38 protein-coding genes, 2 pseudogenes, 1 CRISPR repeat array and 1 other annotated feature are annotated in these 47,775 nt (G+C 39.7%); of the genes and pseudogenes, 2 read left to right on the forward strand and 38 right to left on the reverse strand.

Features of this window, described 5'->3' with window-relative positions:
* The first annotated feature begins 269 nt into the window (after positions 1 to 269).
* Positions 270 to 5,911: a CRISPR direct-repeat array (repeat unit 29 nt; unit sequence GTATTGCCTTAACTATGTGGGATGTAAAG).
* 118 nt (positions 5,912 to 6,029) lie between these two features.
* The 36 genes and pseudogenes from EFD62_RS14255 to EFD62_RS14435 form a co-directional block, all read right to left on the reverse strand.
* Positions 6,030 to 6,275, reverse strand: a complete 246-nt coding sequence (locus EFD62_RS14255) for a sulfurtransferase TusA family protein (RefSeq protein WP_069195515.1) — start codon at positions 6,273 to 6,275, stop codon at positions 6,030 to 6,032.
* 52 nt (positions 6,276 to 6,327) lie between these two features.
* Positions 6,328 to 7,200, reverse strand: a complete 873-nt coding sequence (locus EFD62_RS14260; protein WP_128706333.1) for a 4Fe-4S binding protein — start codon at positions 7,198 to 7,200, stop codon at positions 6,328 to 6,330.
* Positions 7,200 to 7,619 (reverse strand): M67 family metallopeptidase, encoded by a 420-nt coding sequence (locus EFD62_RS14265; protein WP_128706334.1) that lies wholly within the window; start codon positions 7,617 to 7,619, stop codon positions 7,200 to 7,202. The genes EFD62_RS14260 and EFD62_RS14265 overlap by 1 nt, the downstream gene beginning before the upstream one ends.
* Positions 7,620 to 7,641: 22 nt before the next feature.
* The gene (locus EFD62_RS14270; RefSeq protein ID WP_128706335.1) at positions 7,642 to 8,454 is read right to left on the reverse strand and encodes a HesA/MoeB/ThiF family protein; all 813 of its coding nucleotides are present in this window, start codon (positions 8,452 to 8,454) and stop codon (positions 7,642 to 7,644) included.
* On the reverse strand, positions 8,451 to 8,660 hold the full coding sequence (gene thiS / locus EFD62_RS14275) for a sulfur carrier protein ThiS (protein WP_069195511.1): 210 nt from the start codon (positions 8,658 to 8,660) through the stop codon (positions 8,451 to 8,453). The genes EFD62_RS14270 and thiS overlap by 4 nt, the downstream gene beginning before the upstream one ends.
* 18 nt (positions 8,661 to 8,678) lie before the next feature.
* Positions 8,679 to 10,478 (reverse strand): annotated as a pseudogene (locus EFD62_RS14280) (GTP-binding protein).
* Position 10,479: 1 nt separating this feature from the next.
* On the reverse strand, positions 10,480 to 11,361 hold the full coding sequence (gene cysD / locus EFD62_RS14285; RefSeq protein WP_069195509.1) for a sulfate adenylyltransferase subunit CysD: 882 nt from the start codon (positions 11,359 to 11,361) through the stop codon (positions 10,480 to 10,482).
* Positions 11,358 to 12,080, reverse strand: a complete 723-nt coding sequence (locus tag EFD62_RS14290) for a phosphoadenylyl-sulfate reductase (protein WP_128706336.1) — start codon at positions 12,078 to 12,080, stop codon at positions 11,358 to 11,360. Before EFD62_RS14290 ends, cysD begins: the two co-directional genes overlap by 4 nt.
* Positions 12,081 to 12,108: 28 nt before the next feature.
* Entirely contained in the window at positions 12,109 to 13,176 is a 1,068-nt protein-coding gene (locus tag EFD62_RS14295; protein WP_069195507.1) for a sulfate/molybdate ABC transporter ATP-binding protein, read from the reverse strand.
* A 39-nt stretch (positions 13,177 to 13,215) separates the two neighbouring features.
* On the reverse strand, positions 13,216 to 14,097 hold the full coding sequence (cysW, locus tag EFD62_RS14300; RefSeq protein ID WP_069195506.1) for a sulfate ABC transporter permease subunit CysW: 882 nt from the start codon (positions 14,095 to 14,097) through the stop codon (positions 13,216 to 13,218).
* Positions 14,098 to 14,173: 76 nt separating this feature from the next.
* Positions 14,174 to 15,025, reverse strand: coding sequence for a sulfate ABC transporter permease subunit CysT (gene cysT, locus EFD62_RS14305; protein WP_069195505.1), 852 nt, complete (start codon positions 15,023 to 15,025; stop codon positions 14,174 to 14,176).
* A gap of 27 nt (positions 15,026 to 15,052) precedes the next feature.
* Positions 15,053 to 16,120, reverse strand: a complete 1,068-nt coding sequence (locus EFD62_RS14310; protein WP_069195504.1) for a sulfate ABC transporter substrate-binding protein — start codon at positions 16,118 to 16,120, stop codon at positions 15,053 to 15,055.
* A 219-nt stretch (positions 16,121 to 16,339) separates the two neighbouring features.
* A complete protein-coding gene (gene hemL, locus EFD62_RS14315) occupies positions 16,340 to 17,605 on the reverse strand; it encodes a glutamate-1-semialdehyde 2,1-aminomutase (protein ID WP_069195503.1) in 1,266 nt (421 codons plus the stop codon).
* Positions 17,605 to 18,585, reverse strand: a complete 981-nt coding sequence (gene hemB, locus EFD62_RS14320; protein ID WP_069195502.1) for a porphobilinogen synthase — start codon at positions 18,583 to 18,585, stop codon at positions 17,605 to 17,607. Before hemB ends, hemL begins: the two co-directional genes overlap by 1 nt.
* A 222-nt stretch (positions 18,586 to 18,807) precedes the next feature.
* A complete protein-coding gene (gene cobA, locus EFD62_RS14325) occupies positions 18,808 to 20,289 on the reverse strand; it encodes a uroporphyrinogen-III C-methyltransferase (protein WP_128706337.1) in 1,482 nt (493 codons plus the stop codon).
* Positions 20,289 to 21,167, reverse strand: coding sequence for a hydroxymethylbilane synthase (gene hemC / locus EFD62_RS14330; protein ID WP_128706338.1), 879 nt, complete (start codon positions 21,165 to 21,167; stop codon positions 20,289 to 20,291). The genes cobA and hemC overlap by 1 nt, the downstream gene beginning before the upstream one ends.
* Positions 21,157 to 21,615: a precorrin-2 dehydrogenase/sirohydrochlorin ferrochelatase family protein gene (locus EFD62_RS14335; protein WP_128706339.1), complete on the reverse strand. Its 459-nt coding sequence runs from the start codon at positions 21,613 to 21,615 to the stop codon at positions 21,157 to 21,159. Before EFD62_RS14335 ends, hemC begins: the two co-directional genes overlap by 11 nt.
* Positions 21,612 to 22,607, reverse strand: a complete 996-nt coding sequence (gene hemA / locus EFD62_RS14340; RefSeq protein ID WP_069195498.1) for a glutamyl-tRNA reductase — start codon at positions 22,605 to 22,607, stop codon at positions 21,612 to 21,614. The genes EFD62_RS14335 and hemA overlap by 4 nt, the downstream gene beginning before the upstream one ends.
* A gap of 230 nt (positions 22,608 to 22,837) precedes the next feature.
* Positions 22,838 to 23,281 (reverse strand): RrF2 family transcriptional regulator, encoded by a 444-nt coding sequence (locus EFD62_RS14345; protein ID WP_069195497.1) that lies wholly within the window; start codon positions 23,279 to 23,281, stop codon positions 22,838 to 22,840.
* A 488-nt stretch (positions 23,282 to 23,769) separates the two neighbouring features.
* A complete protein-coding gene (locus EFD62_RS14350; protein WP_128706340.1) occupies positions 23,770 to 24,156 on the reverse strand; it encodes a DUF2721 domain-containing protein in 387 nt (128 codons plus the stop codon).
* A 157-nt stretch (positions 24,157 to 24,313) separates the two neighbouring features.
* Entirely contained in the window at positions 24,314 to 25,882 is a 1,569-nt protein-coding gene (locus EFD62_RS14355; RefSeq protein ID WP_235832663.1) for an anti-sigma factor domain-containing protein, read from the reverse strand.
* Entirely contained in the window at positions 25,882 to 26,586 is a 705-nt protein-coding gene (gene sigI / locus EFD62_RS14360; RefSeq protein ID WP_069195494.1) for an RNA polymerase sigma factor SigI, read from the reverse strand. Before sigI ends, EFD62_RS14355 begins: the two co-directional genes overlap by 1 nt.
* A gap of 193 nt (positions 26,587 to 26,779) precedes the next feature.
* The gene (locus EFD62_RS14365) at positions 26,780 to 27,037 is read right to left on the reverse strand and encodes a hypothetical protein (RefSeq protein ID WP_069195493.1); all 258 of its coding nucleotides are present in this window, start codon (positions 27,035 to 27,037) and stop codon (positions 26,780 to 26,782) included.
* Between the two features lie 53 nt (positions 27,038 to 27,090).
* Positions 27,091 to 28,671 carry a citramalate synthase gene (gene cimA, locus EFD62_RS14370; RefSeq protein WP_069195492.1) on the reverse strand — a complete coding sequence of 527 codons (1,581 nt, stop codon included), beginning with the start codon at positions 28,669 to 28,671 and terminating at the stop codon, positions 27,091 to 27,093.
* 82 nt (positions 28,672 to 28,753) lie between these two features.
* Positions 28,754 to 29,749, reverse strand: coding sequence for a ketol-acid reductoisomerase (ilvC, locus tag EFD62_RS14375; protein ID WP_069195491.1), 996 nt, complete (start codon positions 29,747 to 29,749; stop codon positions 28,754 to 28,756).
* 7 nt (positions 29,750 to 29,756) lie between these two features.
* The gene (gene ilvN / locus EFD62_RS14380) at positions 29,757 to 30,269 is read right to left on the reverse strand and encodes an acetolactate synthase small subunit (protein WP_069195490.1); all 513 of its coding nucleotides are present in this window, start codon (positions 30,267 to 30,269) and stop codon (positions 29,757 to 29,759) included.
* A 32-nt stretch (positions 30,270 to 30,301) separates the two neighbouring features.
* Complete coding sequence (gene ilvB, locus EFD62_RS14385; RefSeq protein ID WP_069195489.1) at positions 30,302 to 31,930, reverse strand: biosynthetic-type acetolactate synthase large subunit; 1,629 nt, start codon at positions 31,928 to 31,930, stop codon at positions 30,302 to 30,304.
* 100 nt (positions 31,931 to 32,030) lie between these two features.
* Positions 32,031 to 32,273 (reverse strand) — a binding site (T-box leader).
* Positions 32,274 to 32,391: 118 nt separating this feature from the next.
* Complete coding sequence (locus tag EFD62_RS14395; RefSeq protein ID WP_128706342.1) at positions 32,392 to 32,856, reverse strand: nucleoside deaminase; 465 nt, start codon at positions 32,854 to 32,856, stop codon at positions 32,392 to 32,394.
* Between the two features lie 123 nt (positions 32,857 to 32,979).
* Positions 32,980 to 33,273 carry a hypothetical protein gene (locus tag EFD62_RS14400; protein WP_069195486.1) on the reverse strand — a complete coding sequence of 98 codons (294 nt, stop codon included), beginning with the start codon at positions 33,271 to 33,273 and terminating at the stop codon, positions 32,980 to 32,982.
* Between the two features lie 119 nt (positions 33,274 to 33,392).
* Entirely contained in the window at positions 33,393 to 34,574 is a 1,182-nt protein-coding gene (locus EFD62_RS14405) for a S1C family serine protease (protein WP_069195485.1), read from the reverse strand.
* An 84-nt stretch (positions 34,575 to 34,658) separates the two neighbouring features.
* On the reverse strand, positions 34,659 to 34,859 hold the full coding sequence (locus tag EFD62_RS14410) for a DUF951 domain-containing protein (RefSeq protein WP_069195484.1): 201 nt from the start codon (positions 34,857 to 34,859) through the stop codon (positions 34,659 to 34,661).
* Between the two features lies 1 nt (position 34,860).
* Entirely contained in the window at positions 34,861 to 35,742 is an 882-nt protein-coding gene (locus EFD62_RS14415; protein ID WP_235832664.1) for a mechanosensitive ion channel family protein, read from the reverse strand.
* A gap of 477 nt (positions 35,743 to 36,219) precedes the next feature.
* Complete coding sequence (locus EFD62_RS14420) at positions 36,220 to 37,077, reverse strand: DUF368 domain-containing protein (protein ID WP_069195482.1); 858 nt, start codon at positions 37,075 to 37,077, stop codon at positions 36,220 to 36,222.
* Positions 37,078 to 37,182: 105 nt separating this feature from the next.
* Entirely contained in the window at positions 37,183 to 39,141 is a 1,959-nt protein-coding gene (locus tag EFD62_RS14425; protein ID WP_069195481.1) for a DNA topoisomerase 3, read from the reverse strand.
* 121 nt (positions 39,142 to 39,262) lie between these two features.
* Positions 39,263 to 40,078 carry a sporulation peptidase YabG gene (locus EFD62_RS14430; protein ID WP_069195480.1) on the reverse strand — a complete coding sequence of 272 codons (816 nt, stop codon included), beginning with the start codon at positions 40,076 to 40,078 and terminating at the stop codon, positions 39,263 to 39,265.
* Positions 40,079 to 40,222: 144 nt separating this feature from the next.
* Entirely contained in the window at positions 40,223 to 43,486 is a 3,264-nt protein-coding gene (locus EFD62_RS14435; protein ID WP_128706343.1) for an S-layer homology domain-containing protein, read from the reverse strand.
* Positions 43,487 to 43,959: 473 nt separating this feature from the next.
* Between EFD62_RS14435 and EFD62_RS14440 the strand changes: the two genes are divergently transcribed.
* Entirely contained in the window at positions 43,960 to 44,988 is a 1,029-nt protein-coding gene (locus EFD62_RS14440; RefSeq protein ID WP_069195479.1) for a LacI family DNA-binding transcriptional regulator, read from the forward strand.
* On the opposite strand, the gene EFD62_RS14445 is transcribed toward EFD62_RS14440, so the two are convergent.
* Positions 44,989 to 45,801, reverse strand: coding sequence for an ATP-grasp domain-containing protein (locus EFD62_RS14445; RefSeq protein ID WP_069195478.1), 813 nt, complete (start codon positions 45,799 to 45,801; stop codon positions 44,989 to 44,991).
* A 299-nt stretch (positions 45,802 to 46,100) separates the two neighbouring features.
* Between EFD62_RS14445 and EFD62_RS18100 the strand changes: the two genes are divergently transcribed.
* Positions 46,101 to 47,333 carry a 3D domain-containing protein gene (locus EFD62_RS18100; protein ID WP_128706344.1) on the forward strand — a complete coding sequence of 411 codons (1,233 nt, stop codon included), beginning with the start codon at positions 46,101 to 46,103 and terminating at the stop codon, positions 47,331 to 47,333.
* A 28-nt stretch (positions 47,334 to 47,361) separates the two neighbouring features.
* Here the strand turns inward: EFD62_RS18100 and EFD62_RS14455 are convergent.
* Positions 47,362 to 47,652 (reverse strand): annotated as a pseudogene (locus tag EFD62_RS14455) (cupin domain-containing protein); the annotation flags it as partial.
* Positions 47,653 to 47,775: the final 123 nt, after the last annotated feature.

The following is a 47,775-nucleotide window of genomic DNA, read 5'->3' on the forward strand; positions in this document are numbered from 1 at the left end:
TATTGAAAATAATCTTATCATAATCTTGTGGGTGTGCTTTTCTAAGCATATTAGCAGGAGAAAGAGTGTTAAGTGGCCAAGCAAAACTGACTCTTTCTCTTTTTATATTATGATAATATACTTTTGGTATTTGGCAATAGAGCAGATGGTATTTTGATGTGTTTTTCAGCAGATTATTTTCTTGATTTATAGGTGAAAGGAATTTTAATTTGGCGTTTTAGCAATCTAACAGGGAAAAACAATTTGTCGCTCTACAGGTGGGACTCTCGGTATTGCCTTAACTATGTGGGATGTAAAGTTGGGGTAATTGTTTTTTTCTTTTTGGATTTGTTGTGCGTATTGCCTTAACTATGTGGGATGTAAAGACTGATATTCATAAGTCAATTTTGTACTTAGTTCGGGTATTGCCTTAACTATGTGGGATGTAAAGTAGAAGGGAATCTCTTCGAGTTGTTTACATAGTTCCAGTATTGCCTTAACTATGTGGGATGTAAAGAATTGAAACTTGATAGTTTGACTTTTGTATCTCCTGTATTGCCTTAACTATGTGGGATGTAAAGGAGGCAAGCTATAAATTATAAAATATATGTTAACAGGTATTGCCTTAACTATGTGGGATGTAAAGCTGTTTATCAAAAAAGGCATAGGGTGGGTAATGGGGTATTGCCTTAACTATGTGGGATGTAAAGACAAAGAACTGAATCAATACGTCTGCGTCAACATAGTATTGCCTTAACTATGTGGGATGTAAAGATCCGTATCGTCATACGGTTTCTGAGTCGGAAGAGGGTATTGCCTTAACTATGTGGGATGTAAAGTTTTCCGTATACGGTAAAAAAAATGTCTCATATTCCGTATTGCCTTAACTATGTGGGATGTAAAGAATAGCATGAGAGGCATAATAAAATTACGTATCGAGTATTGCCTTAACTATGTGGGATGTAAAGATACCGCTGGGCGCTATCGGTAAACTCATAATACATATGTATTGCCTTAACTATGTGGGATGTAAAGTCGGGGTGGCCTGAATATATTTTTATTTGCGCTCTAAGTATTGCCTTAACTATGTGGGATGTAAAGCAATTCAATACTTATTTCACTATATTGATTATACTCGTATTGCCTTAACTATGTGGGATGTAAAGCGTGGAGTTGAAGGCGAATCTATGGATAGCACAATTAGTATTGCCTTAACTATGTGGGATGTAAAGTTTTCTTGTTGCACATACTACAGCAAGAAGGGAAAGGTATTGCCTTAACTATGTGGGATGTAAAGGATGCAAACCATGATTCTTGTATGGTTCATATAAGGTATTGCCTTAACTATGTGGGATGTAAAGACGGTATTGGTTTAGTTGTAATATAGAGGATGGTATTGTATTGCCTTAACTATGTGGGATGTAAAGAGCACAATTTTAATCAAACACATCATAATTTTCTACGTATTGCCTTAACTATGTGGGATGTAAAGTAAAATAAACAATCATAATGTCGTTATTTTAGCTGAGTATTGCCTTAACTATGTGGGATGTAAAGCTTAATATTTAATTTGCGCGCAAACTCAATTTTCTTTGTATTGCCTTAACTATGTGGGATGTAAAGTTAGGTTTATAAGCCCGCAACTCCCCATTGTGTATAGTATTGCCTTAACTATGTGGGATGTAAAGTGTCGTAGGGCTTGGGAAACTTACGATTGAAACAGCGTATTGCCTTAACTATGTGGGATGTAAAGACAATATCAAATGAATTTATTGAGCAATGCGAAAAGTATTGCCTTAACTATGTGGGATGTAAAGAGGCAGATGTGATCCGAATAGATCCAAAAGATTTTGGTATTGCCTTAACTATGTGGGATGTAAAGGAATGAGCTTCCAAAAGTACAATGATATTAGCGCAGTGGTATTGCCTTAACTATGTGGGATGTAAAGGCAAAAGTTTTTTGGTAAGCAAAAAAAGGATCTAGGGTATTGCCTTAACTATGTGGGATGTAAAGGATGAATTGAAATTCCTTATGATAGACCCAAAGCAAGTATTGCCTTAACTATGTGGGATGTAAAGGAACCTAATCCGGAACCTGACCCAATTCCAGAACCGGTATTGCCTTAACTATGTGGGATGTAAAGTATAGAGGATTGGACGGATTGGAAAACCTTACGAGGTATTGCCTTAACTATGTGGGATGTAAAGTAATATTCTGACGCGACGTGCCTTTGAGCGGTTTAAGTATTGCCTTAACTATGTGGGATGTAAAGCCCTGATGATAAGATCCCGCCAATAGACGAAGCAAAGTATTGCCTTAACTATGTGGGATGTAAAGTGTTAGACTTTTCGGAGGTGAAAAACGTGTTGAACGTATTGCCTTAACTATGTGGGATGTAAAGAAAAACAAGTTGCATGGGCAAATACACTCAGGCAACAAGTATTGCCTTAACTATGTGGGATGTAAAGGTATTTATTCTACATCGGGTTTAAATTTTCGGATGGACGTATTGCCTTAACTATGTGGGATGTAAAGATCAGTAAACAGCATGACAAACACAGTCAGCTCAGCGCGTATTGCCTTAACTATGTGGGATGTAAAGTACTGAAACAAATATACTGACTTTCATGTAGTAGAGTATTGCCTTAACTATGTGGGATGTAAAGGAGCAAAGGAAAGCAGAAGCTGAAACATTAGCAAAACGTATTGCCTTAACTATGTGGGATGTAAAGCCGCACAAACCACATTCTGTTGTTCCGTTGTCTTCGTATTGCCTTAACTATGTGGGATGTAAAGTTGTGTATAGCACTGTAAATGCGGTCGCGCCCTACGTATTGCCTTAACTATGTGGGATGTAAAGTGATAAAAATAGTTTGAAACGTTTCAATCCTTATTTTCGTATTGCCTTAACTATGTGGGATGTAAAGAAAGGATCATAGACATGACCGGATTTGTTGCAAATGGTATTGCCTTAACTATGTGGGATGTAAAGGTTAGGATATCAAGCCTTACAGCAACTAGCACCATAGTATTGCCTTAACTATGTGGGATGTAAAGACTGTTACTGATTCTGTTTATTTGCATGAAATAAATGTATTGCCTTAACTATGTGGGATGTAAAGATAAAAAAGGAGTGCCCCTGAGTGGAGTGCCGTCTAGTATTGCCTTAACTATGTGGGATGTAAAGTAGTAAAGGTTATAAGCCTGTGAAGGGTTCTGTTTTGGTATTGCCTTAACTATGTGGGATGTAAAGTCGGGGTGGCCTGAATATATTTTTATTTGCGCTCTAGTATTGCCTTAACTATGTGGGATGTAAAGTTCAGGTTTTCTCCGTCTATTGTTACTTGGTTTATTCCGTATTGCCTTAACTATGTGGGATGTAAAGGTTGGCTTAGGTTCTAATACATGCATAATCGAAATGGTATTGCCTTAACTATGTGGGATGTAAAGAATAGAAGGGCAATATCTTTCGGCTATCGAGGATGAAGTATTGCCTTAACTATGTGGGATGTAAAGAAGGTAGTCTATACAGTTGATGCTGCAGAAATATATGTATTGCCTTAACTATGTGGGATGTAAAGTGGTTTCCAAAGTAATAATATACTTGGTTCTGCTAAGTATTGCCTTAACTATGTGGGATGTAAAGAAAGCAACATGGGGATTCAAAGGAGTTGTAACAGGCGTATTGCCTTAACTATGTGGGATGTAAAGTAACAATGTTAAAAACTCGCTTCAAGGCATTGCAGGGTATTGCCTTAACTATGTGGGATGTAAAGAGGTCGGGAAGAGTGCTCCGGGAGGATGATTCATAGTATTGCCTTAACTATGTGGGATGTAAAGTCCCTGTTTTCTTTTGCTTCTTCTTCCGTCACACACGTATTGCCTTAACTATGTGGGATGTAAAGTCAAGCCCGTCCCAAATATCCCACCAAGCAGGTTCATGTATTGCCTTAACTATGTGGGATGTAAAGAGTAAAGTACGACATTCTACAACATCAAAGCATTGTGTATTGCCTTAACTATGTGGGATGTAAAGTGCTACAAGCAAGAAGGGAAGAAAAAGTCAATGGTACGTATTGCCTTAACTATGTGGGATGTAAAGGAAAGAAGGGAGACTTATTGGCATATTATTGTAGAAGTATTGCCTTAACTATGTGGGATGTAAAGTCATATAATCAACTTTAATATTATAAGTATCTTCATGTATTGCCTTAACTATGTGGGATGTAAAGGAGAATTGCGAACACAAGGAACCGGCGATAATAAAAGTATTGCCTTAACTATGTGGGATGTAAAGGTTGAAACGTCCCGTCCGGATAACCTTTTACCCAGCCGTATTGCCTTAACTATGTGGGATGTAAAGCCCGGACAAATTTGTTTCAAATGACGGGTTCGGGATGTATTGCCTTAACTATGTGGGATGTAAAGAGAAAAATTAAGTTGAACACTATTCCAGTTGAAATATGTATTGCCTTAACTATGTGGGATGTAAAGGGAAGAAGCTGAACCGGATCAATGAAATGGCTGGCGTATTGCCTTAACTATGTGGGATGTAAAGCACAAATAGTTATCTCATGTCTACATTCTTTCTTTTGTATTGCCTTAACTATGTGGGATGTAAAGGTTCCTTTTGATGTAGTGAAGAATAAATTTCCTTATGGTATTGCCTTAACTATGTGGGATGTAAAGTTGCAGGAACTTACTATGTTGCCTTCGTATGGTGGGGGTATTGCCTTAACTATGTGGGATGTAAAGAGAAAGAATTAAATTTAAAAACGTTTCAATCCTTTGTCGTATTGCCTTAACTATGTGGGATGTAAAGATAAAATAGCCCAATATTTCGGTGTGTCATTAGGTGTATTGCCTTAACTATGTGGGATGTAAAGAAGTAGTCGGCAAATAGCTTGCAAACACTAACTGTAGTATTGCCTTAACTATGTGGGATGTAAAGTTGTCTCGGGCTTCTCGGCTTCATCAATCATCTTTTGTATTGCCTTAACTATGTGGGATGTAAAGATCAATAATTTTGCCGAATCTGTCAGAGTACGAATCGTATTGCCTTAACTATGTGGGATGTAAAGGCGCCAAAAGGGAAATGGCATGGGCTGTATATCGAGTATTGCCTTAACTATGTGGGATGTAAAGTTAATGCAAGATTCAAGCTATTCGAGGAGCAAATCAACGTATTGCCTTAACTATGTGGGATGTAAAGTGACGTATAAAAATCATGCAGCCTATTTTCTTCAATGTATTGCCTTAACTATGTGGGATGTAAAGTGGTATTAGCATACACTTCAGACCGCTTTGACGAGGTATTGCCTTAACTATGTGGGATGTAAAGACTGGTAATGGTAGTTTATGCCTTCTTTTTTATTTTGGTATTGCCTTAACTATGTGGGATGTAAAGACCTTCTGATAAGGTAAGGAAAAAGACAGAAAACGGTATTGCCTTAACTATGTGGGATGTAAAGGTGTGAAATTGATATTCGGGAAATACTGGAACGTATCGTATTGCCTTAACTATGTGGGATGTAAAGTTAATAAGCCTATTTAAGCAGGTAATTGATGCGGTAGTATTGCCTTAACTATGTGGGATGTAAAGTATTTCACTGAAAACAGTACGGGAACTGTAACAGGAGTATTGCCTTAACTATGTGGGATGTAAAGTCCTGTGAATCCGGAAGTCCTTCGACTTCTCCGAATGGTATTGCCTTAACTATGTGGGATGTAAAGGGGAAACATTGGACGCAAGAAGAGGTTGAATTTTTGGTATTGCCTTAACTATGTGGGATGTAAAGTTACAAAGATATGATTATTTTCCTCTGGAGTTTTATTGTATTGCCTTAACTATGTGGGATGTAAAGTTTTTGGCAGAGGACGATGTTCTTAAACTGCTACGAAGGTATTGCCTTAACTATGCGGAACATAAAGACAGACTGCCCAAAGGAATGGTAACATGGACAGCCAGAGCCTAAACAGCTTCAACTTAATATACTGCTCACAAGGTATGCTAACGCCTTCGTAGCTCCTGCTGTGAAAAAGCTAAATGTCAAATCTCTCCCTTCTCCACAAAAACAGTAAAGGTACCATCCTCATTATTCACAACATCAAGTACTTTATGCCCCTCTTCCTTGAGGCTTCTTGGCACATTCAAAATAGGTTCTCCCTCATTCATCTTAATTTCAAGAATTTGCCCTTCCATAAGTTCCTCTATGGCAATTTTTGCCTTAACAAAAGTCATGGGGCAAACAACATCAGTGATATCTACAAAACCATTTGCTTTAAAATCGCTCATATCCATCCCTCCATTTCAAGCGGTTCTTGTATCCACATAAAATGCTCAATAATCACACCGCTTCCAACAATTCAACAAGCCTATCTTCTAACAAGCCCCAACCCACTCTGTCCAATGTATTTCCAAATCTTTCACCGGGCTTTCCATTCTCTTCGAAAAACGCCAAAGTTGCTTCAATAACCTTATGCAATACTTCCTTTGAGAAAATGATAGGCAAAAGCTGCCTTCCGATTGATATTCTATTGCCAAACAATCCTCCAAAGTACACTATAAATCCACTTTTTCCTTCCCATGCACTTGTAGGGCACACCTTAACGCATTTGCCGCAATAGATGCAGTCTTTTTCATTGAAAGTCAACTCTTTTTCCTGCTTTTTTACCTGAATAACCTTTGCCGGGCAAACTGCTTGACACAATCCACAGTAAATACATTTATGCTCCACCCAGCACGGCATCATTCCACCTTTAACGCCAATATCATTTTCTTCCGCCTTCAAGCAATTATTTCTGCATCCGGTAATACCCAGCTTAAACTTATGGGGCAATTCACGGGCATAATACCTTTCATCAAATTCATTAGCAAGCTCCGTTGTATTGATGAGACCACTAGGACAAATCGTAGACCCTTGACATGCAGTAATGGTTCTAACCCTTGGCCCGCATGCCCCGGGCTTAAGCCCAGCTTTAGAAAGCTCCTCCTTAACAACATCAACATCTTGGAGCCTAATAAACGGGATTTCTATGCTTTGTCTTGAAGTCATATGGACATAGCCTGCACCATACTTCTGTGCTATTTCATTGACCTTGGCAAGTTGATCTGATTTTATTTGACCTCCAACAATTTTAACACGCAATGCAAACCGGTCCTTATCAACCTGCTTCATGAATCCGCCTTTTTTTAGCTCTTTATAATCTACATTCGCCACTATGTTTCCTCCCCCACAATAGATAATCTTTCCTCACTCACCTGTCCTGATGAAATATTAAAGCTCTTTACTACCGGTGTACTGTCTTTTAGCGATAATATCATGTAACTTGCCTTGGGATCAAATGCCAGCCTTATATCCTCTTCTGACGGGCGGGATGGTGTCGCCGGATGACTGTGAAAGTTTCCCAGAAGCTCCCAACCATTACTTCTCATATCTTTAATTGCAGCAAGTTGCTCCCGTGGGTTCATGGAAAAATGTTCAGGGCTATTATCTATATTCCTAAGTAGATATACTTTCTCAACGTATTTTACACCATTCTCTATTCTGCCTCCTAAAAGCCCACAGGCTTCATTGGGCAAAGTATTGCGAGAATGATTTAGTATTTCCTGATATTGGTCCTTTGTCATAACAATCATAACTAGACACCTCCAACACCCATCAAGATTTCAAATCACAAACTGCCTGCTCGTAGTCTACAAGCTCTTTTATTGTAGGATTTTCACCGCAAATCTGACACCTTTTATTCTTTGGCAATTTAATCTTTCTAAACTCCATCGTCAAGGCATCATAGGTTAGAAGATTCCCTGTAAGCAATTCACCAATACCAAGTATGTATTTAATAGCTTCTGTTGCTTGAATGGTTCCAATAATTCCGCCCATTACTCCCAGCACACCAGCCTGTTTGCATGTCGGGACTTTATCCGGTGGCGGAGGATTCTCAAATATACATCTATAACATGGTCCCTCTCCCGGAACGTAGGTCATGGTCTGTCCCTTAAACCTTATAATCCCCGCATGGGAAAAGGGTTTTCCCGTAAGAACGCTGGCGTCATTTATTAAAAACTTCGCAGGAAAATTATCGGTACCGTCTATAATAAAATCATAATCCCTGTCCTTAATAATATCCCTTATATTAGCCGCACTTACCCACTCCTGATAAGTAACAACATCCACATCAGGATTCATTTCATTGATGGTTTCCTTTCCCGATATAACCTTGGGCTTTCCCACATCCTTGGTCAAGTGAATAATCTGCCTTTGAAGATTTGAAAGCTCCACTGCATCAAAATCCACAAGACCTATTGTTCCAACCCCTGCAGCCGCCAGAAACATAGCAGCCGGTGCTCCAAGGCCACCCGTTCCTACAATTAGAACCTTGGACTCTAGAAGCTTTTTCTGCCCCTTCACCCCAACGTCTTTTAAAATAATATGCCTAGAATACCTCTCCATTTGCTCATTGGTAAAGCTCATAGTGCACCGCCTCCCATGAAATAAAGGAATTCCACAACATCGCCTTCCTTGACAGTCAGGGTTTCAAAATCTCCTTTGTCCAGTATTTCATCATTTATCTGCACTGTGACATAATCCGGCATTTCTACCTTTTGAATCTCCAGAAGTTCTTTTACGGTAACCGCTTTTTCAATTAATATATCCTTGCCATTCACTTTAATTGTCATTCAAAAAACCCCCATATTCTATATATAATATTCAAGTATAATTTCATGACGTTTTAACAAATCACCCACAGCTTCGACCGCACCCTCTGTATCTTCTATACTTGCATCCGGTACAAAATTGTTAAAAGGCGTCTGTCCTATATTGACCACTATGATTTCATTGGGCTGGTTCAAAAGTTTAAGTTTTTTGGCCTCGTAGTCATCCAAGTTGAATATACTGGTAATAAATATTTGGCCCGAGTCTGTAAATATTCTTGCCAGTTCTCCAATTTGCCTTATATGCTCATCCCTATCCTCATAGTCATTTGCCACATCCGATGCAAGTCCGTGCAATATGCTTGAAACCCCAAGATAATATGCTTTATATTTCATATTGAAAAGTCGCTCTTCCAATTGTCTTCCGATATCTTGGATATCTTTTTCTTTTCCTTCACTGCCTGAAGTAATCACAACAAACTTTGCCTTATGTCCATAGGCATTTTTTCTTTGCTCCGCAGAAATCAAACTTTTCTCCCACAAAAATTCTCTTTCTCTAATATGGGTCAGCAAGCTGCTATCTGTATCCGGGACCTCTTCCAAAATAATTCCGCCGCCGGATATCTCATAGTTGTCTACAATTACAAATCTTCCGGTCTGCTCAACGTCAGAAATGACATCATAGGCAATAGGTTTTGCAGTTTCAAAAATACACTCTGCCACATCATGCCTTTCCACCTGATCCTTAAAGGTATCAATGTTTAGCTCCGCAGCATCAATAATATTTAATATCTCAATCAGCTTTACTGCAATTTTCATAGTACCGATTTTTAATTTATAGTTTTTGTTTTTTATTAAAGGAGCCTTGCCCACCCAGAATATATTAGCCCTAAAGCGTGAGCTCACTGACGCAGGCTTTTCGCTTGCTTTTACCATCAGCTCTCCGGGTTTTATGTAAATCTGCGTAGTCAATGTCACTCCTATTGCTTCATCTGCATAGGCTGTATTCCTAGGCTTTACATTGAATCCCTCAATGCTGTTTATCACCGACCTCTTGTTTGAGGGAAGAAAGACAACCTCATCCCCCACGTTTATTGCTCCGCTTATGATTGTACCTGCTACAATTCATCGGTCATCCCCTTCTTCAGTAAACTTATAAATGTCCTGTACAGGCATACGGAATGGGAGCTGGCGATTCTCCTTTTTATTCACAAACCCATCCAACTGTTCTAAAACTGTGGGGCCTTCATACCACAAGGTATTTGGGGATTTTTGGGCAATATTATCTCCGTTAAAGGCACTGATGGGGATAAAATTAATCGGCTTTATGTTAACCTTTTGCAAAAATTCCCCAAACTCCGAGATAATGGATTCATAAACTTCCTTGCTAAAGTCCACCAAATCCATCTTATTCACCAAAACAACCACTTGTTTAATTCCCAGCATGGAAACAATATGACCGTGGCGTTTTGAATTCTCCTTTATGCCTTCCTTTGCATCTATTACTAAGAGGGCTGCTTCCGCCCGGGATGCTCCCGTAACCATGTTCTTTAAAAACTCAATATGCCCGGGTGCATCAATAATAATGTAATCTCTTTTACTTGTCTTAAAAAAGCATCTTGCAGTATCGATTGTAATACCCTGTGCCTGTTCATCCTTTAATGCATCCAACAAAAACGCATACTCAAAGGGTCTGGAGTTCTTTCTGCAATACTCCTTAACCGAATCGAGCTTTCCTTCCGGAAGAGAGCCGGTATCTGCAAGCAGCCTTCCTATGACGGTACTTTTTCCATGATCCACATGTCCGACGATTACAATGTTCATTTGTTCTCTTGTATCCATATCACATGTACCCCCCTCTCCTTAAGGTCTCAAGCCCACCGCCATCATCCTTGTCCTGTGCTCGTCCCGATCTTTCTGCTATGTTTGCAAACTTACCGCTTTTTAATTCTTCAATAATTTCACTAACATTCTTTGCTGTTGACTCCACAGGAAAAGTACATGGATAGCATCCTAGGGATCTATAACGTTTTCCGTCACCCTGGTCAAAATACAGGGATGTAATTGGTATATTTTCCCTTTCTATGTATTCCCAGATATTCAGCTCCGTCCAATCCAGCAGTGGATGTATTCTGATATGGGTTCCCGGCGCAAAGTCGGTCTTAAACTGATTCCAAAACTCAGGAGGCTGATCTTCTACAGCCCAGTCATTTTCCTTATCCCTCGGGGAAAAATATCTTTCCTTTGATCGGCTCCCCTCTTCATCGGCCCTTACTCCTACGATAACCCCTGTATATTTTTCTCTATTGGAATCGACAACATATTTTCCGGTCTTATGATCCATAACATAACGGTTCCATTCACCGGAAAGGGTATTTTTCAAAGCTTCAGATTTTAGCATTTGGCAGCATGTTAAGCGATCCGCATTTCCGTCGGGAAAAGTTTTCTTCTGTGCCAGGGCCTCGCTATTTTCTCCATATATCATGGTTAGCTTCCATTTTATTGCAAGTTCATCCCTATACTTTATCATCTCGGGTATCTTATAATGGGTGTCTATGTGTACCAAAGGTATAGGTACATGTCCAAAGAAAGCTTTTCTTGCCAGCCAAAGAAGTACCGTACTGTCCTTTCCTATGGACCACAACATACAGATATTTTTAAACTCTCTATACGCTTCTCTTAATATATAAATGCTCTGTGCTTCCAATTTATCCAAGTGATTCATACCGTTCCCCCCACTCTTACGTGCAAGCCGCATTCTTTTTTGTCAGGGTCTTCCCACCACCATCTGCCGCTGCGAACATCTTCCCCGGGCTTTACTGCCCTGGTGCACGGCTGGCATCCAATGCTTCGAAACCCGTTGTTATACAAGTAATTGTACGGAATGTTATGCTTTTTGATGTATTCCCACACTCTATCTTCAGACCAAAAAGCAATGGGGTTTATTTTATAAATAGAATGACTACTATCCCATTCAAAAATATTCAATTCCTGTCGGGTTAATGACTGTTCTCTCCTTAAACCGCAAATCCATGCATCCACTGTGCCCAAGACTCTTTTTAATGGATTTACCTTTCTTATTTCGCAGCACTTTTTTCTAAGTTCAACGCTTTCATAAAAGAAATTGGGACCATGTTCTGCGACAGCTTGCTCCAATTCTTTACTTTCCGGAGCATAAACTTCATAATGAAATTTATACCTTTGCATGGTTTCGTCCATAAGATCATAGGTTTTTTGAAAATGTCTTCCTGTATCAAGAAAGAACACCCTCGCTCTGGGATTAATTTTAATCAACATATCCGTCAGAACTTGATCTTCAATAGAAAGACTTGAAGCCAATGCGACCCTTGAAATACCTATATGTTCCACAACAAACTTAATGATATCTTCAGGACTTTTGTCCAAATATTCCTTATTTAATTTTTCCAAATCTAACTGTATCATCACTTCTTCCCCTTTACATACATTTGTATTAAATTACATAATCCTCGGGAATAAAAACCTTGAAATCCCTAGGTCTCACGTAAACAGTTTGCTTTTCCTTCAACTCAAGCTTCCTATAAGTTTCCTTGCTAATCTCAGCTTCAATATATTCTCCATTATCCAATCTCACCAATTCAATCTTAACAACAGGTCCTACCGCCCTTATAAAAGTAATTTGAGAACCGATGAATTCCTTTCCCTCCGGTTCAAGCTTAATCTCAATATCATGGGGACGGGTATAACTGACTATATCTCTACCTTGGTCATTATTATCCGGGCTAGATTTAAATGATCCCAACTCAACTTTTCCGTTATGCACTCTTCCGTGAAACAAGTTTACATTGCCCAGAAAATTATATACAAAAGGATTAGCCGGGTTGTCATATACCTCCTCCGGTGTACCTATTTGTTCAATTTTGCCTTGGTTGAGGATTACAACCCTATCGGCCACATCCAGCGCCTCTTCCTGGTCATGGGTCACAAAAACACTTGTGATAGGATATTCGTCATGGAGTTTCCTAAGCCATCGGCGTAAATCCTTTCTAACCTTGGCATCCAATGCTCCAAAAGGTTCATCCAACAACAAAACCTTGGGTTCTACGGCCAATGCTCTCGCCAGGGCAATTCGCTGACGCTGCCCTCCAGACAGCTGCGCAGGATAGCGGTTTGCCAGTTCTTCCATCTTTACGAGCCCCAATAGCTCATGTACCTTCTTTTTAATAGCTTCCTTGCCAGGTCTTAATTTTGAAGGCCTAACCCTTAAACCGAAAGCAATATTTTCAAAGACCGTCATGTGTTTAAACAAAGCATAATGTTGAAACACAAACCCTACTTTTCTGTCCTGAGTACTCTTGCCGGTATTATCCTCTCCGTCAAAAATGATGCTGCCTTGATCCGCTGTTTCCAGACCGGCAATAATTCTTAATAGTGTTGTTTTGCCCGAACCGGACGGGCCCAGCAAGGCAACCAATTCCCCGGTCTGAATGTGCAGGTTTATATCGTTTAGCGCTTTAAATGAATCAAATGTCTTTGAAATGTTAGATATCTCTATACTCATAACCAATCCCCCCAAAATTCCTCACAATGTGTAAAGTCGTTATATTTTGCTTTGCTGCTTTATCTTCCAATGGGCTACGTTCTTTACAATCAAATTAATTAGTGCAATAAGGGTTAATAATGATGCCACTGCGAATGCCGCAGAAAATTTGTACTCGTTGTATAGTATTTCAACATGAAGAGGAACTGTATTGGTAAGACCTCTAATATGTCCCGATACAACAGAAACTGCCCCAAACTCTCCGGCTGATCTTGCAGCTGTGAGCATAATGCCGTATAACAGTGCCCACTTTATATTGGGAAGTGTAACGAGCCAAAAGGTTTTCCAGCCGCTTGCCCCCAAGGTCAACGCTGCCTCTTCTTCTGTGGTCCCCTGAGCTTCCATTAGTGGTATTATCTCCCTTGCAACAAAGGGAAGGGTAACAAACAGCGTTGCCAGAATAATCCCCGGCGGTGCAAAGATAATCTTTAATCCCCAAGCATTAAGTAACGGGGCCAAAAGTCCATGACTGGTACTAAAGAGCAAAACGAATATTAGTCCTGCCACGACAGGTGATATGGAAAAAGGCAAATCAATAAAAGTAATCAATACATTCTTACCCTTAAACTTGAATTTTGCTATCGCCCAAGCAGCTGTAAGGCCAAATACAGTGTTAATCGGAACTGTGATTGCTATGGTTATGAGGGTCAGCTTTATGGCTTTCCATGCTATAGGGTCGGTAATTGAAGCAAAATATAAATTCGCTCCTTGTTCAAATGCCTTTGCAAATACCGAAATAAGTGGAACTATGAGCATTAATATAAAAAACAATATTGCAATCGCCGTTAGAATCACTGGAACAATCTTCGAGCCTTTTACCGCTCTCCTTTCCGCGGGCGTTGTTTTTGCGGTTTTTATTTGAATCGGGATGCTTCCTGCCATCTTAATCACTCCTAACTTGCCATATGTCGTTTGTTAGTTGCAGACTAACACTTCTTCAACTCATTAATTTCCATACCTAACTTACCTTATGTCTATTACTTGCCCACCACTGAAATATATTAATTAACAGCAGCAGAATGAAGGAAATAATCAACATAACTGCGGCTACCGCTGTGCCGCCTGCATAATCGTATTGTTCCAGCTTTGTTCTTATCAACAACGGCGTTATTTCCGTTTTCATAGGCATATTTCCCGATATGAAAACCACTGAGCCATATTCACCCAAAGCCCTTGAAAATGCCAATGCAAAACCCGTTATTAATGCTGGAAGCAATTCCGGCAAAATGACTCTATAGAAAGTTTGAAACCTAGTAGCTCCAAGACATGCTGCTGCTTCCTCAACCTCAAGGTCAATGCTTTCCAGCACCGGTTGGACAGTCCTTACTACAAAGGGGAAACCTATAAAAACCAATGCAACAACTATACCAATAGGAGTATATGATACTTTAATGCCCAACGGTGCCAAAAGCTTTCCTATCCAACCATTTTGGGAATAAAGCGTAGTTAGTGAAATGCCTGCAACAGCTGTAGGCAGAGCAAAAGGCAAGTCAATCAAGCCATCTATTAGTTTTTTACCCCAAAAGGTGTACCTTTCCAAAACCCATGCAAGAAGAAGTCCAAAAATAACGTTTATTACTGCGGCCAAAAAAGAAGTACTAAAAGATATTTTCAACGAAGCCAACACTCTTTCTGAAGAAGCAATTTCCCAGAATTCCGCTGGCCCTATTTTGGCACTGTTTAAAAAGACCATTGACACAGGAATCAAAACCAGTAAGGTCAGATACGTAAGGGAAAACCCCATTGTAATACCAAAACCCGGTATGACACTTTTTTGTTTTATTTTAAATGGCTTGATTAGAAGATTCATGACTTCACCCCTAAGATTCAAAGATTATTATTTTTCATATATTTGATCAAAAACACCGCCATCATCGAAATGCTCTTTTTGTGCCTTATCCCACCCGCCAAAGACTTCATCAATGGTGAAAAGTTCAATCTCGGGGAATTGTGAAGTGTATTTTTTTATAACTTCCTCACTTCTAGGTCTGTAATAATTCTTTGCAGCTATTTCCTGCCCTTCGTCACTGTACAGATATTCAAGGTACGCTTCTGCCACTTCCCGGGTTCCTTTCTTGTCAACCACTGAATCAACTACAGTCACTGGAGGCTCAGCTAATATACTTACCGATGGTACAACAATCTCGAACTTATCTTTGCCCAGTTCGTTCAAAGAAAGGAATGCTTCATTTTCCCAAGCTATAAGTACATCACCCAATCCCCGTTCTACAAAGGTCGTAGTAGACCCCCTAGCTCCGGAATCAAGAACGGGTACATTGGCAAATATCGCTTTAACAAATTCTTTAGCTTTCTCTGCATCATTTCCGTTCTTTCTTAGGGCATATCCCCATGCCGCAAGATAATTCCAGCGTGCGCCTCCTGAAGTTTTGGGGTTTGGAGTAATAACTTCCACTCCCGGCTTTGCGAGATCATCCCAGTCCTTAATATTTTTTGGATTGCCTTTTCTTACCAAGAATACAATAGTTGATGTGTATGGAGTCGAATTGTGAGGCAAACGTTTCTGCCAATCCTTACTCAAAATCTCTTTATTCTTGTTTATAGAATCAATGTCATACGCCAAGGCCAGTGTCACAACATCAGCCTCATTACCGTCAATTACTGTTCTTGCCTGGCTGCCCGAGCCTCCATGGGACTGCTGGACGGTAACATCCTGACCGGTTTTTTCTTTCCAGTGTTTTACGAACGCTTCATTGTATTCCTGATAAAGCTCACGGGTGGGGTCATAAGATACATTAAGAAGTGTAACAGACTTTGCTTCTCCCGAATCTCCTCTATTTTTGCTGGTTTCTTTTGCGCATCCTGTAAAGGAAACAAAGTTAGCTATAATTATCAGACTTGCTATACTTATCTTCAGAATATTTTTTGCTTTCTTATTTCTCTCCATAATCATCTCTCCTCACAAAGATATTAAATATAAGTATTCATACCAGTTTAGTGTGCTTTAAGTTAAAATTTAAAGGGTTATCCCCTTTAAACTATATCACACTATTCATATATGAATTATTGTGTTTATTTTACTACCATTTTTATCTACTGTCAATAGATTAGTAAAAAATTTTATTAATCCTATATATATACTTTGGTTTCGTTAACGAGGATGATCTTAGGTAAAAAATAAACTTATCTTTTCCAAAGTCTCATCAATATCTTTGTCTGTATGGGAGTTGGAAATAAACATCGCCTCAAACTGCGAAGGAGCAATATAAATTCCATTATTCAATAGATAATTAAAATACTCTCCAAACTTCTGGGTATCGCTTTTCATTGCGCTGTCATAATCAGTCACTCCCTCTTCGAGCATAAACACACAAACCAAAGAGCCAACTGCTTTTACAGTGTTGTTGGTGATTTTGTTAAGACCCTCACTTAATTTTTGACCAAGTCTGTTGATATTGTCAAAAATCTCAGGATTATCAGCCAGCTCCCTCAATGTAGCAATCCCTGCCGACATGGCAATGGGATTTCCCGATAATGTTCCTGCTTGATAAACATCCCCCACCGGTGCCACACATTCCATAATCTCGCGTCTTCCTCCATAGGCACCCACGGGCATTCCTCCTCCGATGATTTTCCCGTAGGTCACAAGGTCCGCATTAATGCCAAAATACTGCTGTGCACCTCCAATAGCCAGCCTAAATCCGGTAATTACCTCATCAAAGATTAGCAGGGCTCCCTCTTCATCACAGAGCTTGCGCAGTTTTCCCAAAAAATTGTCTTCCGGCGGGACAACTCCCATATTGGCTGCCACAGGCTCAACAATAACAGCTGCTATACTGCCCTTGTTTTGCTCAAATAAAATCCTTACGCTGTCAATATCGTTATATCGCGCTATTAATGTGTCCTTCGCAGCACCTTCCGTGACTCCCCCGCTATTGGGGATTCCATTTGTCAGCGCCCCCGAACCTGCTTTGACCAGCATGTTGTCTGCGTGTCCGTGATAGCAACCTGCAAACTTTATAATTTTTTCCCTTTTGGTATAGCCCCTTGCAACACGAAGGGCACTCATTACTGCTTCGGTACCGCTGTTTACCATTCTGACCATCTCAATTGACGGCACAAGCTCTAAAATAAGCTCCGCCATTTGAACTTCCAATTCCGTTGCAGCTCCAAAGCTTAACCCATCCACCATGGTTTTTGATATGGCTTCAAGTACTTTTGGGTGGGAATGGCCTAGAATCATCGGCCCCCACGAACCCACATAATCAATGTATTCATTGCCGTCAACATCGTAAATTCTTGCACCCTTCGCTTTTTTAATAAAAGGCGGGCAGCCTCCTACAGCATTAAAGGCTCTGACAGGACTGTTTACTCCGCCGGGAATTACTTTTTTTGCTCTTTCAAATAAAAGCTTTGATTTTGATACGGTCATTATCCAATGTCCCCCTTGTTGATTGACTCTGCTATCTCTTTTGCATAGTATGAAATCAAAATATCTGCCCCCGCCCTAAAGATGGATACCGCTGTTTCACACATCACTCCGTATTCATCTATCAGATTCATTTTCGCGGCTGCTTTTATCATAGCATACTCCCCGCTGACACTGTACGCTGCCGTGGGCAGGTTGGACTGTTTTGAAACTTCGCTGATAATATCCAAGTAGGACAATGCCGGCTTTACCATTAGAATATCAGCGCCCTCATTCATATCCAACAAGGCCTCTTTGATGGCCTCTTGCTTGTTATGGTAATCCATTTGATATGATTTCCGGTCGCCAAAGGATGGAGCCGACTTTGCAGCTTCACGAAAGGGCCCGTAAAAAGATGACGAATATTTTACGGCATAGGACATGATGAGCGTATTTATGAATTTGTGTTTATCCAGCGCCTGCCGAATTGCCGCCACTCTGCCGTCCATCATATCCGACGGCGCCACCATGTCTGCCCCGGCCGCTGCATGGGACAGGGCAATTTGGGTAAGGTACTCCAGGGTCTTGTCATTGTCAACATACCCATGGTCCAGTATGCCGCAATGACCGTGGGAGGTATATTCACACATGCAAACATCAGTTATGATAAATACTTCATCCCTGTACCGCTCCTTAATCATCCGGACTGCTTTTTGTATCACTCCGTTTTCATCAAAGCTTTGGCTGCCAATCTCATCCTTTTCTGTCGGCAATCCAAAAAGCAAAAACTTGTTCACTCCATGTTTCAACGTATCATCCACCGCTTCAAAAACCGTGTCCGGACTGTAATAAAAATGACCTTCAAGAGAATCTATAGGTGACTTTATATTTTCGCCTTCCATGATAAAAATGGGCAGTATGAGGGACTTGGAACTTACCCTCACTTCCCTTGTCATATCCCTTATATGTTGGTTAAATCGCAACCTGCGCGGTCTTTGCAGCATGATACACCTCCATTAGCTCAATCTTTGTAATTATAGGTCGGTGCAAGAAAAATGCTCCAGAAACTTGAGTTCCGCTAGTCTAGAGCCTGTAAATACTCCTCGGGGTCGAGCAAAACTCGCTTCGCTCAGACAATGCTCTCCCTTTCCTCGTCGTATTAACAGGCTCTACGACTTGCTCCACAATGTTTCTTACGCATTTTTCTTCACCTCCGTTTAGCAGGTTTATTTAGCACAATATATTTCTACAATTTTTTCAACCATTGAAGAAACTGTTGCGATATCGGAAATAATTGTGTTCATTCCATAAGCCCTTGCAGCTTTGGCTGTCTGTTCACCAATGCATATTGCATTGATTTTTGAATAATCTATGGTATTTTCAAAGGAATCCGTAAATCCCTTTACACAGCTTTCGCTTGTAAAAGTAATATAATTGAAATTGTTTATGTCGATTGTATCATTTTTTATGTATCTAGTTGCATAAGCAGGGACATCGGTATAAGATATATTACTCTTTTCAAAAATGTCTACAAGCTCCTTCGCTCCGTTTTTTGCCCTGAAAACAATCACTTTATCTTTTGAGGTTATTTTACCGCTATCTAAAAGCTCCTGTGCCAAATGTTTGCCGTCAAATTTACTGGGAACAAAGTCAGCACGTATTCCATGCTTCAACAACTCTTCGGCAGTCTGTGAGCCTACTGCTGCAATTTTTTTATTATACAAGTGCCTGCTGTCAAGATCCGCTTCGTTCAGCTTTTTAAAAAATATTTGCACACCCAAGCTGCTTGTAAAAATTACCCAACTGTACTCTTTTATATCGATATCAAAGTCCAATGGCTCGGTATCTATGCATGAATACTCAATTACATACGCCCCAAGTCTGCTTAGCTGGCCAACCAGTTTCTCCGATGTTTTCTTAGGGCCTGTTACCAGCACATTACAGCCGTAAAGAGGCAATTTGGAAAACCAATCAAGCTTTTCCGAAAGAGCACATACCTTTCCGACTATGATTATTGCCGGAGACTTAACCTGATTTTCCGCAATAACTTTTGAAATGTCGCAAAGTTTTGAGATAAACTTTCTTTGATTTGGCCTTGTTCCGTTTTCCACCACTGCCGCATCCATATCGGGATTCATGCCGGCTTCTATCAGCCCTTCTGCTATTTTGTAAAATGACGCCACCGACATCATAAAGATAAGCGTTCCCTTTAGCTTCACCAGGGAATCATAGTCAATCTCTAGGCTTCCGCCGTCTTTTGAATGCCCGGTTATAATATGCAGTGACGAGCAAAAGTCTCTATGGGTAACAGGGATACCTGCATACGCTGCTACGGCTATTGCTGAAGTAATGCCGGGTACCACCTCAAAAGATATGTCACTTTCATATAGGAACTCAAGCTCCTCCCCTCCTCTCCCAAATACAAAGGGGTCACCGCCTTTTAGCCTGACAACATTTTTACCTTCTAATGCTTTGCTCATGAGGATTTTGTTTATTTCATGCTGGGGAACCGGATGACTCCCTGCATTCTTTCCAACATTAATTTTTTCTATATCGTCGGGAATTTTTGAGAGTATACTGTCACTTATAAGCCGATCATAAACAATGACATCTGCTCTTTTTATAACGTCAAATGCCTTAACTGTCAGAAGTTCCTCATTTCCCGGTCCTGCTCCCACCAAGTAAACCTTTCCTTTGCCCTCAGCCATTATGTATCCATCCCCTTCAGCATTTCCATCGCCAAATTATATCCCAATTCTTCCCCTTGATTTCTGTTCCCTGCTTTTGTCAATTTATATATCCTATTGCTTTTATCAACATGAAATCCTGTAAGAATTATTTTATCCTCTTGTATTACTCCAAAAGCTGCAGCTGGAGAGCTGCATCCACCGTTCAATGCCTTTATAAAGCTTCTTTCTGCCACTGATATATCCCATGAGTCCTTGTCATGAAAATTTGCCAAAAACGATACATCAAAACCCTTCCGTGCTTGTACCGCTATAATCCCCTGACATGCTGCCGGAACAATTTCATCCGTACTGAACACGCGCCAAATTCTATCTTCAAGTCCCAATCTCTTAAGTCCTGCATACGCCAAGGCTATGGCTGAATATTCCCCACTATCCAACTTTTCAAGGCGTGTTAAAACATTTCCTCTTATTGGCTGGATTGTAGAGTTTGGATAAATTTTCTCTATCTGAATTTTCCTTCTTAAGCTTGAGCAACCAATGGGCCTACTAAAGTCAATCTCATTCACCCCTTTGGGCAACACAAGTACATCCCTAGGATCTTCTCTTTTTGAAACTGCCGCAATGGGCAAGCGGTCATCTATATCCATGGGCATGTCCTTAAAGCTGTGGACAGTGATATCCACCTTTTCATCTAACAAAGCACGGTCGAGTTCTTTTACAAACAGACCTTTACCGCCAATCTTGTCAAGGGTTTTATCAAGAATTATATCCCCTGTTGTTTTCATTGTTATAAGCTCGATTTCAATATCGGGGCTGTATTTTTTTATAGAATCTATCACTATTTGCGATTGCCTGACAGCAAGCCTACTCTCACGACTGCCTACTCTAATCTTCATGATTTAATACCTTCCTTACGGTATTTGATATGTCTTTCACCATCTTATGAGATTTACCACCGCTGGTAACACCAATAACAACTTCATCTTTTGTGATGACCGCAGGAAAATAAAAATTGCATTCTTCTTTCACATCGGCCACACTCACATATGCCCCCAATTCTTTTGCCCGCTCACCTGCGTATTTGTTTACTTCTCTTTTGTCTGTAGCTGCAACAACAAGAAATTTATCGACCAAATCCTCCTCTAAAAACTCTCGCTGAATATATGTAATGAGCCCATCCTCTGCAAATTGCCGAATCTTCTTTGTTATCTTCGGCGCTACAACTGTTATATCAAATTCAAAGTTAAGGAGCGTTGATATCCTCCTTGCAGCAATGTTTCCACCGCCAATTACCAGCGCCTTTTTACCCTTTGAAGAAATAAATAACGGAAAATATTCTTTCATGTTGAAACCAGCCTTTTTCTAAATTCGTGCCATCTATAGTAATCAAAAATATACTTTCCTATAATTTCATTTACTCGGGCCAACTGCTCTGCATGATTTTTATTTACTTCATCCGCATAAATGCTGTCAACATCATATAACTCTACATTGTCTAAAGTTTTGATATTAGGATCAATATCCCGTGGAACTGCAAGATCAATAAACAAATTAGGATAACTCATCTTGTGAATCTCATCTATTTCTAAAGTATAGTGTGGACTTAGAGTAGCACTAATTACAACATCACAATCTTGGAGCTTTTTATATCGCTGGCCGTACTCTATGGTTTTTGCCCCTACAGGTATTATATTGCTGCCATGGTGATAGCGCCTTAAGGTTATAGTGGTGTCATACCCGTTTTCTATCAATATTGACGACATAAGCCTGCCAATTTCGCCATTTCCAATTACCAGAATTTTTTGAATATTATCCTTGCTTTTAATAATCTTTAAAGCACTATAGGCTATAGAACTCTCTGTACTACTGAGCTTTAATATGGATTTTACTTTTTTGGCAGAGGTTATGGCTATCCTGAACATTACTTCAAGGGCGCTGTCACTGGCATTCATTTCTCTTGCCAATTCAATGGCGTTTTTAACCTGGGTAATGATTTGGTCCTCTCCCCATATTTGAGACTTCACTCCACAGGCAAGCTCACATAAATGCCTGATAACCTCATCCCCTGTTCTTAACGTATGTAAATCACTATACTCTTCATAATCGAAATTAACAGCATCGCATAATAGCTCAAAGGGATTTATATAAAAGCCATCCTCACACGAAAGATATAGTTCTGTCCTGTTACAAGTTGAAATAATCACCGCGCCAAAAATATTTTCATTTTTTAATAACTCATTATATATAACTTGTAAAGTGGATTTTGTAAATGAAAAGTTTTCTCTAATATCAATTGACGCCAAGGTATAATCAATCCCAGCCATGATTACGTTCAAAATCCACACCCCACATTCTCTCTTTACTGGAAATACTACATCATTATATCATTGTTCCTATATGTTTACTTGGATTTTGTATGTAAATTATATTATTAATTAGAAACCCCTGTCAACAGGTTTAATAAATATATAAATACTCAAGTCAATAATTGCACAATTTCCTATGTTAATACGAAAGCTTATTTACTATTTAAGGCATAAGAAAATGCTATAAACTATTTTTAGCGTTAAATATAATACATTACAGAGGGATTTTCTTTTAATTTCTGATATTCGTGCAACAGATCCTCAAGAGAAATATTGTCAACAACTTGATCAATACTCTCATTAATTTTATTCCAGACAAATTCGTTTATACACTTTTCTTCTCTATTGACTTTATTATCCCGGTTATCTATGTCAACAACATTGAGGTTCCCTTCCAACGTGCGTAAAATTTGGCCAACAGTTATGTTAGAAGGATCGTCTGCAAGAATATATCCTCCTTGTGCACCCTTTATGCTTTTTACTATTGCAGCCTTTCTCAATATTGAAAAGACTTGCTCCAGATATGACTCTGAGATATTCTGCCTTTCAGCAATGCTCTTTACATTTACTATATCTCCTCTTGAATTAATTGCAATATCCAGCATCGCCCGTAACCCATACCGACCTTTTGTTGACATCTTCATAAATAAGCACCGCCTCCATATATAAGTAAACCTATAGTTTTAGTTAGCTAATTAATAATATAATATTTTATAAAATTTGTCAATAAGGTCTTTTATAATAAGGATTGATAAAGGTGAGTACATCTCAATAATAGGCCCACGCAAAGATTTTAGCAGCATAAGCTAACCAAAGTTAAAATCCAATATAAAACAGCACATTTAAGGATGTTACGTGAATACAACCCACTTAAATTGTGCCGTTTTATATAACACTAATTCTTTTCAACCGGCAATTCCTTCCGATTGTAAGAATATTATTTAAATTATACTATAGCATTAAATTGGAAAGTCAAAATAAAAAAGAGTGAATTTCTGTGGAAGCTTTATAAATATATTAAGACTTGGAAAATAGAATATTTATCCCTCTAAATGGCTGTTTTAATGTATTAATACTTTTTCACTTAGGAAATAAATAAGAAATAATGTTTGCAGCAGTCCCCCGGTTCATACTATTTAAAATCTTCTATCTGAATATTTATAGCATTAATGGAGATTTGCAATTCATATACCAACAATCCCAATGAAATCAACAAAAGCACTAGACTAATACCAAAAACAACATCTGCCAAAAACATAAATTCAAAAAAGATCAAGAACATGCATGCAACACAGAAGAAAAAACTCAAAGCGCCAAATATCTGCATATTTTTGATAATCACAATCCTTCTTTTTAAATTATACAACTGCCCTTTTGTGACTTCATCAGGGTTTTCTTTATATTTAGCATACAGATCGCGGATTAATTGAGCCAACACAATGAAGCGATTTGTATATGCAAGCATTAATAAGGAAATAGCTGGAAATAGCAATGCTGGTGTTGTAAGTGTAAGTTCCATATAATCATTCCTTTCAAAATTTATATATGATATATATCCAAATTAACAGTGTATAAACATGGTATATGGTATATGGTATATGTTATTGCCAGTTTTATTAAGCTTTCTAGATAAACTTAAATAAGACTGGCAATAGTTATTTGAACTCATATTTTCTTTATTGTTTTTTTCTATTCATATTGTCTTTTCCCGGATGATAAGGCTTGTCCGGTTTATTCTCTTTTTGTTTATCTTTAGCTTCTTTCTCTTTACTTTCCTCATATATCCTTTTCATCTCTTCCGTCTTTTTAATCCATTCATCATACTGCTTTTTCTGTTCTTCAGCTATTTTTTTAGCCCATTCGTCATACTGTTTTTTCTGCTCTTCCCCCATCTTCTCAATCCATTCATTATACTGCTTTTTCTGCTCTTCCCCTATCTTTTCAGTCCATTCATTATGCGGTTTTTTCTGATCTTCCCCTATCTTTTCAGTCCATTCATTATGTGGTTTTTTCTGCTCTTCATCTACTTTTTCCTTTGGCTTTTCCCAATACGGGTTCGAATTTGGGGCCCAGTAAGGGTTGCAATTGGGATTCCAATACGGATTGTATTGAAAGTACTTATCCTTATTATTGGTGTCCTTGTTATCTTGATTATTGGGTTTATCATTATTATTAGTATTATTTTTAATATCTTTGTTGTCCTTATTGATGTCATTATTAATTTTTGTGTTGCTATTGGCTTTACCGTCCTTGTTATCCTTATTGACATCATTGTTAGTTTTAGTATTGCTATTGGCTTTATTGTCCGTATTATCCTTATTGATGTCATTATTAATTTTAGTATTGCTATTGGCTTTATCCGGTTTATTGTCTCTAGCTGGGCTGATGCTATTCTTTTCCCCAACACTAATTTCTGCATCAGGTTTTTTAGTAGGTAAAGGTTCTATAGTCGGTTCACTGTTTACCTTATCTTTGTTGTTATCTTTATTGATATCCTTCAGGTTATTCTCTTCTTTGACCTTCTTTCTGTCCTTAATGGACTTCATAATTTCCTTCACAGGCTTATCCTTGTACTCGTCAGTAGTTGCCTCGGGATTGACCTCCTTAAGCTTATCAATAAGAACCAATTTGCCGGGGGATACTCCCAATTCCTTAGCCTCCTCCCGTCTCTCCAACACTACATTCTCAACAATTACCTCCGAAACTACTTTATCATTAGTAAGAGCCTTATTTGCTGTATCTCCTACTTCTTCTTTTATCTTAAGAACCTTCTCATAATTCTTTCCTGCAACTGTAAGCATGACTGCGTTTTCATCATCGCTTGTAAGAAAACCTTGTGCCACTGCACTGTCAATAATTTTTTTTACACCTTCGTCCAATCGGGAATTCTTATATGAATCTTCAATCAGCTTCTCGCCTTCAGGATTTAGTGCTTTTACATCAATAATCCTGTTATACATATTAAGGACAATTTCCAAACTGGGATTTATATCGACATTCACATAGCAGTAAGGCGTATTGTAGCTATACGCGGCAAAAGAAATACTTGAAACAAGTAATAGGACAGCTGCCACAGACATTATTTTTAATAACGTTTTATTGCTAAATCTACTCACCTTACTTGGTACATCAATTTCATAGCCGACAGTATGCTCTACTGTCTTCTCAATCTTAATAAATCGGCCGCGTTTATCAAGAGCAACAGCATAATCGCCTTCTATATCTACTATAATTGCCTTCATCATTACACCTCCCAGTTTACGTAATCCTTAATAAACTCGTAATCTCCAGTACATATTATAACTACTGCTATAATATATTTTCGAGCTCTTTCAATCGTTTTCCGAGGTATTTTCAGGTTCTGTTCTATCTCTGCAATAGGTATATATTTCTTTTGCTTTATTTTCTCAATAATATTCTGTCTTGACAAAAGAAATCTTATTATATCGGAATAAATCCTCTTGGTCTTTTTATGCTTGGGAGATATGTTAACCAGCTCAAAAAAGGATATTCCCCACTCTTCAAGCTCCCTTTTCAATTGTTGGAGTTCTAGCCTTCTATATTCACTGGCCTCCTCTTTTGAGTACTCTTCCATGGACATAGCAATACTAAGGTCAGTCTCCTCTTCCTCTTCATCCGAGTACCCATTTATATTAATAACCGTATTGTACTTTTTTTCTTTTCTTTGATAGTCTATAATTCTTCTTCTAATAACATTCTGGGAAAAAGAAAGAAAATTGCCCTTTGCGCCGTCATAAGAACGAATAGCCTCTACAAAGGCCATTAACGCAATGCTCAACTCATCGTCCTGACCATAGGCAACATAACGCCCTACCACCTTCTGTGTACAGGCAGCTATAAAAGGTTTGTATTCCTCAACGAAAATATTTATCTCATCATCATCATTTTTAATTGACTCAACCCTCTGGTTTATAGTAACAGGGTACATTTGGTTGCCTCCAAAAATGAACAGAATCATAAAGCATGCATAGCATAATTATATCAGCAAAGTTCGACATAAACAAATATACATTAGTCGGGTTTCTGCTGATACTATCCTATAATGTTACTATATACCATATTAAAATGAAAATGAAGTAATTTTTTGTAAAAATATTAAATTTAACAGAAATGTAATTTTTCTACTCTATATTGAGCTCAAATCTGTCGAACTTTACAGTCTCGACAAACTGATCCTTTGCGAAGAAGGTTTTTCGGTATCTGGCAAACTCAGAGGTATTCTTGCTAAGCCAGAGGGGAACAGGAATGTCCAAATCCCTGCAAATGCTAATCAGCCCCTCCTCAAGCAAATCCCTAAAGCTAGCTTCTTGATCATCTTTACTAAAAATAGACTCTTTTATTATATATGTTCCCTTTATTAGTCTGCCAACAAGTACCAATATCCTCGTCCTCATTCTATTAGAATTTATCTATATTATCCAATATTCATCTACTAAGAGCTTTGTCCTGCTTCCTTATCCTTAATAAGCTTGTATTCTATCGAATCCACCAACGCCCTCCAGCTGGCCTCTATTATGTCCGTTGAAACTCCAATAGTAGTCCAGACTTCCTTTCCGTCGGTCGACTCAATTAAAACTCTTACCTTTGCAGCTGTAGCCGAGTTGGAGTCAAGAACCCTAACCTTGTAGTCGGTAAGCTTCATCTCTGCAATCTGCGGATAAAATCTCTCCAAAGCCTTTCTCAGCGCCTTATCCAGTGCATTTACCGGACCCTGCCCCTCATCTGCAGTAATCTCATTCTGTCCGTCCACATTAATCTTTATCATAGCCGAAGAATTCGCTCCGCATATAGACGGCTCGTTAACCACAACCTTAAACTCTCCAAGCTCAAAAGAAGGATGATATTTGCCAAGAATTTTGCGGATTACAATCTCAAAGGAACTCTCTGCACCCTCATACTGATAACCTTCGAATTCCAGCTCCTTAAGCTTCTCCAGTACCAATTTTGTCTGCGGGGAATCCTTTGTAATAGTATTATCAATGTTATTGATCAAATGCAATACAGCGCTTCTGCCTGCTACTTCCGACATAAGGAAAAGTCTTTCATTTCCGACAAGTTCGGGGCTGATATGCTCGTATGCTACGGAGTTTTTACTCACCGCATCTGCATGCATCCCTGCCTTGTGAGCAAATGCATACTTTCCGACATACGGCGCCCTTTCATCATGTACAACATTGGCAATTTCACTCACGTACCTGGCTGTAGCCGTAATGTCCGACATACTCTCCTTAGGTATGCAGTCATAGCCAGCTTTCAGCTGCAAATTGGGTATTATTGTACAGAGATTGGCATTACCGCTTCTCTCTCCAAACCCGTTTATGGTCCCCTGAACCTGCACAGCTCCTGCCTGTACTGCCACAATAGAGTTGGCAACCGCCATTCCTGTATCGTTATGACAGTGAATACCCACATCCACGTTAAACTCGTTTACAACTTTAGAAGTAATGTCCTGGATTTCATTCGGAAACGTCCCTCCATTAGTGTCACAAAGACAAATGCTGTCCGCCCCGGCTTCAACAGCCGCCCTTAAGGCCTTCATTGCATAGTCGGGGTTAGCCTTGTAGCCGTCAAAGAAATGCTCCGCATCAAATACTACTTCCTTATTCTTATTTTTAAAGAAGGAAATGGTGTCAAAAATCATTTTCAGATTTTCATCCAATGTTGTCTTTAAGATATCGATAACCTGAAAGTCCCAACTCTTCCCGAATATAGCTATAGCAGGAGTATCGGCCTTTAAAAGCGATTTTACATTGGCGTCTTCATGAACACTTACATTCACCCTTCTCGTACTTCCAAAGGCAATTACTTTGGCATGCCTCAACTTGATTCGTCCAATTCTCTCAAAGAACTCCAAATCCTTTGGGTTGGATCCGGGGTTGCCTGCCTCAATATAGCTTACGCCAAGCCGATCAAGTCTTTCGACAATTTTCAGTTTGTCTTCGACGCTAAATGAAATTCCCTGGGCCTGAGCACCGTCTCTTAAGGTTGAGTCATATATCAAAACCTTCTTCATCTTTTCATCCTTCCTAAAAAATGCTTTCTGTTCCCTAACCTTCCTCTAAAAGAAGAAGGTTAGGAATAATTGTTCAATCTACTTATTTCTTAAGCCAGCTCATCATCTTTCTTAATTCTGCGCCGACCTTTTCCAACTGGTGTTCCGATTCATTTCTTCTGGTAGCCAGGAGCTGCGCTCTTCCGCCTGACTTGTTCTCAGTTATCCATCTTGAAGCAAAAACTCCGTCCTGAATATCTTTCAGTACAGATTTCATTGCTTTTCTTGTTTCATCGGTAATTATCTTCTTTCCTGTTATGTAGTCACCATATTCCGCTGTATCACTTATGGAATATCTCATATATGAGAATCCGCCCTGATTTATAAGGTCTACAATAAGCTTCATCTCGTGGATACATTCAAAATAAGCTATTTCCGGCTGATATCCGGCTTCTACCAAAGTCTCAAATCCAGCCTTCATAAGCTCGGTTACTCCTCCACACAATACAGCCTGTTCACCGAACAAATCGGTTTCTGTTTCTTCGTTGAAAGTAGTTTCAAGGATTCCGGCTCTTCCAGCTCCTATTCCTGCTGCATATGCAAGGGCATAGTCTTTTGCCTTACCCGAAGCATCCTGATAAACCGCAATCAAAGAAGGCACTCCTCTTCCCTCTTGATACTGGCTTCTTACTGTGTGACCGGGCCCCTTTGGAGCTATCATAATAACATCGTTTTCTGCCGGTGGAACAATAGTTTTGAAATGAATTGCAAAGCCGTGAGCAAAGGCAAGAACATTCCCTTCCTCCAAATTCGGCTTAACGCTCTTCTCGTAGATGTCCTGCTGAACTTGGTCAGGTACAAGCATCATTATAACATCGCCCATTTTAGCTGCCACGTCAGTATTTTCAACTCTAAGACCATCATCAATAGCCTTCTGCCTTGATTTAGAACCTTCGGGCAGACCAACAACAACATCTATTCCACTATCCTTCAGGTTTTGCGCATGTGCATGTCCTTGGCTTCCATAGCCTATTATCGCTACAGTTTTCCCCTTAAGCAAACCAAGGTCACAATCACTATCATAATACATTTTCGCCATTTAAAAATCACTCCTCATCACTATTCTTAGTTTTTATAATTTTATTGCCTCTTTGAATGGCTATTGTACCCGTCCTTACAATCTCCTTTATACCAAACTGCTTCAGCATATCCTCCAAAGCAGCAACTTTATCTACACTACCGGATATTTCAACGGTTAGCGTATTTTTTGACACATCAATTATCTTCGCTCTAAATATCTCTGTAATCTGCATTATCTCCGACCTGGTAGAGGCAGTCGTCCCAACCTTTATAAGAGCAAGCTCCCTGCTTACCGAATCGGAATCTTCAAGTTCTTTTATCTTAATAACATCAACAAGCTTGTTCAACTGTTTGCTAACCTGTTCAACTATGTAGTCATCGCCGTCGACAACAATTGTCATTCTTGAGACTTCCGGATTTTCAGTGACACCCACCGCGAGGCTGTCAATATTAAATCCCCTCCTGCTAAACAAACCGGCTATCCTAGATAATACTCCTGCATGGTTTTCAACCAGGACTGATAAAGTATGCTTCGCCATTTTAAAACCTCCCACTTACAATATTGATCACTCTATAGTGTCGATTCTTCCGGGTCAATCCTGCACTCGAGGAGATATGCTCCCTCGTCCGACAGCATCTCCTTTAATGCATCCTCTACCTGAGAATTGTCATCTATTCTCCTGCCCTTGAAGCCATAAGCATCAAACAGCTTTATAAAGTCAGGATTGTCTTCTAAAAATACCTGGAAATAACGGCCGCAATACTTTGACTTTTGCAGCTCCCTTACCATCCCCAGTCTTGAATTGTTGAATAAAATCACCTTTATTCCCAGCTTGTTTTGCTTGATGGTACCGAGTTCCTGCATATTCATCTGGAAACTTCCGTCTCCTTCTACGCATACCACCTTGCAGTCGGGGGATCCGATTTTAGCCCCTACTGCGGCTGGAAATCCGTATCCCATAGTGCCCAAGCCTCCGGACGAGATAAATGTCCTAGGCTTTCTCACACCCAAATAGTTCGCAGCCCATATCTGGTTCTGCCCAACCTCTGTTGTAACTATATCATCATCACCTAAAAGTTCCGTCAAAACAGACAATAGATATTTGGGATTTACAAAACCCGTGCCGGATCTTGAATCCAGTTTCGGGGCATGCTCTGACTTTTCTCTTTGAATTGTCTTTACCCAGTCATCCGTATCTCCCTTTCGGGAAATATTCACAACCTCTTCTAATACCTGCTTCACATCTCCGACCACCGGTATTGCAACCTCAATATTCTTGCCTATCTCCGCCGGGTCTATGTCAATATGAACTATTTTCTTTTTCTTTGCAATTTGCTGCGGATTGCTTATAGCTCTATCCGCTACTCTAGCACCAATGATAATCAGCAAATCCGCATTATTTACAGCATAATTTGCAGTGTATACCCCGTAAGTTCCAACCATTCCCAGGTTGAGTTCATAATCATACGGAACAGCGCCAATACCCATCAAGGTCGTAACAACAGGAATTCCGCACTTTTGGGAAAGCTCAAAAAGCTGTTGGGATGCATCGGAATTAATTACTCCTCCTCCGGCACATATAACCGGTCTCTTTGCCTTTTCAATGGCTTCGGCTATCTTCTTAATCTGAAGCGAATGGCCTTTGAAGTTTGGCTTATAACCTTTTATATCAACACTTTCCGGATACTCAAAGTTGATTTCTCTCGTCTGCACATCTATGGGCACGTCAATAAGAACAGGTCCCGGCCTTCCTGTTGACGCAATATAAAAAGCTTCCTTTAACACGCGGGGCAAATCCTTTGTGTTCTTCACCAGATAATTGTGCTTGCAGAAAGGATCCGTTGCACCGGTAATATCAGCTTCCTGAAAAACATCCCTGCCGATTAACTCCGAGTTAACCTGCCCGGTAATAGCCACCAAAGGTATTGAATCCATATATGCATCGGCAATACCTGTAATAAGGTTGGTCGCTCCCGGTCCGGATGTGGCAACACATACACCGACTCTGCCCGTTGTCCGGGCATATCCGCTGGCAGCATGAGCAGCTCCCTGTTCATGCCTGGTGAGTATATGATTTATGTTTGATTCCATCAGCGCATCATAGAAGGGACAAATTGCAGCTCCCGGATAACCGAATACAACTTCTACCCCTTCCAATTCTAAAGCCTTTACAATAGCCTGAGCACCTGAAAGTTTCATAATCGCCACCCTCTTATATAGTAAGGTATAAAATATCAAAAGCCAGTAAGTAAATTTATAAAATTAAACCCCCTCATCTCCGCAAACACGTTCTACTGTCTGCAGGGACGAAGGGATTATGTCCAACGTGGTACCACCCTGTTTCAACATACTTTTATGTATGCCCTCAGTGGGTATATTTCTTATATACCCCGACTGTAACGTGAAGTCAACGTCATTGTCTACTCCAACTTCAACAATGAAGCTCCGGAACGAGTTATACATGCATATCATGCGCTGATTCACACCATCCATCAGCTCTCTTTGGCAATTTAATGCATCTTTATTCCATCACAGCATGTATCTTATATAACAAAGAGTATAATTGATAAATATTTTATCAACGCACATACATAAAGTCAACACGTTTTTTATTAAATACCAAGTCTAATTTTAATGTATCTTATCTTTGGCATATGGGGCTAGTATTGGACTTTATCCTGTTTTTGCTCCCACTCTCTAAAAGCCTCAAGGCAGGTATCCCTGTCCCTCTGAACAAAATTCACTCTATTCTCGTCAGCTTCGCCCTTTATAACATCATATATATAATTGTCATCAAAACCTATTTTTGCGGCATCCTCCCGAGTGCAACCATAATATACCTTTTTTATCTTTGCCCAGTGAATAGCTGCAAAACACATTGGGCACGGCTCACAGGAAGAATACAGTTCACAGTCTCCCAGGTCAAATCGGGAAAGTTTCCTTGCCGCCTCCCTAATTGCAATCATTTCTGCATGGTCGGTGGGATCATTATTCTTTATGACCTGGTTGTGTGCCCGGGCAATGATCTTATTGTCCCTGACTATCACTGCTCCAAAGGGCCCTCCATGGTTCTGCCTCATCCCTGACATAGCCTCTTTAACAGCCTCTTTCATAAAATCGTCCATAGATTTTCTGTCCTATCCTGAAGTTTTTCCGGTTCTTGTCCGACAAACCTTTTCTTATACTTAATATTACCATAATTAAAAGCAGATTGGTATATCCTTGTGCGTTATTTTTCTTAATAAATCCTAAATCACTACCCTATTTTCATTCTTCCCCTCAATTTTGCCTATACCATAGCCATAGCAAAAGGATTGATACATGCTAGATACAATCAATGCACGCAGATATTCCCTTTCTGCCTCATCAAGGCCTATGTCCATAACCTTAATAAAGTCCTTTATTTTGTCGGATGCAATCTGCACCATAGCTTCCCTAGTGCCGGTAAACTCATTCAACAGCTTACTTCTGCCCTGCCTTAGATATGCTTTTATCATTTTCTCAAAATTATTTTTATCTTGTATTTTTCTATTTGTATTCATCAATAGCTCCTTCCATGTAAAAATGATGTTCTATCAATGTAAGTCTTTCCACTTTTACATGGAGGATATACCAAAAAATGATGTATAACTCATTAAAATAGGCAAACTGCAATGTTTTCCTATCTTGTCACAAGTCCGTCTTTTTCCTTTGCGGAAAGCTTGATTTGGACGGTCTCAGGCTTACCGTTGCTTATATGCTTAATGGTCACAACATCTCCAGGCTTCTTAGAATAAATAACGCATCTTAACTGCATCATCGTGCTTATTTCCTCTCCGTCAATCTGGGTCATGATGCACCCCACCCGTATTCCGCTTTTATAAGCCGGTCCGTTTTCGTCTACATTTGCCACATACACCCCGTTCTGAACTTTGACACTCCCATCAATATACGGAATAATGTCTTTGTCATAGGCAAAAACCCCGAGGTAAGGCTCAATAAATTCTCCTGTATTCGCATATTTGTTGATTATTGGAATTGCCACGTTGATCGGTACGGCAAACCCTATTCCTTCTGCACTGGCCACCTTTACCGTATTAATTCCCACCACTTCTCCCCTAGAATTTAAAAGTGGTCCGCCACTGTTTCCGGGATTTATGCTGGCATCGGTTTGAATAAGGCCTTCCATATAATTTCTTCCCTGATCGGTATCAATCTCTATGGTTCTATTCAGCGCACTGATAATACCTGATGTAACTGTTCTCTGGAACTGAAGCCCTAGGGGATTGCCGATAGCAATTGCGGCCTCTCCAACCTTAAGCCTGTTGGCATCTCCCAAGGGTATTGTAGGAAGCCCCTCCGACTCTATTTTTACCACCGCCAAATCCAACACCGAATCGGACCAGACAGTTACTCCGTCCATATTCTTTCCATCAATCAGCGAGACAATAATTCTTTTGCTTTTTCCTCCCGCAACATGGTGATTTGTGAGAATATACCCGTCAGGACTTACTATTACTCCCGAACCCACACCCCACGTTTGGGCTGCATTGGCATCAAATATTGAACTGCTGTCCACCTTAAGCACAGAAATGCCCACTACAGCCCTTGATGCATTTTCTGCAACACTTTGTATTGTATCGGTTTTTGCGTTTATGTCATTCGACTTTTCTGCTACAATCTGCTGCGGACTTGGCATTTCAATACCCGTACCACCTTGAGGCGTTTGAGGAGTCGTATTTCGATTTCTAGTTATAAAGCCTGTAACGGCAAAAATTAATAAAAGTCCAACGCCCAAAGATGTCAGAAGTGATGTTGTAAGTATGGTGAAAAAACCATTTTTCCCTCTGCTTTTATCAAACATAATACCATCCTTTTAGAGTTTTTATTTCTATTATTGCAACAAAACTCTAAAAGAATTCAAAAAACAGACTTTTTTTGAGGAATTCTATGAGTTTTCCTCTATTGTCCGTATAATTTTTTTGACACTCTTTTCAAACTTCGGCCTAGGAAGCATAACCTGATGCTCACAGCCAAGACACTTTATTTTAAAGTCTGCACCCACCCGAGTTATTTCCCATTGCTTGCTGCCACATGGATGCTGCTTTTTAAGCTCAACAATTTCTCCTATGCAGTACTTATGCTCCATGTTATTCTCCTCCTTCTGTTCCATCCAATACTACTTTGTACCTGTCAAAAAATTCTATATTTTCTCTATCAAATTCTTCTTTCACCAGTTTCCTTATTCTTCTTTCCACTCCCCAGTGCTCGCCGGGAACTGTTTTCGCAGTAATTCTGAGCGTAAGATTATCCTTCCCCAGCTCTGTAATGCCAAGCACTCTAGGTTCTTCAACTATAGTGTCAAACTCCTTTGAAACGCTTTTACAAACCCTGTCCGCGGTTTCAAAGGCTCTGTTTATGTCTACTTTATACGCTAAAGGAATATCAACAATAACAGTTTTGTTGCCCCTTGAATGGTTTGTTACTTTTTTTATCTCCCCATTGGGTATGATGTGCAAATCTCCTCTAGAATCTCTTACCTTTGTTACTCTCAGCTCAATCTCTTCAACGAATCCCGTCCTGCCCTCCAATGTCACATTGTCTCCAACGCTATACTGGTTTTCAAATACAATAAAGGCACCGGATATAACATCCTTAATCAAACTTTGTGCTCCAAAGCCTACAGCTATACCTCCTATACCGGCGGCAGCCATTATTGACTGAAGATTCAGTGCATTTGTTAGAAGAGTAAGAATTGCCACTCCCGAAAGAATATATACAGTGTACCTAAATATGCTTACCAAAAGCGTAGACATGGTATCAATTCTTTTTTCGTCAGGCTTAAGTTTAAAGGACTTTTGCTTTTCTAGGGCTTTTTTTATCATTTTACTGCCAAACTTCACCAACAAAAAAGTAATAACAAGTATCGCAATTATTTTTGCTATCAAAGCCACCGGGTTATAAAGCCCTCCCAGAAGCGCTTGTAAATTCTGAGGTATATCAGTTATCCATTGTATAATATCATTTTCCATTTTCATTCACCTGTTTCGGAATAATAATAAACTGCACATATTGCTTCTATATATTTTATATTAAACACATTGGGAAATGCAACGCTCTATAGTAGAACATTTTGCTTCATAATGCGACAGGTTTTAAGGAAATACTTTGCATGTTTTGTCAATACATGTTAAACGTTTTTTGCTCATGTTCTCAAAATAGAACACTTTTAGGCTTGTTTTGTAATATCCACAAGATATATAATATAAACGAAGATGTAAGGGAAATGTTTTTTTCCCTCTCTAATACCAGTCCCGTAGTTATACGGGTTTTTTTTTGCGAAAAAAAATACACCCTACTAATTAAATGGACGAATATTAAAAAATCAAAAGCTCGGGACATCGAGTCCTTTCGCTTTTACCTCTTTCATTTTACTCCAAGAGGCCAAATAAAAGCAGCAACGGATTTCAATTCCGAAGCTGCTTCTTATTATCATCTTTTTTGTATAATCAATCATTTTGAAATTTCGACAAGGACTTAATAGCCATAAATCCTAAGATGAATGCAGCTATGGACATCAGTCCAAAACCTATCCACCAAGGTGCACCCGCACTTGCAGGAATTGCAGGTAATATTTTGTCTTGAAAAATCTCAGTTGTGGAGCCAAGTACAAATCCTATAATCGCACAATAGGTCTGATGAGGAAATGTATTTAAGGTCCATTCAATTGGTTTTGTAATCAGGAAAACTCCGATTAACGTTGCAACTCCCAATATACCTATGTAAACAATATCAAACCCGGTTATTGCAGCAAGCATGGCATCATACATACCCAGTACCAACAGCATATGAGAGGTACTAATGCCCGGAAGCACCAAGGCCAAAGCAATTACAATACCGGTAATCAATATCATCAAATAATGAATAATTCCTGATCCGGAACTAATATTGATACTTCCTACTGGAATAAATCCAATGGATATCACAACAAGGAAACCTAGCAAGAAATAAATAACTGAAGATATTCTTAAAGAGGATTCCTTCGTCTTCTTATATAGAGCAGGAATGCCTCCGACTACCGCGCCTAAGAAAAACACGGATACAGGCAATGGAAATTTCTCCAGCATCCATTTTATCAAAAATGAAAGGGAACAAATACCGGCACCGGCTCCAATACAAAACTTCATTAAAAATAATATATTGCCTTTGATGTCTTTTAAGAAGTTACTGATTGAACTAATCAACTTGTCATAAATACCCAACAGAATAGCCATGGTACCACCACTCACTCCGGGAACGCTCATAGATGAGCCTATGATATATCCTTTTAACATTATAAGTAAGTCATCTTTAAACTTATTCTTCATCTACATAAACACACCTAATAGTGTGTACACCTCCTTTTTATCTATGGCACTGATGAAAATTATATCATCATATATTTGATATGTAAATATCCATTTCCCTGACCATTATTTCGCCTTTACCTCGGCATCAATTATTCTAGTAAGGTCAATACTGCCTCCGCTTTTCTTTACCTTATTTATGGTTTTGTTGATATAAGCATAGAGCTTTTCTTCAAAAACCTCCTGAGTGGTTTCCTTATTCTCAATCATTGCCAACCCTTTTTCCCAACTGGCCGTAAGGGATGGACTCAAAAGCTCTTTCGCCGTCCTCCTTACCACCTCAACTATGGCCTCCCCCTTTATGGTAGGAGTTACCACCTGGGTCTTAGAATTTATTCTAATATAACCTATATCCTTCAGTTTCTTAATTATGCCGGCACGAGTAGCAGACGTGCCGATTCCAGAGGTTTTTATCTGCTCTCTCAGCTCTTCATCCTCTATGAACTTACCCGCTTTCTCCATGGTAATTATCAGTGAACCGTCGGTATATCGTGAAGGAGGCTTGGTCTCTTTTTCCTCAAGTTCAAAGTCCTTAACCTCTGCTGCTTCATTTTTTGCCAATAGATGTATGGGTACTTCCGTCAATTCCTCATCCTGCTTTGCTACGCTGACCTCGTAAACCTCTTTCCACCCTGCTTCTTTAAGGGTTTTGGCATTGGAAACAAAAATTTCCTTATTCACCGCCGTCTCCACCCGGACTGTATTGTATACTGCCGGAGGAAAGAAGATTGCCAAGAACCTCTTTACAATAAGGTTGTACACATTTCTTGTATTGTCATCCATACGGGCAGTTTCGGCGGTTACATATGTGGGTATTATTGCGTAGTGGTCCGTAACCTTGCTGTCGTCAACATACCTTTTTGTAGACTTTGTGACCTTAAGGTCTCCCATCTCCTTTATCTTTAATACATAATCTTTGTATTCTGCATTTTTATAAAGTCCGTTCAAAACCTTAGGTATCTCCTCAAGAACATCGGTCGAGAGTACTCTGCTGTCAGTCCTTGGATAGGTAATCAGCTTTTTTTCATACAGCCCTTGCGCGATTTCAAGAGTCTTGTCCACAGGAAGTTTAAACTTCTTGTTTGCCTCCGACTGAAGCTCTGCGAGATTAAAGAGAAGGGGAGGCTGTTCTTTTTTGGTCTTTACTTCAACCTTCTTTATTTTTCCCGGATGACCTTTAAGTTCTTCAATAACCTTCTGTGCTTCCTCCCGGCTTATATACTTTTCTTCTTTATCTGCTTCCTTGCTATCTTTTTTATCCTGAGGCACCCACCTGCCTTTATATAAAAGATTGCTATCACAGGAAAGAAACGATGCCGCAATACCATAATGTTTTTTGGGAACAAAATTCCTTATCTCCTGCTCTCTATCCACCACAAGTCCCAGCACGCATGTCATAACTCTTCCAATTGCTATAACGGAGGACTTGCTCTCCTTTAAAAGGTTAGACACCTTTCTTCCGTACAGGCAGGTATAAATCCTGCTGAAATTCATCCCAAAAAGCCAATCTTCTTTAGCCCTGCTATAGGCAGCCTGAGCCAGAGAATCATACTCGCTTATATCCTTTGCGTTGCGAATACCTTCTTTTACAGATTCTTCAGTCTGCGATGAAATCCATACTCTTCTTGCGCTTTTATTGCTCCCGCTCTGTTCATACACAAGCCTGTAAATATATTCACCCTCACGGCCGCTGTCGGTGCAGGCATATATAAGGTCTATATCTTCTCTAAGCATTAGAGTCTTTATGGTCTCAAACTGTTTCTTGACCCCTTGGTCGTCAATGACAATATACTTGTATTCTTCAGGAATTATTGGGAGATGCTCCACCTTCCACTCCCGGTATTTGGGATCATAGGCATCAGGATATGCCATTGTGATAAGATGGCCGAAGCACCATGTTACCACTGAATGCTCCGACTCGGCATATCCTCTGCTTTTATCCTGCTTTGTAATATTCATGCCCAAAACTTCTGCAAAGCTTGCAGCCACTGAAGGCTTCTCCGTAATGTATAGTTTTTTACCCAAATCATATCTCCTTATATATCAATTTTTCCACTAACCTCTTCAGCATTATTTATTTTACAGTAAATAAATAGTTGCTTCAACCGGGCAAAAGTCCGCGGACACCTTTTGTTTAGTTGTTTATTTACAAAACCACCAAATGTCCCCTCGTCTTAATTCCTCCAATACCCTTATTTCCGGATACGGTCAATTTGCTGAGCTCTTCAGGAGTCACAAAATACTTATTATCTGTAAGTGCAACCTTTTCCGACACAATGGCAGGGTCTAGAGCGTTTATATTTATTCTTCCCGGTGAACTTGCAAAATTCGCTCCCGCCTGCATGATAGCCTCAAAATACGATTGGCATGCCCCCGCAAATATACATAATTTATCGTAATCCGGTTGATATTTTCTAGCTTCCCTGACACATTCAACAAAGTACTTTGAGTTTCTGTAGCTGTCAATGGAATTAGGATTGCTCCCTTTCTTTAAGCTGTCGTGACCGGTTACCACAAGTATATCCGGTTTGGTCTCCATAAGAGCCCGTCTGATAATATTGGGCTGTTCACTCTCATCCGCAAGGTATTCACTAGATTTGATTCCCGCTTCCCTGTAAAGATTTCTGCACATATTTAGATAACTCTCACTGGAATCAATGTGAAGAACCTTTCCGGGCTTCTGCCGGGGTCTGCCAAACAAGAAACATCTACTGGCAGGCATAGCCCTGTACGCATTACTCCTTGCTCTTACCAAATCTCGTCTCAAATTCATGCGTACACTTCTTGGATCTTTCTTTATCAGATCATCACCATAAGCATCAACAATTATCCTGTAAAACAATCCGCTTAGAACATAGACAGGCTTGGCAGAATCCCTATTTTGTATATCAATTACCGTAAAGTAGATATCCTGACCGTGAGATTTTCTTGCTACTATATCTCCCACATTTAATATTGACATAATAAACCCCCTAAAAAGATATTTGCATATTGCATAATATGCAAATAAATCTTCCTAGGAGGCTTGTTAACATAATTAATTTTACATGTTTGACTTTATATAATAATATCCATGAACTATATATAAACCGCAGTCGTATCTTTTCTAATAGTTAAGCAATTTGCAAATAACCGTTACGGCTTCCGCTCTTGTAGTGAGGCCCTTTGGATCAAAGATATTGCCCGGCTTTCCAACCATCAACCCTTCAGATACCACAGCCGCCACTGAATCCAAGGCATATCTTGAAATATTACTGCCGTCGGCAAAAGTTAGGCTTTTTCCCATCCCCTCGGTACTTTCACCCTGCTTTTTCTCCAAAAACTTGGCAATAACGACTGCCATATCCTGCCGGGTTATAGATTCATTCGGGGCAAAACTTCCATCAGGTCTCCCAACAATTATACCAAAGGTTGCGGCAGCAGATACACTCTTGTAATACCAGTCTTCTTGAGACACGTCAGCAAAATGCAATTCCCCTTCCCTGTAAGGAATTTTCAAGGAATTAACAATTATCTGCGTAAATTCCGCTCTGGTTATAGGTCTTCCGGGCATGAAGCTTCTTTCATCCAACCCTTTAACAATACCTCTGTCAAAAAGCTTGCGAATATATTGTTCCGCCCAGTAGCTCTGGGGCACATCATCAAAAAGTTCACCCTTTGTCTCACTTGGAGTGAGCTCATTTTCCTTGAGCAAATCCTCCAGTGATGAGAAAAATGGGTTTCCACTTTTATCGGGGGTTGGTGTGGGCAACTGCAACGCTTTAAGGAGGATATTTATGCGGTATACCTTTGTGGTTTTTCCATCCTTTGCAACAACCTTGACAACCAGTTCGTTTTTGCCTTCCTTAAGCCCGATAGCGTGGGATATATTTCCGTTTTTAATAGAAACACCATTTAAAGTAATTGTAGCTTCCTCATCTGATGCATATGCAATAACGCATACAAACCGGGTATCCTCCTCCACCACTGCCTCGTAATGCAGTGTATCCGGATTAAAAGCCGGTTTAAGTTCTGCTCCTGTCACTATAAGGTCAGAAAGATATGGGCTAATTTCCACCTCAAGGGTTGGTGTCGGCGTCGGTTCTGGTGTTGGTGTTAGTGTTGGTTCCGGCGTTGGTGTTGGCGCTGGTGTTGGCATCGGTATTGGTATCGGTGCTGGCGTTGGTTCCGGTGTTGGTGTTGGCGCTGGTGTTGGCTCCGGAGTTGGTGTTGGACTTGGTGTCGGACTCGGCGTTGGTGTTGGGCTTGGTGTCGGTGTTGGACTTGGCGTCGGGCTCGGCGTTGGTGTTGGACTTGGTGTCGGGCTTGGTGTTGGTGTTGGACTCGGTGTCGGGCTTGGTGTTGGTGTCGGTTCCGGCGTCGGTGTTGGACTTGGTGTCGGGCTCGGCGTTGGTGTTGGACTTGGTATCGGGCTCGGCGTCGGTGTTGGACTTGGTGTCGGGCTCGGCGTCGGTGTTGGCGTCGGGCTCGGCGTTGGTGTTGGACTTGGCGTCGGGCTCGGCGTTGGTGTTGGACTTGGCGTCGGTTCCGGCGTCGGTGTAGGACTTGGTGTCGGTTCCGGCGTCGGTGTTGGACTTGGTGTCGGTTCCGGCGTCGGTGTTGGACTTGGTGTCGGTTCCGGCGTCGGTGTTGGACTTGGTGTCGGGCTCGGCGTTGGTGTTGGACTTGGTATCGGGCTCGGCGTTGGTGTTGGACTTGGTATCGGGCTCGGCGTTGGCCCCCCCGTAGCCTCTAACATTATATCTAAAGCATCAATAATTCCCTGGGTATTGTTTTTAAATACAACTTTTATCGTATGGGTTCCCGGAGTCAGCCCCAGTATACTGTAGGCTACAATCTGAGAATTATAGTCGGTTGACCCATCCATAGCCAACGTCTTCATAAATACCCCATCAATATACACATCTGCATCACTGTTGTCAGTATGTTGTGGAGCTATAAAATTTACTCCTGTCCCAGTAAACGTATACTCAAAATAGTCGTCTCCATCAGGTGAAGTAAACTGATGAATATCATCTAAATAGTCCCCTTTATCCCTTCCCGAACTATAATTCCAGCCGCTGCTGTAAACTATCCCCGAATCCGAATCATTTATCTTTGTTACAGTTCCTGCTAAAGTTCGTACCTCATTAGCACTCAATGCCCTGTTAAAAATCTGGAAATCATCTATCATCCCGCCAAAGTATGAATTCGACTCACGGGACTTCCCAATATAGTTACTTGCCGTAGTACCCAGCAGTTTTGAAGGTCTAATGGTAATGCTGCTGTTTCTACCAACCTCGACTCCATCAATATACAAAATTCCTGTGCTTCCGGCCAAGACCATTGCCACATGTTTCCAAACCCCTGGAGACAATTCTATATCCGACACAATTTCTTTAGCCTGACTTTCGCCAGACTCGGTTATTGAAACCTTAACCTTTCCATCATTATTGACTGTAAAACGCATATATTTGTCGTTCTCTTTGCTAAAATCAAATATCGCCTGCCCATTCCCCACAGCATCAACCTTTACCCATGTAGCTATGGTAAAATTATACAGCAAGTTAGTTATTCCTGCAGGAAGAGTAACAAAATCATCAACTCCGTCCAAAGACAAACCATTTCCGTTTCGTCCCGGTACAATACCGGCCCCCGAGTTTAGTACCGCATTGCCATAATTGCCTCTATAGTCTTTTGATTGATCCGGCAAGTTTTTGACAGTGTCATCAAACATATACCATGCACCGGTTTGCCTGCTTGCATACATATTAGGTTCAATTCCTGAAACCAACTGATTAGCTATGTATACGGTTACTTTATCCCACAGTGTGTAATTTTCAGCGGAACCATTATAAGAGTAGTCATTCGTCTGCATATTTTCTATAATTTTCTCCTTACTGAAGCCTACTCCCACTATAACTGTACCATCCTGCTCTATAGTCCCCGCAGAATCGTTAAATCCAATCTCCAAATAATAGTCGGCCGTATCAGTCGGCATACTCATTTTAACAAAAGTACCGGTTGTAACTCCAATTATATCCTCTCCGGCCTTTTGCGAAGTATAAACACTATATGTCTGGACTTCTTCGCTGTCCAAACTGTCCAGCGTATAATAATATCTAATCTTCACATCCTTCAAATTGATTTCAGATGGACTTACGTTGGTAATGCGAAAATTCGGAGATGTAACAGTTGAATATTCTCCCCTGTTACTGTTATAAAACTCCACCTTTAGCGGTGATTCCTCCGCATTCACCTTATAAAATGTTCCTTCCCATATTTCGGTAAAAGGCATCCCACTATTATAAACAAGCAAAATTGCTGCTATTACTATAATGGAAATTATAGTTCTATTTAAATTTAGAGTTTTTCCGCTAGTTCTTTTCATTTTTAATCTGCCTCCATGCCGATTTGTTGCAGCAAACACATGATGGATTCCAAAACATCATTTCCTGCTTTATATCAAATAATCCAATTAATAGGCTTGATTTGTAAGAACCATTGGAAAGCCGATATTGCAAATCAGCCTTATCTGTAACTTTTATGCACCCTATACTATTCCACTTTTTCTGTTTGAAACATTACTAAATTTCAATGTAATCGTTACATTTTTAAGACATTTTAAGAAAAAAATAAAAATATGAACTGTTTGTCGAAAGAATATTAACACAACATCCACAAATAAGCTTATATTATTATTATACAATAATTAAAGCAACTACACAATATACATAAAATTTCTGTAATATTTCTGCCCTGTTCCATCCCCCTGATTAGGACCTATTATTTTAAGTCACAGATTGAAAAAGTGTTTTAAAATCTTTATAATATAACTAATTAAAGTGTTTTATGGAGGAGAAAATGGCAAAGAAAGTCACAATGGAATTTATTGCAAACCAACTGGGCATTACAAAGAACACTGTCTCACTGGCCCTTAGAAATATGCCCGGTGTAAGCGAGAAGACCAGAAACGAGATTCTTCGGACAGCTGAAAAATACGGTTATAAATACAAAAAATCCAATACCAAAAATAACACCGGTGATTCAAAAACAGAGAGTATCTGTCTTATGCTTTCAAATGATACAAGGAATTCTGTAGGGTTCTTTTCATTCATTCAATACGGTATTGAATCCGAAGGCAAGCGAAATGGTCTAAATACAATACTTTACTGTTTTGATGATAACAAAGAATTTCAACCCCCGGTTTGCATAAGAGATGGCATTATTTCCGGAATAATAACTCTTGGACGTATTTCCAGAAAGACCGTAAATTCCATTATTGACCTTAATCTCCCCCTTGTAATAATAGATGATTTTTTTGATGATATAAGAGCCAGCTATATACTAACCGACAACCTTTCAGGCGGTTATATTGCTACAGAGTATTTAATCAAATCAGGACATAGGGATATAGGATTTTTTGGAGATGTATTCGCATCCCCAAGCTTTTTCGATAGGTACATGGGATACTTGAAAGCCCATGTCCAGTACAATATCCCTATCAATAATTCCTTTTCAATCATTGACAAAAACATGTCAACACTGCTTCACGACAGCGTTGATAAAATTGTTGATGAATTAAAGAAAATTCCTCAGCTTCCAACAGCTATGTTTTGCTGCAATGATTTAGAGGCAATCTCTCTCTATAAAGCATTTTCCGCAATGGGTATATCCGTTCCCGACGATATATCAATTATCGGGTTTGACGATATAGAGTCTTCAAAAAGTGTTTCTCCGGAGCTGACAACAATGCATATCTACAAAGAAGCAATGGGAGAGCGCGCAGTTAAAAAGCTTATCGACAGGATGAACGGACATGAATATATTGAAGAAAAAATACTGTTGCCGGTTTCCCTTGTCGAAAGACAGTCGGTAAAACAAATAGGTTGATTAGGACGCTCTTGGAGACGGTGCCGGAGCCAATGGCTTGGGCGGGTGAGGGGAGTTTTTCTCGTTTACATAATCCAAAATATACTTCACAAGAGGAACCTGTGCCTGAACTATCGCTTGATTTCCAAACATTACGTTAAATTCAAAGAAATAAGGATGTTCTCCAACCATCGCCACATCAAATCCTGCGTAGTCAATACCAAGATTTGAAGCCACATCCTCCACCAGTTCGATCACTTCCCTCGGAACAGGGGAGAAATCAATGCTTCCTCCTTGGGCAACATTATTTTTAAAGCTACCTTGCTGTCCAATTCTCCAATACGCAAACACCACTTTTTTTCCTACCAGAACCAACCTAATATCTCTATCTATAGGCAAATACTCCTGAAGGTATAAAATCTCATTTCTTCCCATATAATCCTTTAAATCTTTAGAATTTGAAATAAGATGCACACCTTTTCCCATGGAATTTCGGACCTCTTTTGCTACAAACGGGAAATCGAATTGCTCCATTATAATCTCTACATCGGTATTTGAGGGTGCAATAAGAGTATATGGCAGATGCTGCGGTGCAAATGCCTGCAAAGCCCTTGTCATCTCAACCTTGTCGTGCCCTAGGTGATAGGTGTTGATGCTGGGAAAAATGTTTTTCTTCCATACATAATGAAGAAGATTTACCTGCCAGTACTCCGGGAATAGTACCCAGTCTGCTTCTTTAATTACATCCTTTTTTGCAAAAATCAACTCGGGTTTTATATAGGTAACATCAGGAATCCCTAATGCACGAAACGGATCAAATGTAATAAACCTCATAAATTCCCCCAATAAACATAATATGATTATAAATATTAATCTCTTTTTTTTCTGGAGTCAATATAAATTTTTAACTGTTGAATTTGATATTATTACCTTTTGCAGGTCCTCCCACTTATTTTGAATAAAAGTATCGGGTTGCTGCAGTATCAAAACTTTTTGAGTAATCATAAGTATAAATATTGCTTATTTATTAAATATGATAAATTTCGATATTATATATGCAATAGTAATGATACAATAAAATATGACACAAATAAAATCTAATCTGTTTTAACCTTTTATCTGGGGGGCTATTAGTGGAAATCAACATTAATTTTGTGTTGGAAGAATTAAAAACCCGGGAGATCCTTACCCAAAAAAATGTATTGGACATAAAAAACTATATTTCAGTACATTATCCGAAGCATTCTCAGCAAAAGAGAGCTGCAATCTTTGCTGATGCAGTAAATAAAATAATTAATAAAAACATATCCTCAATAAACATAACCTATAGAGATGAAATAACAAAAACTCTTCTTAAAGAGACCGTAAAGAAATATCCTTTTACAATTAATGCCAACGACATCTATCAGGCCTGTTTAGGCAGCGGCTTTAGAGAAGACAGATTTATAAACGAAGTTTCCCAATGGTGCGGAAATATACTGGAAAAACCTTATATAAAAGACGCACTGAAAGATTACACACTAAAATTAATTAGCCTTAAAGACAGCCCCGCTACAGTAGATAAGCCAGTTAATAATTTAGAAAACGATGCCAAAAGTGCCCCTTTGGATCATGATAATGCTATAGAACCCATGGCAGAAAATATACCAGAGCCAGCTGATGAGACAGTTGAAGAGATCTCAATTTCCGATGAACCTACTGCTGAGCTTAAAGATACAAGCAATATCCCCGATACATATGAAACTAGCAGTATTAAAGGTATTCTCGACATAAAGAAAATCGTAATTGCTGCAGCGGTATTGATCCTGATTATTGCTTCTTCTTGCATTACCTTGGTCAGAAATCTGACCAAAACCAATACTACTGTACAGCCAAGCAGTTACGAGGCAAGCCCATCCCCTTCCGCCGTCAGCGTTTTTAACAATTTGAATATCCCGGATGACCTTTACTCAAAAAACACCATTTTATCCAGCTTGGGCTACTCCGTCGAACTTCATAAGGATGTCCCAAAGCACAAAAAAGTGCTGTATCTTACCGCCACAGCCTATGACCTTTCCTATGAAAGCTGCGGCAAAACCCGGGAACATCCGGCATACGGAATTACATATACCGGTACAAGAGTTAAATTGGGAAGAACTGTTGCAGTTGATCCCTCAGTAATCCCCTTAGGAAGTGAAATGTTTATAGTATTCCCTGAAGAATACAGCCATCTAAATGGAGTTTATATTGCAGAAGACACCGGTTCCCTTATCAAGGGCAACAAAATCGACATATTTTTTGGAGAAGACAATCCTGGCGAATCCATAGTAAATGAATCCGCCATGAGATTTGGAGTACGAAAAGTGTATGTGTACATATTGAATTGATGAACCAACTTCCATAAGGCTTTATGCCCTACTCCTCATCTTCTTTAGTTGCATGAACTGTGCCATGAGGATGGTTTGGCGGTGCATAGATGGAATACAGTTTTATCGGTTTATCGCCTGTGTTTATTAGATTGTGCCATTTTCCTGCAGGTATGATGAATACATAATCATCATATACATTCCTTTGGAAGTCCAGATTGTTTTTGCTGTCCCCCATCTTAACAAGCCCCCGACCTTCTTCAATACGTATGAATTGATCAACATCAGGATGCATTTCCAGACCAATGTCTTCTCCAACGTTAATACTCATTAATGTAACTAAAACTTCGCACTTATAAAAGTCCCTGTGCACCTTGAAAATTCAATATTATTTGGTGATAAAAATGGCATGAGACCTTCAACATTGGTATAATTGAGTTGAGAGAAACAATCAAACCAAATG

Origin of the sequence: Acetivibrio mesophilus (genome assembly GCF_004102745.1) — a bacterium.
GTDB lineage: Bacteria > Bacillota > Clostridia > Acetivibrionales > Acetivibrionaceae > Hungateiclostridium > Hungateiclostridium mesophilum.

Excerpts from the sequence above, each read along its gene's own strand:
- EFD62_RS14255 (WP_069195515.1), bottom strand. The coding sequence starts at position 6,275 with ATGAGCGATTTTAAAGCAAATGGTTTTGTAGATATCACTGATGTTGTT.
- EFD62_RS14265 (WP_128706334.1), bottom strand. The coding sequence starts at position 7,619 with ATGATTGTTATGACAAAGGACCAATATCAGGAAATACTAAATCATTCT.
- EFD62_RS14270 (WP_128706335.1), bottom strand. The coding sequence starts at position 8,454 with ATGAGCTTTACCAATGAGCAAATGGAGAGGTATTCTAGGCATATTATT.
- thiS (WP_069195511.1), bottom strand. The coding sequence starts at position 8,660 with ATGACAATTAAAGTGAATGGCAAGGATATATTAATTGAAAAAGCGGTT.
- cysD (WP_069195509.1), bottom strand. The coding sequence starts at position 11,361 with ATGAATCACTTGGATAAATTGGAAGCACAGAGCATTTATATATTAAGA.
- EFD62_RS14290 (WP_128706336.1), bottom strand. The coding sequence starts at position 12,080 with ATGATACAGTTAGATTTGGAAAAATTAAATAAGGAATATTTGGACAAA.
- EFD62_RS14295 (WP_069195507.1), bottom strand. The coding sequence starts at position 13,176 with ATGAGTATAGAGATATCTAACATTTCAAAGACATTTGATTCATTTAAA.
- cysW (WP_069195506.1), bottom strand. The coding sequence starts at position 14,097 with ATGGCAGGAAGCATCCCGATTCAAATAAAAACCGCAAAAACAACGCCC.
- cysT (WP_069195505.1), bottom strand. The coding sequence starts at position 15,025 with ATGAATCTTCTAATCAAGCCATTTAAAATAAAACAAAAAAGTGTCATA.
- EFD62_RS14310 (WP_069195504.1), bottom strand. The coding sequence starts at position 16,120 with ATGGAGAGAAATAAGAAAGCAAAAAATATTCTGAAGATAAGTATAGCA.
- hemL (WP_069195503.1), bottom strand. The coding sequence starts at position 17,605 with ATGACCGTATCAAAATCAAAGCTTTTATTTGAAAGAGCAAAAAAAGTA.
- hemB (WP_069195502.1), bottom strand. The coding sequence starts at position 18,585 with ATGCTGCAAAGACCGCGCAGGTTGCGATTTAACCAACATATAAGGGAT.
- cobA (WP_128706337.1), bottom strand. The coding sequence starts at position 20,289 with ATGGCTGAGGGCAAAGGAAAGGTTTACTTGGTGGGAGCAGGACCGGGA.
- hemC (WP_128706338.1), bottom strand. The coding sequence starts at position 21,167 with ATGAAGATTAGAGTAGGCAGTCGTGAGAGTAGGCTTGCTGTCAGGCAA.
- EFD62_RS14335 (WP_128706339.1), bottom strand. The coding sequence starts at position 21,615 with ATGAAAGAATATTTTCCGTTATTTATTTCTTCAAAGGGTAAAAAGGCG.
- EFD62_RS14345 (WP_069195497.1), bottom strand. The coding sequence starts at position 23,281 with ATGAAGATGTCAACAAAAGGTCGGTATGGGTTACGGGCGATGCTGGAT.
- EFD62_RS14350 (WP_128706340.1), bottom strand. The coding sequence starts at position 24,156 with ATGGAACTTACACTTACAACACCAGCATTGCTATTTCCAGCTATTTCC.
- EFD62_RS14355 (WP_235832663.1), bottom strand. The coding sequence starts at position 25,882 with ATGATGAAGGCAATTATAGTAGATATAGAAGGCGATTATGCTGTTGCT.
- sigI (WP_069195494.1), bottom strand. The coding sequence starts at position 26,586 with ATGTACCCTGTTACTATAAACCAGAGGGTTGAGTCAATTAAAAATGAT.
- cimA (WP_069195492.1), bottom strand. The coding sequence starts at position 28,671 with ATGAAGAAGGTTTTGATATATGACTCAACCTTAAGAGACGGTGCTCAG.
- ilvC (WP_069195491.1), bottom strand. The coding sequence starts at position 29,749 with ATGGCGAAAATGTATTATGATAGTGATTGTGACCTTGGTTTGCTTAAG.
- ilvN (WP_069195490.1), bottom strand. The coding sequence starts at position 30,269 with ATGGCGAAGCATACTTTATCAGTCCTGGTTGAAAACCATGCAGGAGTA.
- ilvB (WP_069195489.1), bottom strand. The coding sequence starts at position 31,930 with ATGAAACTTTCAGGTGCTCAGGCTATTGTAAAGGCTTTAGAATTGGAA.
- EFD62_RS14395 (WP_128706342.1), bottom strand. The coding sequence starts at position 32,856 with ATGGACGATTTTATGAAAGAGGCTGTTAAAGAGGCTATGTCAGGGATG.
- EFD62_RS14400 (WP_069195486.1), bottom strand. The coding sequence starts at position 33,273 with ATGAATACAAATAGAAAAATACAAGATAAAAATAATTTTGAGAAAATG.
- EFD62_RS14405 (WP_069195485.1), bottom strand. The coding sequence starts at position 34,574 with ATGTTTGATAAAAGCAGAGGGAAAAATGGTTTTTTCACCATACTTACA.
- EFD62_RS14410 (WP_069195484.1), bottom strand. The coding sequence starts at position 34,859 with ATGGAGCATAAGTACTGCATAGGAGAAATTGTTGAGCTTAAAAAGCAG.
- EFD62_RS14415 (WP_235832664.1), bottom strand. The coding sequence starts at position 35,742 with ATGGAAAATGATATTATACAATGGATAACTGATATACCTCAGAATTTA.
- EFD62_RS14420 (WP_069195482.1), bottom strand. The coding sequence starts at position 37,077 with ATGAAGAATAAGTTTAAAGATGACTTACTTATAATGTTAAAAGGATAT.
- EFD62_RS14430 (WP_069195480.1), bottom strand. The coding sequence starts at position 40,078 with ATGTCAATATTAAATGTGGGAGATATAGTAGCAAGAAAATCTCACGGT.
- EFD62_RS14435 (WP_128706343.1), bottom strand. The coding sequence starts at position 43,486 with ATGAAAAGAACTAGCGGAAAAACTCTAAATTTAAATAGAACTATAATT.
- EFD62_RS14440 (WP_069195479.1), top strand. The coding sequence starts at position 43,960 with ATGGCAAAGAAAGTCACAATGGAATTTATTGCAAACCAACTGGGCATT.
- EFD62_RS14445 (WP_069195478.1), bottom strand. The coding sequence starts at position 45,801 with ATGAGGTTTATTACATTTGATCCGTTTCGTGCATTAGGGATTCCTGAT.